A 57,671-nucleotide genomic window follows, 5' to 3' on the forward strand; every position below is an offset into this window, starting at 1 on the left:
GCTCACTTACTTTCATCCATTTAATTGCTTAGAGCATTTATTTCTTAAAGAGTTTACACAAAATTCTTGACAGTACCCCAATTTTTTATCAAAGAGAGTACGTGATTACAAAATAGCTGTAATAATGTACCAATATTTGTTATTCTATAATCTTCCAATTACTCCCGTTCTTTTCAAGTACCAAATCAAATTGAGATACCTGCGTTGCTTTGGTCTGCTGGTCGATATACTCCACTGTCAGCGATACCGTGACTTGATTATCCTTACGATTGTGAATAGGATTTACCAGTTCTTGAAAGATGTACTCTTTTCCGATTGGTTTTAATATCCCGTCATTCACATAGTAGGAAAGTTCACTGGCTGTCGCTGTAGGATAGAGCTTGAAGAACGTCGTTAAAAACTCATTGATTTCATTGGTTGTAATGGAATCAACCGTCCCCTCACTTTCAATGGCTTTTGGTTTATAACTTGATTTCTTAGGTATGTTGGTAATGGTCGGATTCTTAACCAGTACCATATTTCCAGAACCATCTACATAGACACTCACTATATAAGCAGAGTGGACGGTCTTTGTATTTTCTCCCTCTGTAATGAGCTGGTCTACACTGTAGGTTACATTAAACTCATTGTCGCCAGTTGGCTCTACCGTCCATATCTGAAATCCTCTTACAGAAGACGATACAGGAATATCTTTGCGTACTGTATCAACATTGAGAGCTTGAAGTTCATCTGTCAGATAGCCTTTTAGACTTTCCATTCGATTATCAATGGACTTATCGGATTGCTCCCATGAATAGTAGACTTTCGCAAAGTTCTCTACAAAATTTTCTACATGATGAGTATCAACGTATTCCTTTTCTATGATAGTTGTTTCGTGAATAGTATGAGTATCTATAGCTGTAAAGTGCTTGAATATCGCAAAGCTGAAACTAAGCCCTAAAAGTACCCACAAGGCAATCACAACCTTTTTATGAGGATTGACCTTATAGTAGACACGAGGTTTCTTTTCCTTTGGTATCTGTTTTTCTTTATTCTGATTTTTTCTAAATTTCATCATTAAATCTTCCTTTCTCATTGTTTGATTCGTCCTGCTCCCACTAAATGCTGTTGCCAGTAGGGGCTTGTTAAGTCGGCATAACCGATTGGGTCGCCTGCATGAAACATACGGTTATTGCCAAGGTATATCCCAACATGAGTAATATAAGAGCCAGCGTTATAGGTAGAATGAAAGAAAACCAAATCGCCAGCTTGTGCTTCCGATAGTGGGATATGCTGGGTCACATCATATTGCTGTTGTGCGGTTCGTGGTAAGTTAATTCCAGCTTTTCCATACGTCCATTGTGTCAGTCCGCTACAATCAAAAGAAGTAGTCGGGGAAGCTCCACCGTAAACGTATCGCCAGCCCTCATATTTCAGTGCTTCGTCCATGATGGCTTGTACCGTATCATCATCAAACTCTGTTGTGACAAGATACTGCGTTACCAGTTGCACATAAAACATATTGCCATAGTTGTATCGCCAGCCCCCATTGATAGGTATGGCTATGGGATTGGGGTAAGACACTTTTTCGCCACCTGAATACTCTTTTGAGAAACTTTGAGCCAGTTCAAAGGTATATTTATTTCCACGATTAGCCACATACCCTAAGAAACCACCACCATAATTGTAGGACTGGATAACCGATTCTAAATCTACACTGAGCCTTTCGCTACTGGCTAATAATTCACTGAAATACTTCACACCTTGCTTAATGGATTCTTCTGTACTCAATGAATTAGGTGGAAGACCGAGGGATTCCGAGGACTGCATAACATCTTCCGCAGTACCGCCCGATTCCACCTGTATAATCGCAAGATGTATGTTGACATATTCTTCAACGCCATATTCTTTGGCATATTTTTCTACCATAGGCTTATGAGCCAGCACTTCTGCGGAAACATTCACACCTCCATAATGAATATTGGAAATTCCGCTGTCCTGTTCATCTGAAAATAAAATGGCAACAAACAGAAGCAGTGAGAAGACCATCAAGAATAATCCAGAACCACCAATCACTAAAGTTTTCAACTTCATGGTTTCTTACCGACTTTCTTAATGGTGGCAGTTTTGATTGGTGGTCTACTTCTTGTATTTTGTAGTGGTACTCTTTGAACAGTAGACGGACGTTCTTTTGTGATTGGACGTTGTGAAGTTCTATCTGCTGTAGTGGTTGAAGTTGCTGGCTTTTGAACGGTTTTTTCTTGAACGGTATTGCCTTGGCGTTCCACTTTTGGACTTGAAAAATCGGACTTAACTGCTGGACGCTCTTGTTTGGCTTGTTGAGATTCCTTATATGAAGTCTGAATATTAGACTGTTTTGAGGTCTGTTCATCATGATATTGTTCTTGTCTTGTAGTCGGTCTTTCATGAACAGAAGAAGCAGGCTGTTTTTTCTGTTTGACCTGTTCCATTTCAGAGCGACGCTTCGCAATGGTTTTTCGCCTTTGTTCCTGCTGTTCCTTGCGTCCACTGGCTCTGTCCGCTTTGGTTTGAGAAATACTACTGGTTAAATCACGGACATTCTCTTTTACTTTGGATTTTCCTTGATATACTGCATATCTTGCATTGGTCGGCAAATCTTTAACCTGTTCTTTCAAACCACTAGCAGTGTCTACCATTCTGTCTTTGGTATCAGCTACTGTACCGATGGTTTGACCGATACGTTTTCCAAGTGTTGATTTTTCCTTTCCGTCTGGTCGGGAGTGATCTGCTTGTGTCCTTGCAGAACTCCCCGAACCCGACTGTCCTTTTTTACCTGTAACAATGGCAGACCCAGCCCCTAGAGTAGTCATGGAACGTCCAAGTTTCCGCTGTAGACGGTGCATGTGAGCGTGCATAAGCATACGAGGTTTTCTCATCACACGACTTCCCACACTTTGAGAATCGTTACTCTGTAGAGAAAACATACTCATTAAATCGCCCAGCTTGAAGTAGATTCCTGCAAAGGTCACAATCTGTAGAAAAGCAATCAAAAAGAACGGATAACCAGCCGATAAGGTATAGAGCATGGTTGAAATACTAAATGCTGTCGTAATAATCAATGTGATTCCAGCTCGTGTCAAAATGGTATTAAAGAGCTTTGTTATGGCTCGTTTTGACATACCATCAAATGATGGAATCATGCTTAAAATAAAGCTTACAGGCAGAAACATAGCATAGATGATAAAAAGTACCTGCGAGAAAATCATGATTCCTGTTAATAGGAATACAAATATGGAAATCCCAATATTGAAGACAAATAGGAAGAAGACTGTACCTAAACGGTTAATGGTCTTTGTAATGGTTAGATTGGTATTGCTTCTGTCTTCAATTTCTTCCGCAACAATTTTTTCTCTGTCTTCGCCATTGTTGGAATCTGGGCTGGTGGAGAGCAGGCTTTCCACACAGTCAATACCGATACTTTCAATGTCTGAACTGTTGTATTGAAGCAGTAGCCACGGTTGCTGAACCTGTATGGAAAACAGGCTATCTCTGATTAAGTCCACGCTGTCCTTGCCTTGACTATCGGAATGGGGCATGACAATCTTCGTGCCAAGTGATAAACTGGCATTACTGATGTCTGATGAAAAGTCATTGATTTTTTTAATGTAGTCGGGAGCGTAGGCAATAAAGGAAGCCGATAGGATAAACACCAGCACAAAATTCATAATGGCATGAATTGCCTTTGTGGTTTCTCTCTTTATCAGTCCCGTATAGGCAACATAAACCCCAAGAACCAAAATCAAGAGTAAGAGGAATCCAACATAGAAACCCTCTGTTGAAAATCCGTTTGCACTCACACCAGCTAAGGTCTGCATATTCTTACCAATGGAATCTGCTGTAGCGGAAATGAAGTCTAAGGAATAGGCTTCCTGTACTAAGTAACCTGTCGCATTGGAAACATACAAACTGATTGTCCAAATAAAATTGGTAATGGCATATAGTCCATACATGACCTGTTTTCCAATCCCGTCCGACCAGTTCCACGGAAGCCAGCCCCAGCTATTATCCACATAAAAATCCAGTTGATAGTTTTCAAGTGGGTATCGGCTGTATTCATTTGCCACATTGACTGTATCATCTACCAAGCCCGCAGCTTGAACCACCGTTCCCAGCATGGCTAAAAGAAAAATGGCAATCACAAGTGTGAAAGCCACTGTCATTGCCACTTTACCTAGACGTTTCAGCGTCCAGTTTGATTTTATTCTGTTTACTATTGATGGTTTCACATTTACACCTCTTTTCGCACAGGTGGTCTGGTATCAAAGGCATGGAGCAGTTCTTCAAATACAGGGTGGAACTGTATCACACCGACACGACCATATAAATCACTGATAAGGCATTGCCCGTTTTCCAAATCACGCAATCGCTTCTGATTGTTTTCGTCCTCTGGGTCTACACCAAAAAAGGCTAAGGTCTTTTTAATCTCGTTAAGGTCAGTGGAACGAAATGCAAATTTTAAGCCGAGGTTATTTTTCAGTTTTTCATCTAAGAGGTCGTCTGTATTTTGGGTCACGAAATATACCCCAGCGTTCATAGCACGACCAGCCCGAACCAGCTTCATAGATAGTGTTTTTCCTTGTGCTACCTGTAAAAAGCTCCATGCTTCGTCTAAATCTACAATCTTGAAAATGCTTCGGTCTGTATGGATAAAGTCTAAAGCAAAGGTACTAATGACAATCAGCATAGCAACGGATAAAAGCTCCATAGTGGTATATTCCTCAAAGGAAGTTTCCTTGTCGGGAAGTACCAAGTCCGCAACCTGTATAATGTTCAGTTGTTTTTCTAAGCTGATAGACTGCTCCACATAACCATTACTGAATAATAAATGTGCAAAGTCATAGTCTGTAAAACTTTCGATATGGTCGGCTATACTGGTACTTAGTGGCGTATTCTCAACCCGTAATTCCTCAATCACTTTCATCAACCCTCGTACTTCACTATTGGTTACTGCACGAATGGCTTTTCTAAGGATTGGGAAGCGTTCCCCATCACGAGAGGAAATCCCCGTAAGGAATGTCAGAATATCAATAGCCAGTGATTCAGAATCTTTGGGATTTTTCATAATCACATAAGGGTCAAGTAAGCCTTTGTTTTTCTCATCAGAAGTCAGAGTGACGATATTGATTTCATGGGAAATCTCTGGCAAGGTTTCTTTCCATCTGCCACGTTCTGCTTTTGGGTCTACAATCACTGCTTGTGCCCCATAAAGCACCGCATAATAGACGATAAGGTTATTCGCAAAGGATTTACCACCACCCAGCGAACCAACAAAAGCCGACGCTAACGCATTGGTTACTGAACCCTTAACCCCTTGACTGGCAAGAGCAGGTTTCAGATAGACATTGCGTCCAGTATCTAAGCTGTAGCCAACATAAATCCCCTCATTTTCCCCCAGCATTTGAGTAGCACCAAAACCTAAACCAGCGAGGAAATCAGAGGTCACGTATTGAATATAATCATTCATATAACGCTTGCTGGCAGGTAAAAATTCTTCATGTAAGCCGAGCATATCCCCAAATGGTCGTACCAGTTTTACGCTTAAATCGTCATAAAAATCTTTCACTTCATTACAACGACGTTTGAGTTCGTCAAGATCATTTGCTGATACCCTTACCACATAAGACAGCTTGTACATAGATTCCTTGCTTTGGTCTAAATTGGTTTCCAGCTCATTCACACTTTCCAGAGCTTCCGCCACATTGGAGCTGGTTTCATTATCACTTTGCCAAGCGTGGTTATCCAAGTCTTTCAGTTCTTTCTTTTTATTGCGGACAGTAGATAGGGCTTTACGATTCGCTACAATTTCCACATTCATTGACGTATCAATCGGGAATGTAAATTGCTGTTGCTGGTAGTAGAAGATTTCAGAGGACGGGAAGTCCAGTTCTCCGACAATGCTGTTAATGGTAAAGTAAGCTACATAGACGGTTTCATCTTCCTGCTGGATTTTCAAATATCGCTGTTTTTCTTCCACCAAACAGCGAGTAGGCTTAATCAAGTCATAGTATTTAATCAGCGTTTCATTATCCAGCTTTTTCTTTGATAGATGGTACTCATACTCTTCATAGGCAGTGCCTGTCTGTCCGTAAAGGTGTTCAATCAGATAGCCGAAGTCGTCCTTATCTAACCTGCGGATTTTGAAACGACGAGAGATTTTATTTTCTAAGAGCTTTTCCATCTTCTGAAAACGCAGGATTTCATCATTACTCATACTAACAAAATCGCCCATCAGCTTATGGTTCACATCATAGACAAAATCAGACAAAGCATTTTTTGCTTCAACGGTAAGACTTTTCATAGAAAACTCCTGATCGTTGAGAAGCAACTTAAAGCCGATAAAGAAACGGTAGTTCACTTGATTTTCGCCAATCATGGATATTAAAGCGTCTGTCTGTTGGTCGATTTTGTCATAGGCAACCGCTTTGAGCTTGCCAGTGACTTCATTTTTGGAACGCTCTTGTGCAGAACGTATGCTGGATTCTGTACTGATTTGTAAAGCATGAATTTTGCCATCACGATTTTGTGCGATAAGCTGTCTGAAAGAATCATGCACTTGTATTTTCTGTTCTGGACTTAGAAATGAGTAATTGTAAGGAACAAGCTCATAGTAAGCATAACATTCCCCGTCTTTATTCCAGACGAGATTGTTTTCAATGTATTTAATTGGATATGCCATAAAATTCACTCCTAACTGCTGTAATGGCTTCTTGTGGCTGGTTTCTGCCAAGCGTTACTTTTTTTCCTGCATAGGTCAGCTTTGGTCGCAGTGCATAAGCAATGACAGACTTCAAAAATCCATAAGGCTTTTTACCATCAAAAGTTTTTGTAGACATAAACCATGTGAAAGCCACAGGAATCCCAAAGTATTTGAGAAATGCTCCCTCTATCATGGAAAGAGGGGGCAAGTTGCCAAGTATCATCACTGCAAAGAGTGACACGACAAACCATGTCATTTGCGTAAAGGTTATGGGAAACGGAAGTCTAAAATCATTGATAGAATACAGTACCTTTTCCACAGACCAGATACTGGTATAGCTTCGTATTTTCTTCATGTAATCAATCCTTTCATAAAAAATAGGGGTAGCTGATTGAGCCACCCCGTAAAATAGAAAATCTGCCAGTAGTAATGTACCGACAGATTTAATAGACGATTTCAAAAATCCCATGATTGGTTGAGATAAACGTTCCTGAAAGGTCTAAATCCCGACCATAGGCTTGATAATCAATATAGTTTTGAAGACTAGCTGGTACTTCGCCTAAAGCACCCGTTTCTTCAATGTAGTAGCGTGCCACGTCATACATATCATCACAATCGGAATGAATGATAATATCCTCTTGATGTTCGCTTAGTTCTTCAATGCTTGAAAAATGAGTGAGCAGAGCAGATAGCTCCGATTGTAATTCTTCGGGTAATTCCGATACCATTTCCCATAGTCGATTGAGTTCGCCAATGGAAGTGTATTCGTCAACCGTAAAGGGTAACTCGTAGTCATGAATGGCGTATTCCTCATATTCATCATTCAAGCCGATTTTCTCTTTGACTTCCTCAAAGTCAATGAGAAAGGTAAACCACGCACCGACCAATTCGCCCTCATTGTATTTGCCTAAATTCGCAATATAGACTTGCATATCGTCCATATATTCACGTCCTTTCTTTGTAGAGATTCAAAAATCCCTACCGCACTTCGTTTGGTGTACCATTCCTTTGCGGAACATAAGAAAACCACTTATATTCCACAAAAGAACGGTTTTATTTAAGCACCAATAATGCGATTGAATAGCTCTAGTAAAATGTCTTTTACTCCAGCAGCGTTGAAGACTAAGCCAACCGCAATAATCGCAATAATTAAAAAGCCAATCAGTTTGCTAAACTCACGCTTGAAGCCAAGATACAAGCCAATCACAACGATTGCTAAAAGCACCAGTGATTGAGCGTTTGATAGAAACCAGTTATAAAGGTTTTGTCCAAAATTCATAAAAATGTTCTCCTCTCTATATTCAATGAATTTGTATTTGAGTTATTTTTTTGGGGTATACACTTTCTGGTATGGATAGAGATTCCATGCCAGATTTTTTTATACAAAAAAGAGGACATTTGCTGTCCCCTCGTTATACAATCAATTCACCACAAAAATCATGAAAGAAGGTTAAACAAATGTCCCATAATGATTCTATCCTAAATATTCTTGGAATTAAAGATAAAAATATTAAAATTATTTCTGTTGAAGAAGCTGAACACAACAACGATTCTGTTAAAGAGTATATAACGCTAATAACAGCTACTCTTTCTTATCCGATTAATCGTTGTCGTAACTGTGGCTTTCCCACAGTTAATAAGGATGGCTTTCGCAAAACTCATGTACGACTGGCAAGTTTAAATGGGAGAAGATATGAACTAGAGCTTCGTAAACAACGCTATAAATGTAAATCATGCCATACTACTTTTGGTGCTATTACTAATTTAACCAAAGAAAATCAAACCTTATCCAGTGATCTCAAAAATCAAATCATGCTTTTAGCTCGTAAAGGCTTATCTGGTCAGCTTATTGCTGAAATGTGTCACTGCTCTCCTAGCAGTGTTCGTCGAACAATCTTAGAGCGCATGGAACCACACTATCGTGTGGCTAAGTTGCCTAAGCATCTATGTTTTGACGAGTTTCGTTCAATTAAGTCTGTGATGTCCTTTATCTGTTGTGACGCTGAAACCCACCAAATTGTCACAAAGTTACAGGATCGTCTATCACCTACCATTGTTGATTATTTTGAAAGTCGTTATTCAAAAGCCGAACGCGAATGCGTTCAATCAGTTGTAATTGATTTAAATGCTCAATATCAAAGTTTTATCTATCGCCTTTTCCCTAATGCCAATATCATTATTGATCGCTTCCACCTTGTACAATTAGCTGGTCGCGCTTTGGACAATTGTCGTATCTCTATCCTAAAGCAACTTGATAAACAGAGCCAAGAATATAAAATTATGAAGTCACATTGGAAGCTATTCCATAAAAAAGCTGAAGATCTTCACCCTGAAGAAGTAGTTTTTCTTCGCGGCGTTAAACAATATATGACTCGCCAAAATGCTGTTGATCTCATTACTAGTAAATTTTCCAAGTTCGCTGAAGTATACCAAACTTACCAAGATATCACGAAAGCCCTAAACGAGCGCAATAGTGAATTACTAGAGTCAACCATCTTAGACTACCAAAAAACCAATACAGAAATGGATACTGCTATTCAAACCCTTCGTCAAAACAGAAAATATGTCTTAAATAGCGCTAAATTTGAATACTCTAATGGTCCTTTAGAAGGCATCAATCGCAAAATCAAAACCCTAAAACGAACTTGTTATGGTTTTGCCAATCAAAAATTTTTCTTTTTAAGAATCGATTGTATTTTTTCGTAAAAAAATACCCCCTACATTTTCGTAGGAAGTATTTTTAGTCAACCATACCAGTTGACAGATATCCCACTTAGGACATTTTCCTACAAGGGGTCCCGAGCGCTTAGTGGGAATTTGTACCCCTTATCGATACAAATTCCCCGTAGGCGCTAGGGACCTCTTTAGCTTCTTGGAAGCTGTCAGTAGTATATCTAATAATTTATCTCCATTCCCTTTAGTAACGTGTAACTTTCCAAATTTAAAAAAGCGACTCATAGAATTATTTCCTCCCGTTAAATAATAGATAACTATTAAAAATAGACAATACTTGCTCATAAGTAATGGTACTTAAATTGTTTACTTTGGCGTGTTTCATTGCTTGATGAAACTGATTTTTAGTAAACAGTTGACGATATTCTCGATTGACCCATTTTGAAACAAAGTACGTATATAGCTTCCAATATTTATCTGGAACATCTGTGGTATGGCGGGTAAGTTTTATTAAGACACTGTTTACTTTTGGTTTAGGATGAAAGCATTCCGCTGGCAGCTTAAGCAATTGCTGAATCGAGACTTGAGTGTGCAAGAGCAACCCTAGTGTTCGGTGAATATCCAAGGTACGCTTGTAGAATCCTTCTTCAACAATCAGATAGATGTCAGACGCACGGCTTTCAAAAACCACTTTTTTAATAATTTGTGTGCTTAAATGGTAAGGAATATTCCCAACAATTTTATACCTCTGTTTGTTAGGGAATTGAAACTGTAGAATATCTTGGTGAATTAAAGTGACACGAGTATTCAGTTTTAATTTTTCTGACGATAAGTTGAATAGATGACTGTCTAATTCAATAGACGTTACCTGTTTACTTATTTTAGCCAGTTTCGTCGTTAAATGCCCTTTACCTGTTCCAATTTCGTAAACGGTATCGGTTTCTTTTAAATTCAATTGTTTTATTATTTGGTTGAGTACTTTTTCACTCGTTAAAAAGTTTTGAGAATATTTTATATTTTTGTTCATGTAATCACTCCTGAAGTGATTACATCTGTAAATAAATACAGAAGTTAAACGATTTGTTTGTAATTTTAGTTATCTGTTTAAAAAGTCATAAGATTAGTCACTGGTAGGAATTAATCTAACGTATTTATTTATCTGCGTAATCACTGTTTTTAGTCTGTTTCAAAACAGTAGATGTTTTATCTACATTACGCATTTGGAATACCAACATGACGAATCCCTCCTTCTTAATTACAAATTTTTAGCATCTAATTTAACTTCAATTCCTATTATACACAAAATTTTAAGATACTGCACTATCAACACACTCTTAAGTTTGCTTCTAAGTCTTATTTCCATAACTTCTTTTACGTTTCCGCCATTCTTTGCTGTTTCGATTTTTATGATATGGTGCAAGTCAGCACGAACACGAACCGTCTTATCTCCCATTATATCTTTTTTTGCACTGATTGGTGTATCATTTCGTTTTTCTTTTTGTGCGCCTAAATTTCCCACAATCACTCACTTCTTTCTATTTCTTCTTATTCTTATTTTATCATCAACAATCACAAATCACTTGTGATTTGTGATAAGTGATTTGTGATTAATATATAAAAGCCCTCTTTAAAGGGCTTTTATATTTATTTTGAGAAAGATATAAAATCAATATATCCCTTTTCCCCAATTTTTACAACGGCATTGTAGGGCATATAGTTTTTTATATGAAAGCATTTGTTTTAATATTTGTTCCAAAGAGCCATCATGGCTTTGACAGAGCTCTTCTTCTATGCAAATGCTTTTAATCCGATCCACACGAAAATTCCTATATTCATTTCTTAGCCTGCAAAACCGATTAAGTACCAGTTCTGTTCATAAAACCCCAGTGATATAGGCTCTATCATTCTGCTTTCCGGTTCTTGCCCTCCTGATGCAGGATATTGAATTGATATTACCCTTTTATTGCAGATTGCAGTCTGAATTGCTGCAATAACGTTATCCGCCAATGTATTTTTCTGTCCAGATGTGCTGTACACGTTAATACTGTTCTCCAACTCCTGTGCATAGTTTTTTTCACCATGCTTCAAAATAGATTTGATTTTATACATAGCTGAATCAAAATCCTTTATAAATGATTCATCTCCATGGCAATTTAAAAATTTCCCTGCTGTAATCAATGCACCCACTTCCGCCGCTGTAAACATTACCGGCGGAAGTAGGAAGCCCTCTACAAGAAAATATCCTTTTCCGGCCTCAGATCCAATTGGTATTCCGGCTTCTTCAAGTGTCCGGATATCTCTGTAAACTGTCCTTAAGCTTATATTAAATCGCTGTGCAATTTCTTTGGCAGGAATTATTTTTTTTTGATTGCAGCTGAATAAGAATAGAGGTTACTCTGTTAATCCTGTTCAAATTTTATTCCTCCTCTGTGACTTCCATAAAAAGTATATCCTATGCGTTCTTAAGCTAGCTGCTGTTAGTGCTTCTCATTGCACCCTGGTTATAAAAGCCATACTCACAAACCTCTTCACCAAAACTCTTTACATCTCTAATATAGAACTCTATCTAGCGAACTTTTAGAAAAGATATAAAACATCAGAGTATGGACAGTTGCGGATGTACTTCAGAAAAGATTAGATGTCTAAAAAGCTTGTAGTTAAAGCTTTTTAGACATCTAAATCTAGGTACTAAAACAATTCATCCAGTAAAATATAATATTTTATTTTCTCCCAATCAGGCTTGATCCCCAGTAAGTCAAAAAATAGCTCGACATACTGTTCTTCCCCGATATCCTCCCTGATCGACCGGACGCAGAAGGCAATGTCATACCACTTGTCCGCCCTGCCGCTTCTCCCAAGATCAATAAAGCCACTTACTTTGCCATCTTTCACAAAGATGTTGCTGTCTCCCAGGTCGCCGTGGGAAAAGACAAGTTCCTCTTCGGGCTTTTCCGTCTTTAAAAAATCATACAGCTCGCGCGGATCTTTAAATGGAGTGTCTTCTTCCCAGTTTTCGCAATCCACATCGGCCAGATCGTTATTCAGTAAGTAATCCAATTCGGCTAAGCGGCTGTCTAAGCTATTCGTATAGGGACAATCCGATATGTCGATGGAGTGAAAGAGCCTGATGCACTCCGCATACAGCTCGATAATCTTTTCAGGGCTTTGTTCATCTTCATACTCTTCCGAGCAAAGGACGCCATCGGCCTCACTCATGAGCAGATTGCTCCAGCCATCATGCCGTTCAAAGTGCAGGACCTTTGGAACAGGCAGCTTTCCTTCCAGCCATAGCATCATGTCCTTTTCCCGTTCCACATCATAGGTGGTCCCTTTATACCGGCTGTCCGTCATTTTTAAATATAGGTTTTCATTTTCTCCCACCAGCTTATATACCTTAGCAGGAGACATTCCTTCCGTATCTTTTACGCAGCGGTATTTTTCGATCAGTTTTTTCAATTCCGGTGATATTCTCATTTTAGCCATTTATTATTTCCTTCCTCTTTTCTACAGTATTTAAAGATACCCCAAGAAGCTAATTATAACAAGACGAACTCCAATTCACTGTTCCTTGCATTCTAAAACCTTAAATACCAGAAAACAGCTTTTTCAAAGTTGTTTTCAAAGTTGGCGTATAACATAGTATCGACGGAGCCGATTTTGAAACCACAATTATGATAGAATTTACAAGCTATAAGGTTATTGTCCTGGGTTTCAAGCATTAGTCCATGCAAGTTTTTATGCTTTGCCCATTCTATAGATATATTGATAAGCGCGCTGCCTATGCCTTGCCCCCTGAAATCCTTACATACGGCGATATCTTCTATATAAGCGTACCGGTTCCAATTTTTTCGCAGTTTAACTTTTCCGACGCATTTATCGTCTTGGTAGTAAAGATATATTATCTTATCAGTATTGTCAATATATTCAAGGCAATCTGCCTCCTCATCCTCTTCATCCTCTTCGTCTTGGTAGCTTTTTAAATATGGCGCTTCATAGAGTAATTCTGTAAAGGTCCAATTCTCGTTTTCATACCTCGGTATAATCTTACCTATCACCTCAAATGGTTCGCTGGGTTTATCGATATCTTTCAGGTGCCCTGCTTTCATTTCTGTAATCACTGTTCCCGCCTCTCTTCTATATCAGCGGCATATGTGCTATCCAGGCAGCCGGTTTTACCAGTGTATTTTTTATACATGTCCCTGGTATATTTTGTTATATTCCTATCATACTCCGGATAGGCATAATGAAGCCTTTCCGCCACCTCACCGGATACCGCCCTGAACAATTGATGGCATAGAAATAATGCTTCCCATATGTTTTCATAGGAATCCATCCGGTAGGTGGACAAAAGTTTCTCCCACAAATCCTCGGATATATACCTTTCAATAAACTTATAGTTCTTGCCTACACTTAATTTAAAGCCTGTTTCGATGCCGACCTTCCATGATATCATTCTCAGCAGCTCATGGCGAACAATCTGATTAAAATGATCAATAGCAAATAAAATTTCCTCCCGTTAAATAATAGATAACTATTAAAAATAGACAATACTTGCTCATAAGTAACGGTACTTAAATCGTTTACTTTGGCGTATTTCATTGCTTGATGAAACTGATTTTTAGTAAACAGTTGACGATATTCTCGATTGACCCATTTTGAAACAAAGTACGTATATAGTTTCCAATATTTATCTGGAACATCTGTGGTATGGCGGGTAAGTTTTATTAAGGCACTGTTTACTTTTGGTTTAGGATGAAAGCATTCAGCTGGCAGCTTAAGCAATTGCTTAATCGAGACTTGAGTGTGCAAGAGCAACCCTAGTGTTCGGTGAATATCCAAGGTACGCTTGTAGAATCCTTCTTCAACAATCAGATAGATGTCAGACGCACGGCTTTCAAAAACCACTTTTTTAATAATTTGTGTGCTTAAATGGTAAGGAATACTCCCAACAATTTTATACCTCTGTTTGTTAGGGAATTGAAACTGTAGAATATCTTGGTGAATTAAAGTGACACGAGTATTCAGTTTTAATTTTTCTGACGATAAGTTGAATAGATGACTGTCTAATTCAATAGACGTTACCTGTTTACTTATTTTAGCCAGTTTCGTCGTTAAATGCCCTTTACCTGTTCCAATTTCGTAAACGGTATCGGTTTCTTTTAAATTCAATTGTTTTATTATTTGGTTGAGTACTTTTTCACTCGTTAAAAAGTTTTGAGAATATTTTATATTTTTGTTCATGTAATCACTCCTGAAGTGATTACATCTGTAAATAAATACAGAAGTTAAACGATTTGTTTGTAATTTTAGTTATCTGTTTAAAAAGTCATAAGATTAGTCACTGGTAGGAATTAATCTAACGTATTTATTTATCTGCGTAATCACTGTTTTTAGTCTGTTTCAAAACAGTAGATGTTTTATCTACATTACGCATTTGGAATACCAACATGACGAATCCCTCCTTCTTAATTACAAATTTTTAGCATCTAATTTAACTTCAATTCCTATTATACACAAAATTTTAAGATACTGCACTATCAACACACTCTTAAGTTTGCTTCTAAGTCTTATTTCCATAACTTCTTTTACGTTTCCGCCATTCTTTGCTGTTTCGATTTTTATGATATGGTGCAAGTCAGCACGAACACGAACCGTCTTATCTCCCATTATATCTTTTTTTGGATATCTGTCAACTGGTATGGTTGACAGATATCCTTTTTTTGTTGTTATCACGTCCTGTTCTTTTACTGACTGTTGCTTCAAAATCTGCTTGTGTCGGTCTGTCAGTTTCGCATGGTCGAGAATGTCTTTTACAACCTGCGTCTGGTTGATTTCATCAAGTTTAATCGCAACCTTTAAGGTCGGGGCAACTTGATGAGATAGCCAGTTCAGCGTCCTTTGGAAGGAGTAAGGCTCTGGTTTTGTGGTTAGTTTTAATCGTTCACGATTGTTCCCAATAAACCAAGCCCATTCTTCATTCAGTTTCCAATCAGAACGAGGTTTGGAATCGTCTTTATCTACAAAACGGATATACCGATTGATAATTTTAAAGGCGGTATGCTCTGGATTGTCATAGACGAGTAAATCACGGACTGCATAATAGGCACGCTCATTTTTCAATCGAATCTCAAAACGGTTTTTTACTTCTGCGTCTTCAATGGGAATATCATTTTTCTTGTACTGCTCGTAGTCCTTTTCATAGATACAGAAATAAACTTCACTTTGTAATGAACCGATATAGAGGGTGTTTCCCATACATTCCTTTTCCTCTTTGCGTACCAGTTCGCCACTGCGATAGCTTTTAAAACTGCGGAAGACGGAGATACATTCTTCCTGTTGGCACTTTTCAGTGAGTACAGGGATATTTAAAATCCCTGTCTTATCGTTAATGGCAAGGTCAAGGCGTTTCATCACACCGCCAGCCACCAAAACGTCCATAAAGAACTCATACCAGCTTCTTTGTTGTGCCAGAAGATAGCTTTCAAATTGTCTGCACCCACGACCTTTCAATTCCACCAGAACTCCTTTGTCCAGTTCATGGGAGCAAAGGACGAATATGTCGCCTAAAGCATAATGCTCTGAATAAGAATAGAAACCATAGTCCTCATGAAGAAAATAGGACAGTTTCAGTTGTAAGATGTTTTCGACCACCTGCTGTACGTCTGTTGTCGGAAAGCGAATCCTTACATAATCAAACAGCATTTCAAGGGGAGCGTCGGGATTGAAGCGTTCCAGAGCTTCCCAAAGGGACTGCTGTAAATCCTCTGATGGCTTGACTTTTCCTGTTTCAATATCGCTTAGATACTGCCTTGTAATACCAGTCGCAACAGCTAAACGGTTTTGAGATAGTCCATAAGCCAAGCGTTTTTCTTTTAAATGCTGTAGCCAAGTTTGTTCATTCAGTAAAAATCCCTCCAATCAAAAAGGCGTATGTCAACTTTTAAAGCCCATTTGACATACGCTGAAATTTTGTAAATCCCTTGTAACCAAAGGATTTTCTAATGTTTTTTTGACTGTTTCCTGTCGATTTGTACCCCCCTGTTAGATACGGGGGGTTAAGTGCTGGCGTGGCTATTGCCACACCAGCCAGCAAGATCAGTCCACACCTGCGACTTCCGCTTCGCACGTCGCCTGCGTGGACTGTCTGCTGTTGGATAACTTTTTAATTTCCTCCAAGAAATCATATCCTTTTGGTACAAGGGGAGTATAAAACTCTGATATGACACTTGTTCCTACATCAACATAGCCACGACCTTTGATTCGCTTTAAGAAGAAATCCTTTTGTACGTCACTGCCAAACATCATGCCATAGCCCATTTCAGACATACGACCTAAAGCCACTCTGAAATTAAACTGATCACGGATTCCGTCGCCTAAATATTTTGCGTCTGGACGTTGACAAGCCAGTATTAGAAAGAAGCCAGCTTGACGACCTAACATGACAATCTGTTTCAGCTTATTCATAACTGCGGTGTTTTCTTTTGTTCCCAGCATTTCCATGAAAGCGACGTATTCATCAAAGATTAAGAAGTGTGCCGGGAGACCTAAGTAAGCATAATTTTTGCCAGTCTTATAGTTCTTCATCTGCTTCATTTCCTCACTACGTTTCATCATTTCTTCATAGAATGTTTCAATGCAAGAAAGCAAGTCTTCTTTTCTATAGTAGACATTTGCCATCACAGAACCTAAGTCCGCAAGGTCAGCATTTTTCGGGTCAAGAATATACAGTTTTGAATCTGTATGAAGCAAGGCTTCAATCAGTGTCAGTATAAAGTAAGTTTTACCGCCACCTGTACCACCAGCAATCAACATATGAGGGAGCTTATCATATTCCCACCATACGTTTTTCATTAAGCGAAGTTTACCATCTTTAGCTTCTACTTCATCAATAGAAATACGACTGGCTATGGTGTCATAGAGCAAAGTATATTCCACATAGGAATCCTTTAACTCTTTATCCGTCAGCTCACAGTACAAGCCACTCTCTAATTTCTTTTCCAAGTGTAAGAGTTGGTCTTGATATTTTCCCAGCGTGATTTCCACCCGTATCTGTATCAAGCCATTTTTAAGTCGATAATACATTTTAGGGAAGTAGGTTATCTTTTCCTTTGTACGACCAGCACTATCTTTAAAGAAACCCTCTGTTTTGACCTGTTCAGATTCATACCACTTGTTTTCAAGTATCATCTTTGCCAGTTTTTGACGGTGGTAAAGTTGTTTAACCGTATCATAGCGAACCCGTTTGAATACAAACGCTACCAGCAAGCAGATAAGAATTGCGACACTGAAACTGATAATTAAATAGGGAATGTCAATCTTATCTGCTTGTGATAGGTTAAAATCCTGCCAGTTGATCTGCTGGATTGTCTTCACATGAAACAGTCCGACAACCAGCAGGAAAACAGGCAGGAGTGACGCTATCGTAAAATGAAAGACTAAATCTTTACCAGATGGGCGAATCCTTTTACCACGCTGTTTCATGCGAAAAAGTCTCCTTTCTACCTAGCGACTATTTGTCTTGTGTCGGTTCTTTCTTTGCTTGTGGTTGAGCTTTGAATGAACTAGAATCCTTTGTCAGCACAATATCGTCTGCCTTGATATACCAGTCAACATCTGCTCCTTGATAGGTGGCAGTAGCAACGGTGTCCGCAATGGGATTGATAAGTTCCACCCGTGCGTTATAATCAAACTCTTTCAAAGGCACGCTGGCAGGAATACTTACTTGAATCATGCGTCCTTGTCCTTTGGATTTTAAGTCATAGGTACGTTCCTTGATTTCATCTGAAACCGACCCGTCTTCATTTTGGATTCTCACTTCACGACGTAGAGCAGAGAATTTCAATTCTCCAAAAGTCGTGTCTTTATCTAATACAATGCCATTTGCTAATCTCATCATTTTTCCTCTCTTTCTTTATTCTTTTATCATGTCGTCAGCATGTAAAAGGTAATTTGTAAAACCACGAGTGCCGATTTTGTAGCCCTCTGCGGTAATACGTGGATTGACTAACTTCACACGTTCCTCAAAGCCGAAATGTTTTTCGCCAGCTTCAGCAGGAAGCACCACCACAATATCATCTGCTCTTTGAACATCAGAATAGAGATTATAGCTTCTTGATAAGACAGTTAGCCGTCCGTTGATTCTTCGCTGAACGACTTTATCCTCGCCAGCAAATTCTAAATTGCCGAATGTTTTTTCCATGTTGGGAATCACAAATTTAAGTTCCATATTTTTACCTATCCTTTCTTTTTTATTGGCTGAATGAATGTTTGATGGTCTTAAAGAGTGGGGAACGACCTTTTGATTCTTGATTTTTTGTTTTCATAAGTTCACTTCCTTTCAAAATCGGGTAAAAAAATAGACACCTCATTTTTTGAAGTGTCTACCTATTAAATATTCAAATTTTATTGGAAGTATCTTTATATCTTCACTTTTCAAGGATAAATCGTCGTATCAAAGCTCATTCATAAGTAGTAAATTAGTAGTAAATTGAGTGGTTTTGACCTTGATAAAGTGTGATAAGTCCAGTTTTTATGCGGATAACTAGATTTTTATGCTATTTTTGTATATAAACATAAGCCTTTTAGAATCGCTTTCTCTGTCCTCCTTCATTTATTATCGAGTCATACAATATTCCTTGAATGTAGGTCTCATGCCGCCTGTCCTATAGTAACAGAAACTTATTGGGGATACTCCCTAGGAGCATCCCCAATACTATAATTACCATTATTTCGCTTTGTAAAAGACTCCTAGAGAATTTCTTTCTACAGGTTGAACCTGGTCATATAAATTTGTTTCTTTAAAATACGTTGCGTATTTATTTGGCACATAAATCAAAGCACGTGATAGTTTCTCTGTATCTTTTGCCAAGTCAGTAGGTTTCACCATAGGCATGATATTTTTCCCATTTTCCCAAACACTTTCGTGTTCTTTGTAATGTATAAAGGAAGTAGTTCGTCCCAAATAATAGGATAAAGACGTACGATAATTACCATATTGATACACCTCTAATGGCGTAGTGCCTTCCAATGTCATCACTTCATTGGCTAATACTTTTCCAGATTGGTCTTCCATAACTGGCACTAAGTTAGGAACTAATGCTAAATAAAAAATGATCGCACTCGTTGCCATACTGCACACTAAGACAGACCCTGTTCGTTTACTAGCGGCATAAATAAACGTCAACACAGTCACTGCCAAACTAATCCAAAGATACGCACTATGTGACAAAGACATACTCAATCCCACTATGACTAATCCTAGTAAAAATGGAAATCCACCCAGTGCATATAGGGTAAACACCCTCCATGTCATCTTACGATCTTTGTATCCTTCTATACAAGCATGAATGCCCATGCCTGCCCATAATGCCAAAGGAATCAGCATAATAAATGTGTAGGTAACATATTTAGTGGCCATACACGTGTAGAACAGAACGGTTCCTACAAACCAAAAAATAGACCAATACCAAATATAGGCGTGTTTCTGTTTATTGATACCACGAACTACAAAGCTAGTCCATGGCATCATGCATACTGGCAACAAGGCAAAATATAAATACCACCAATTATGTTCAGGATGTTCTGGTACAGTAGCCCTCGTTATATTATGTAGCCCTAAAAATCCTTGGATAAATGTATCTCCATGAACATGGTACATATATCCATACCAAGGTACTACGACTAGGATAAAAGCAAGAATACCTTTCCAAGAAAAGACATATTTAAACCAATCCATACGACGATTCAAGGCCACATATAGAATTAAAATAATCCCTGGTAGCACGATCCCTACAGGGCCTTTGGTAAGTACCGCTAACCCAGCAAACATATAGGCATAGACCATATGGCGATGACTTTCACCAGTGATACCACGATATAAATAGTAAAAAATACCCATAGAAAAAAGAAATAAATATCCATCCGTCACGACAGCATGACCGATGTACCAAAATTCTAACGCCGTTCCTAGGGCAATGGCACTCCACATGGCAATCCGTTCTACTTGATATATACTGAAAGCCATCCGATACATCGCTAGTACTGTACAAGTAGAAACGACAATGGATGGCAATCGAGCAGCCAAATCAGAGATACCAAACAAAGAGTAGGACAGTATAAGCCCCCAATATGCCATAATTGGTTTATCATACCAATACATGTCATAAATCATAGGCGACAAAAACTCTCCATGTTTCATCATGGTCACAGCTGATAAGGCATAGTTCGATTCTACTGTGTCAGTAATAGGCAGTGCCCACGACATCCACAAATAAAACAGAAATGTTCCTATCCCTAACCATGTAAACCGTTTCCATGAAAATGTTTGTTTCATAGTAATACAACCTCTGTATTTATATTTAAAAAAATAGTTTTCCCAACAAGCGCATCACTAGCCAAGCTAGGATAATCACAAAGGCACCAGCAATGATAAATTTAGCTAATGTAAATAGCACTAGAATCACCACTGCTGCCCCTACTGCTAAACCTGCTTTCCACTTCCAGTTAAGGGCATTCCACAAGAATACCTTCATATTGGGTATGGTCTGAAAACTTTGTTGTTCCTGTTGAGAAGATTGATGATGAGGAGCATCGTATGCTCGCCCCTCTTCATCAATAGTTGTTCCGTCAAAATCACGTAATTCTTCTTCTGAAAGAACGCGCGTTCCTTCTTCATACTTTTGTTCTTGACTCATAGTCACTCCTATAGAGCTTGTAAATGTTTTTCCAACAATTCATTGACTACGCCAGGATTTGCTTTCCCCTTGGAGGCACGCATGACTTGACCTACCAAGAATCCAATAGCTTTACCTTTGCCAGATTTGAAATCTTCCACAGATTTAGGATTATCTGCAATGACTTGTTTTACGATTTCTTCAATAGCTCCTGTATCGGTAATTTGAACTAAGCCTTCTTCTTCTACGATTGTATCTGGATTTTTACCAGTTTCAAACATTTTTACAATAACTTGTTTTGCAATTTTACCAGAAATTGTACCTTTTTCAATTAGGCTAATCATAGCAGCTAATTGTTCAGGTTGTACTTTGCTATCTGCATAGGAAATACCAGCATCATTCACAAGTTTTGCTAAATCACCAATAATCCAGTTAGATGCTGTTTTTGCATCGGCGCCAGCTTCTACGACAGCATCGAAATAGTCCGCTGTAGCACGTTGACTTGTCAATGTGCGTGCATCTTCACTGGACAATCCATAGGATTCCATAAAGCGTTGTTGTTTCGCTTCTGGCAATTCTGGTAAAGATTGACGAATCTCTTCTACATAGTTAGGATCTACCACGATAGGTACCAAGTCTGGTTCTGGGAAGAAACGGTAGTCATTTTCCTTCTCTTTCTTACGCATGGAAAGAGTAATCCCTTTGCTATCGTCCCAAGTACGAGTTTCTTGTACGATAGTTTCTCCATCTTCTAAGGCTTCCGCTTGACGAAGTGCTTCGTATTCGATACCTTTTTGAATCCCTGTTAAGGAGTTCATATTTTTAATTTCCGTTTTTGTACCTAATTTTGTTTCTCCTACAGGGCGAATAGAAATGTTCGCATCACAACGCAAACTACCTTCTTCCATACGTCCATCAGAAACGCCTAAGTATTGTACAATAGCACGGATTTTATCCACATATTGGCGTGCTTCTTCACCAGAACGAAGATCTGGTTCAGAAACGATTTCCAACAATGGTACACCGGTACGGTTGTAATCTACATTAGAACTGTCAGAACTAGAAATCGTAGCACCGCTATGTACTAATTTACCAGCATCTTCTTCCATGTGAATACGATTGATGCGAATGCGACGAGTTTCTCCATTCACTTCTACATCAAGATGACCATTCACGCAGATTGGCAAATCGAATTGTGAAGTCTGCCAGTTTTTAGGTAAATCTGGATAATAATAGTTTTTGCGGTCAAATTTATTGAATAGTACAATTTCGCAATTCAAAGCTAAACCGACTTTAATAGCATATTCCAATACTTTTTGGTTGAACACAGGCATGGTTCCTGGCAAGCCTAAGCAAGTAGGACATACATGTGTGTTATGATCGCCCCCGAAGGCCGTTGTACAGGAGCAGAAAATTTTTGAATTTGTTTTCAGTTCAGTATGAACTTCAAGGCCTACCACAGTTTCATATTTCATAGTTTCAATTCTCCCATAGTTGGCAATTTTGTAAATTCAGGACATTCTTGTTCAAAACTATAGGCAGCTTGTAATAACGTACTTTCACCCATAGCAGGTGCTAATAATTGCATACCGATTGGCATACCATTAGAACCAAAACCAGCTGGAATGCTAATGCCTGGAATACCTGCCAAGTTAACCGGCACCGTACATACGTCTTCCAAGTACATCGTCAATGGATCGTTGATTTTTTCACCAAATTTGAAAGCTGTATTTGGAGCTGTTGGTGTCAACAATACATCGCATTCTTGGAAAGCTGCGTCAAATTCATTTTTAATTAAACGACGAGCTTTTAAGGCTTTCAAATAGTACGCATCGTAGTAACCAGAACTCAATACATAAGTACCTAACAAGATACGACGTTGCACTTCTTCACCAAAGCCTTGAGTCCGAGTTTTGGTAGACATTTCCACTAAGTTATCTGCTGGCACGCGAAGACCGTAGCTAACTCCATCATAACGAGCTAAGTTAGAACTAGCTTCTGCTAAGGCGATGATATAGTATGCAGACAAGGCATATTTTGTAGTTGGTAAGGAAATATCTACGATAGTGGCACCCATAGAGCGATAGGTTTCAATAGCTTTTTCCAAAGCTGCACGCACTTCTGGATGTAAGCCATCACCAAAATATTCTTTAGGCACACCGATGCGCAAGCCTTTTACATCTTTCACAAGAGCTTTTGTATAATCGACACGATCTCCTGGGATGGATGTAGAATCATGGAAATCATGGCCTGTAATAGCATTCAACACGATAGCTGCATCACGTACGTCTCTTGTAACAGGGCCAATTTGGTCCAAAGAAGATGCATAAGCAATCAAGCCATAGCGAGACACATTGCCATACGTCGGTTTCAAGCCTACTACACCACAATAGGATGCTGGTTGACGAATGGATCCACCTGTATCGGATCCTAACGCCCAAATAGCACTACCGCTGGCAACAGCTGCTGCACTACCACCAGAAGAACCTCCTGGTACGTAGTCTGGATTCCATGGATTTGTCGTTTTGCCTAAGGCAGAGTTCTCTGTGGAGCTGCCCATAGCAAATTCGTCCATATTCAATTTACCTAAAATGACTGCATCTTGAGATTGTAATTTTTCGATAACTGTCGCATTGTACGGTGGCACAAAGTTTTCCAACATATGGGAACCACATGTTGTGGCTACACCTTTGGTACAAATGTTATCTTTAATCGCACCTGGAACCCCAGCTAATGGAGAAATCGTTTCTCCTTTTGCAATTTTTGCGTCCACAGCCTCAGCTTGTGCTAACGCCGTTTCGTGAGAGTCAGACAAGTACGCATGTACTGTTGGCTCTACATTGTCTTTATGTGCCAATACAGCTTTTGTAAGCTCTAGGGCAGAAATTTCTTTATTTACTAATTTTTGATGTAATTCAAAAAGAGTCATGTATCTTCTCCTAGTTCTGTACAACACGAGGTACTCTGAAATACCCATTCTCTTCTTCAGGTGCATTTTGTAACGCCGCTTCCCGTGGCAATGATGGTTTCATTTCATCAGGACGATATACATTTTGTAATGGCACCGCGTGAGCCATTGGCTCTACATCTGTTAAATCTAATTCTTCTAATTCCTCAACATAGGTAAGGATATTACTGAGGGCTTTTTCTGCCGCCTCTAAATCTTTAATTTCTAATCGGGATAATAAGGCAATATTCTTAATTTCCTCTTGAGTAATTTTCATAGACACACATCCTTTCAATTTATATATTATACCATACTTTCATGATGAAAGTACCTATTCATAATGTAAGGCATCAATAGGATTTAACTTCGCTGCTTTTCTAGCTGGATACAAACCAAATACAAGACCTATGGACATGGAGAATCCAAAAGATAATAAAATAGGACCTGTGGTCACTACAGTTTTCAACTTAGCTACTGTAGCAATCAGCTGTGACGCACCAATCCCCACTAGAATGCCTATGGCACCACCTACGAGAGAGATAACGACGGCTTCAATTAAAAACTGTGTAATAATCGTTCGATACGTCGCTCCTAAGGCTTTACGAACACCAATTTCTCGAGTACGTTCTGTGACAGACACAAGCATGATATTCATAATCCCAATGCCACCAACTAATAAAGAAATCGCTGCCACAGCACCCAGGAATAAGGTCATGGTAGCTGTATTTTCTTCTACCGCTTTCATAATGGACGCCATATTATTCACATTAAAATCATCGAGGTCGGGATTTTTAATACCATGACGGACACGCAAAATATTTTCTATATCTGCTTGCACCCGTTCTAAGTCTTCGCCTTCTTTTGCTTGAATGTAGATCATACGTAAATAATCAACACCCATCACACGTTCCATCATAGTTGTATAGGGTACTACAATGACATCATCTTGATCATTCCCCATAGCACCAGAACCCTTTTCATCAAGGACACCTACTATTTTAAAAGAATTTTTATCAATCCGAATATCCTTACCAATGGGGTCTTCATTACCAAATAAATTTTTTGCCACAGTGGCGCCTATAACTGCCACTCGTTCACGGCGTTCAATTTGGCTATCTGTAATAAAACGACCTGATTTCATAGTCCAATTGTTCACATACTGAAAGTCAGCATTAGCACCATTCACAGTTGTGGTCCAATTCTTGCTCATGTACACAGTTAAATACGAATTAGATGCTACTGGTGAAGCTGCTTGCACGCTATCCATCTTCGAAATAGCTTCATAGTCGCCCATTTTTATCGTTTTATTAGCACCAGATACAGGGCGTACCCCTGGTGTTCTAGGAGCTCCTGGATAGACCATTAGCAGATTACTGCCCAAACTAGAAATAGATTCTGTAATTTGTTGACGCACTCCATATCCGATAGAAACGAGAGCAATCACTGCCGCTACACCAATGATGATACCTAGCATCGTCAGTAATGACCGCATCTTATTCGCAATCAGAGAGGACCAAGCCATTAAGAAACCTTCCTTATACATGGCTTTCACCTCCTACCTGCAACCCTTTCATATGAGGATTGATTCTATCTTCTACAATAAGACCATCTTTTAAGACCACATTACGCCCTGCATATTCAGCAATATCTGGCTCATGGGTGACTAAAATGATGGTACGCCCTTCTTGGTATAATTCCGTGAAGATATGCATCACATCTAAACTCGCTTTTGAGTCAAGGTTACCTGTAGGTTCATCGGCCATAATAATCGCTGGGTCATTTGCTAACGCTCTCGCAATGGCTACACGTTGTCGTTGCCCTCCAGATAGTTCTGCTGGCATATGCTCCAACCGAGTACCGAGTCCCAAATCTGTCAATAATTGACTAGCCCTAGCTTTACGTTCTGCTTTAGACACTCCTGCATAGACCATTGGTAATGCTACATTATCTAGGGCTGTTAATTTTGGCAATAAATTAAAACTTTGGAACACAAACCCAATTCGTTTGTTCCGCACATAAGCCAATTCATCATCCCCCAGGTGGGCTACTTCTTCTCCATCTAATCGATAGGAACCACTGGTAGGTCTGTCAAGACATCCTAAGATGTTCATAAACGTAGACTTCCCCGAACCAGAAGGTCCCATAATAGAGGTAAACTCCCCTTCATAAATGGACAAGTCAATACCATGCAGTACAGGTACTGTCAACTTTCCATTTACGTAGGTTTTCGTAATTCCTTCTAAGGTGATAACTGCTTTTTTAGAAGTTTCCATTAGAATGGCCCCCTCTGTTGCTGTTTTTTCGTCGTACTTACATCACCACTAATAACGATTTCATCTCCCTCTTCTACACCGGATATAATTTCAATTGTTGAATCACCCGTCATACCAGTTTTCACACTGGTTCTAACAGGTTTTCCATCTTTGATGACATATACAAATTCTCCCACTTTATCAGAACGAACAGCAGCTAAAGGAACTACCAACACATTTTGTCGTTCTTCTCCATGAATTGTTGCTCGCGCTGTCATAGATGGGAAGAAATGACTTACATCACTTGCTGGAATTGCTACACGAACTGTATAATACACTACGGATGAACTGGTCGTTCCCATACTACCTTTTGTACCTAATGAAATACTTTTAACAGTACCTGTGAAAGTCTGACCTGGATGCGCATCGACTGTGAAATCTACTTTGGCACCTTCTTTTACATTCCCAATATCTGTTTCATCAACTGTTAAATAGATTTCTAAATCAGATAAATCTGCAATGGTGGCAATAATCATTTGTGTAGAAATACCAGTAGCAATGGTTTGCCCTGCTTTCAAAGGTTCTCCAATTATGGTCCCATCCATAGGTGCTGTAATCGTACTATCTGTTAAGTTCGCTGCCACTTGGTCATAGGTAGCTCTTGCTTTTTCATAGGCTGCTAGTGCATTGTCATAGGTTTGCTGTGAAATGGCACCTTGTGACACTAGCGTACGGTATCGATCCAAATCTGTGGCGGTTTGATTCAATGTAGCTCGTGCATTATCTACGGAGGCCTGTAATTGACGAGAATCAATAGTAGCGATAACTTGCCCTGCTGTTACATGCTGATTGGCTTTCACCAAAACAGATTCTAATTTGCCAGGAATATTGGTAGATACATCTACATAGCGAACAGGATTAATGGTTCCCGTTGCACTAATAGTAGATGAAATACTACCTTTTCCTACTTTCCCCGTTGTATAGGTAGGCGCCTCTTTCGTTTGGCTACTACTATACCATTGCCATCCACCAATAGCTACCACTAAGATAGCCACAATGGCAATCCATAATTTTTTATTTTTCCACATGAAATATCTCCTTTCATCTATCGATTGTATATCAAACAAGTAATCTCCTACTCTAATAGGGGTAAGGACCAATATGTAGTATAGACCTTTATCTTCATAAACTTGTTTACGGCTGCTGATAACTTCCTTATATGAGTAACCCTTTACTATAGTATAAAAGCAAACATGCTATATACAGGAGGATAAAAAGAAAAGAAAACTATGGTTAGTTTTCTTTATCTTATACAATACGATGGTGAAACTACTATGAAATTATTGTCCTAACACACGTAATAATTGGTATAAAGAAGTATCTAAAGGATACTCACATGTTGCGGCATCTTCATAGGCTATGGCATCAATATGATTGCAATGAACCCCTATCAGATGATGTGTATGCCCTTCTAATAAAGCACGTACTCCCGCCTCTCCTAAGCGAGCAGCCATTAGTGCATCATAGGCAGACGGTGAGCCACCGCGTTGTAAATACCCTAAGACAGTCACAGAAGGTGCATAGGATGTATTCTCTTTAATATGTTGGGCCACTTCAAAGGCGCTGTACGCGCCTTCCGCAACGATGATAATACTATTCTTTTTACCATTCCGAGTCGTATTTTCTAATGATTCTTTTACCTCTTCTAATGTCATTGGTACCTCTGGTGTCAGCACCACCTCAGCACCACATGCAACGCCTGCGTACACAGCAATATGCCCCGCATGGCGACCCATCACTTCTACAATAGCTACCCGATCATGAGCCGTAGAGGTATCACGAATTTTGCTCACCCCATCAATGATGGTATTAAGAGCTGTATCAAAACCAATTGTATAATCGGTACCATTCATATCTTTATCAATAGTGCCAGGAATTGTCACCGTAGGTAGTCCTAAGTCAGACAACACTTTGGCACCACACATAGATCCATCACCACCAACAACGACTAAAGCATCAATGCCATGACGACGCAAATTGTCATAGCCCCTTTGTTGATGTTCAGGTTCTTTAAATTCAAGACAACGGGAAGATTTTAAAATCGTTCCACCTTTGTTCACAATATTCCCTACACTGCGTCGAGTCATAGGAATAAAGTCTTCTTCTAAAACGCCCAAAAAGCCTCGCTGTATTCCTACTACATCGAGGCCTTCATATATTGCACTTCTTGTTACGGAACGAATGACTGCATTCATTCCTGGTGCATCTCCACCACTTGTTAAAATACCTATTCGTTTCATATTATTCACCTTGGTGTACTTTTCGCCGTTTAAAATATATACCTTTAGACTTTACTGATGCATCAATACTAGTAACGAGTTCATCAGTATGACTGTGCGTCGTATCTAATACATGGTCACATTTACGATATAATGGTTTCCACCTACGCATCATCCATGCTACATAACCAGCTACATCATCATAATTCATCGTCGGTCGTTTACCAACCCAACGATTAACGCGATTCACAATTCTGTAATGTGAGGCACGTATGCCCACAATAAAGGAATACTTTTGCATATACCGCAATGTACGCATATCGATAGGGAAATTTCCACCTACGGAAATCACCGCTTCATGATACATAACAACCTTTTTAATCACTTCAAACTCAGCACGGCGAAAGGCCTTTTCGCCTATTGTCTTAAAAATATCAGCAATAGGCATATTATATCGTTTCTCTAATATTCGATCCGTGTCAACAAATTGCCAGCCTTTGGCATCCGCTAAATTTCGACCTAAGTGACTTTTCCCGCTCCCCATAGAACCAATGAGGATAATGTTTCTCTTGATAGTCGTTTTCATGTTATATAATATCTCATTCTTCAATCTAGTAGTAATTTTTAACTTTATTTTACTATACTCGACTATACTTTGACAAACCATTAAGGCTATTTTTTAGTATTTTCATGAATCTTACATTGTAATGTCGTAACACCTTGCATGTGAATAATTTTTTCTATAGTAATTCCTAAGGTAGGGTGCACCTTTTGCATGCCCGCTAACCACTGCACCATATCTAGGGTAGATCCTTGTACTACCACATCTAGAGCCTCTTCTTCTTTATGAGTACTCACTATCACCAAAGGTGTATCTCCAATGGTGGACAACACCAAATGATACAAACCTTCTAAGTCTAACATATTGTCATTCAATTGTTTCACAAATTGATAACTTTCACTGTTTAAAAATGTTGTTTCTGCCTCCTGTGAAAGTATCTCTTCATCAATCTCTGAGGAAATTAGTTTCGTTTCTCCTTGAAAGTACACCATCATACTAATGCTAATAGCCCCCACACAACAGTACACACTAATGACTAGGAGTAGACTTCTTTTGGGAATGGGCAGAGCTTTCCACAGTGCCTGTAATACGACTGCGGTATAGTGTAGTTCCGGATTCTTTTTCCACCACTTCATCATAGTGACGGTGACCTCCTAATCGACTCAACACCAAACTAAACTGATGTAATTCATTTTCATTCCTTCCTCTAGCTTCCACATACCATTGGTTCATAGTAGACCACTCCACCAATTGGATGTGATATGTATTCGAAGCATCTAATAAGTATATACATTCCTTTAACGTCCCCTGCAGCGGTGCTTCTTCTTTTTTATTTTCATAAACCATAGCTTCATACACACTATGAGCTTCCTTAGCATCAATATGATGTGAAAATACCTCTGTTTGTTTTTCAACCATATCTTGATACTCACTATATGCTTTTGTGCCCATCGCCACAGAACCTACTAATATAACAATCAATAGAGCCAATACAGTCCACCATATATGTTTATACCGAATATACCAACACATCCACTGTATATCCGGCTCTATGAAATTAAAATTCTCCTTATTTTCCATCAGTAAGTAACCTAATCGCTAATCCCATTGCCATTTCATGTGTTATATTTTGTGGATTGTAATCGGCTCCCCTATCAACCACATGAATGGAAACTTGTTCGATGGTACCATACTTCTCTAAAATGGATTCATACTCTGTTTCTTTTTCTTCCTTAAAACCAACTACAACAGCACCTTTAGGATAGGGTACATTAAATTTCTGACTCTCTTCATATACAGTCTCACACGCAGCTAACACAGTTTCTACATCAGTATCCACTAGAGTATGACTAGTGCAGAACTTATCATTCCATAACGATACTCGCACCTTATCCTCTTCTGGAGTGATACAAAGCATAGATGATTCTCGACCACGGCTGAATGCAAGCGGTGCTGGCCAGTAATCGATAACACAAAGATTACCCCCTCCTTGTTGAATCCCTCGAGCCGCCTGTTTGATTTGTTTTCGTTCTAATGCCACAATGAGAACAAACATTAATTCATCCGTTGTGCCAGGTCGAGAGGCAAAATCTATCGCCACTGGACATTCTTCACTATCAAATAATCTCTTTCCTTCCCGTTTTGTAAATAAGTATTGCTCTAATTTATCCATTTTCGGAGTTTCCATATGCACCGATTGCAAGGGGCTTTCAAAAACGCACCCCACTGGAATATCTGATTCTCCATAGTTTTCAAAAAATTCTTTTGTATCCTCCTCTATTTCACTACGTCGTCGTTGTGCTATCACATCTTCCACAACTACAGTTTTTCCCATTTTATAGGCTTTGATTCCCACAATTTCATCATTTCCTATGGCAATGGCCATTACTCGTTTGCTTTTCATCTTACATCTCCTTATTCTTGTACCCAGTCTATGCGTGTTGTGTCAAACATATCATCCTTATAAAGGGCAGAAAAATATACATCCTTCCTCACATTTGTTCCCGATTCCATATCGCTACAAATTAGCCGTAAACAATATCGTCGAGGTTCTCGCTCTTTATATAGGATTGCTTCTATCCGTTCTGTATCTGTTTCTTCTAGTACATACTTTGGCGAACCACTACCAGAAATTTCTTTCTCATGGGCAAGGAAAAATTCTTTCCTGGTTCCTAGAACAATTCCTCGTTCTATCCCATATTGACATCGCACAAACCGATATTCATCAATCATGCTTTGATAGGTGACTTGCATCGTTTGTTGCCACGCAGCCCAAGCCCCCATAATTGTCATAGCCATCAATAAAATCATGTACGAAACAAAACCATTTTTCTTCCTCCCGTTCCACTTCAACATATACGATCTCCTTCTATGCCATTTCTAACTACTTAGCCTTGCTTAGTGTGTATGTTGTAATCCCTCTATATATGTTGCATACGGTAAGATACCCGTCTGAACTTGGTAATGATTCTGTCCGCCTTCCATAAGTTGAATATAAGATCGCCACCAATAGGGATGCACTTCAGAATACCAATGTAAATTAATAAGACCATTTGATTGTTCTTGAAAAAACAGTTTGTTTTGTGGAAATACATGTATCTGTCCTATCTTGGGACTAACTTCACTTTCTGTGATAGCTTGTAATTGTCCATCTGAAAGGATAATCACAAAGGCATCTTGATAGACCCGTATTCTCCAATTAGAAGGAGATACTAACCAGGAACCATCTTCACTGACTTGTGGCTGTTTCTCACTATAGCGAAGACGATTCATTATCTGTATACGACTAAACCTAGCATCTAATAATAACTCATGGCGATGATGCAACATATGCAGCCACTTCATACTATGAGAAGCAATTAAAAAGAATCCCGTTACTATGACGACTAGCAATAAACAACCTATTAGTGCTTCGATTAATAGAAAGCCTCCTATCTGTATATGTCTCTTACTATTCTTCTTTCTACAAAACAAATAGAACATATTTTCTACCTTCATCTATACTATACTACTTATTTAGTAATTTGTAAATACTATTGTTCGATATTTTTATATTTTTAGAACATATGATACTATCTATTGTATTTCATAAGATACGTTCTAAATCGATGCTTTTCTTCTCCATTTCGATAAGCAATAACGGTGAGTACCGGAATCTCCCCTAGTTTCGTATCCACAATTCTCTGAAAGCGAATATCTCCTACAGAAGGAAGTATTTCACTTTCAACATGTCCAGTAGTTGCATAGGTTACTTTCCCCTCTTCCATATACAAAATCATAGCTTGCAAAGTTCTATCTTCATCCATCATCTTCTTATATTGTTGGATGCTACTCATCATAAGTACAAATAAAGTGGAACATAATAGACTCATGACAAACAGCGAAGCTAATACATCCATGTAGAGAAATCCCTCTTGTTGTACTTTCAATATTTTGATTCCTCCCACCGTACACGCCCCGATTGACGAGCAAAAATAAAAGTCCGTTTATAACGAATCACCGTATCTACTAAAGTAACGGTAAACACTTTCCCTACCGCCTTATGACCAGTAAATCGTAATATTGGAGATGTGCCAGTAAATTCAATGTACATAGACGGAGGCAGCTCATGATAAGTAATAGAATTTGACTCGTTAATATAGCCATACTGCCTTCTTCCTAATAGGATATGATTGCCACCACTACGTTGCAAATTGCCATACAAGGTAGCCATCTGCATACGCTTAATATGCGCAAATAAAATACGTCCTTCCCGATCAAATTGGTAGTACTCTCGTTGTTCTCCATTATGTAACAACAACACCATGCCAATGATAAGAGAACAAATCGTCATATACAATACAACTTCCACTAATAAAGAACCTTCTTCTGGGTGCTTAGGTACTTTCATCATAGCCACCTCTCAAAAGGGTAGATGAATAATAAAATCGTTGCCATACTGAAGGAAGGACCAAAGGGAATATAGGTATGATTCGGAGATGTAATACGCCACACACAACTGTACAAGATGCCAATCATAGAGGAAAGTCCGCATAATGCCAAGCATTCCACCGATGTGAGCCAACAACTAATGGCCATCAACCATTTGATGTCACCTAATCCCACACCACCACGGCTAAACCAGCGTAATGACCACCACAATCCGCCCATACAAAGAGCATTGATGACTATCATCAGCACATCACCATTACCTATCCACTGGTAAACAAATCCACATATACAAATTAGAATAGCTCCCTCATCGGGAAGAATATAATATAGCTTATCGATGGTTGATCCCCAAAAGAGCGTTACCTCCAGCATATAAAGAAGTCCCAGTTCATAGATATTCATAATGTATCCGACTTGATAGGCATAGCAAAGCCCTACTGTCCCTATGATATGAGCAAAGATGGACATAAGGCACCACATACTATGTGTTTTCATATAGGTCCAAGAAACAATGAGATAGAGGCTTGCAACTCCTGTGACACCAGCAATACCTCCTAGCACATACTCCATATTTCCCTCTTCCTTCTACTAATTAATTGTCAGCATCAGGTGCTGTGACAGCAATATGTTTACCTTTACCACCTTCATTTTGTACACTGGTGATTGTGTACTCGCCCCCTTTAGGAGTTTTCACATGTTCTGTCAAATACCCTTCTTTGTACAATGTATCTACAGTCGGTACTGTATCGGTAGATTGTTCCATCATATACAGCTGCGCTGCGTTGGAAATCGTTGTCACATCTGATTTAATTTTCGCTTCCTTCGCCTTGTTTGAGGCATTTAAAAATTGTGGCATTGCCAAGGATGCTAAAATGGCAATGACAGCCACAACCACCATTAATTCTACTAATGTAAATCCATCTTGTTGCTTCCGTTGTCGTAAAGACAAACGTTGTCGAAGTGCTTCCATAATTCCTCCTATTGAATAACTGAAATTGAATTAAACATCGGCAGCATTACTGCTACCACAAGTAAAGCGATTATACTGCCCATAATACTGAGCATAATAGGTTCTAACAATTGTTCTCCTCGTTTCACGATCCGTTCCAAAATTCCTTTATAATACGCATACCCTTGATCTAACATACTTTCTAGGTCACCCGTTTCTTCTCCGATGCGAAGTAAATCCCATACAAAAGAAGTTCCTAATTGCACCTCTTCTAATGAATCAGTAAATCCATGCCCTTGAGAGATACGAGTTTTCACCTCTCTTTGCAAGGTACTAGCCCAACGATTACCCCATAGCGATTCTGTCATATCCAACAGTTGTAACAAAGGTATCCCACTTTTTAAAAGTAGCTTCCAAATCTGACACATACGTACCATCGTATAGGCCATAAGCCATTCCCTTTGTGCCATACATAGCCAAACCTTACGATGCACACTGAATTTCACAGATTCTCGTTCGTACGATTTCCATAAAAGCATACCAAATGTTAGTAAGGTAATCAGGAGATACACTCCTTTTTGTTGTAACCATGTACCTCCTGCAAAAAGGGCTGCTGTAATCGGTGGCAATTCGATTTGCATGCTCTCAAAGACAGATTTAAATTGCGGTAAAATAAAACCCACTGCAACACCTACAAATACTATCATAAGTACCACCAAAAATGATGGGTATGTAATGGCTGATACTAATTGTTGGCGCAATCGGTGCTCCTCTTCGTACATGCTTTGAATCATCCCTAAGGACTCCACTAAAGTCCCTGATGCTTCACCCGCTTCCAGTATAGTTGTAACAATGACAGGGCAATGGTACTTGGCTAAACTTTTTGACAATGCCATACCACGTCCTACATCTTCACGAATATCTTCATAGGGGATAGTAGATCCTTTCGTATTGGTCATCATATCTAAGGCTTTTCGTAAGGATATGCCGGCCCCCAACAACATATGTAAACGATAGGCAAAATGAATCATATGAGCTGTTTTCCATTGTTTTTTTCTTTCCTTCCCCACAACACATTCCAAATGAATCGGTGTGATAGATTGATAGGCTAGCTTTGCCTGCACTTCCTCTTCAGAGTCGCCCCATACTTTGCCTGACACTATTTTTTTATCCGTCGTAAATCCTTCATAGGTATACCAACTCATAGATGTTCTCCACTAATTTACCTGTAATACAGACTCTAACACTGGCGATGAACCATAGATAGACCTTAACTCGGCAACTGCCATTTCCAGTGTTTTCATGGGCCTTTGCGTTTCTTGTATGGATACGATTTGTGGCTCCTTTCGTTGCCGTATCAAATTAGCCACTGCAGGGGTATTAATTAAAATGTCTCGTACCGGTATAAATCTATCGTCGATAACAACCAGTCGTTGGCAGATGACGGCTCGTAATATCTGTGAAAGTTGTGTCCGCACTTCCTCTTGTTGGTGTGCTGGAAACATGGAAATCATCCGGTTTATTGACATGGTAGCACGTTGCGTGTGCAAAGTGGCAAATACGAGGTGCCCCGTTTCCGCCGCATGTAATGCTGCTTCCAAGGTTTCCCTATCCCGTACCTCACCAATTAAAATCACATCTGGATCTTCTCGTAATGCATCTCGAATACCGTCCGCCATATGATGAAAGTGTGTATGCAATTCCCGTTGGTGTATCAAGGACTGTTGATGATCCAATACATATTCTATGGGGTCTTCTAGTGTAATAATATGACGGCGCATACTTTCATTAATGTGCATTAAACAAGAAGTAAGAGTGTAGGATTTTCCAGAACCAGTAGCACCAGCGATAATGACCAGCCCCTCTTTGAAAGAAGATATACGGCGCAATAAATTACCTTCTTCCGATGTATCGAGGCCCGTTTTAGGAGGATACAAAATACGTAAGGTACCACCCCAACCAGAACGCCAACGGAATAGATGCACGCGGATACGTAAGCCTTCAAAAGTCATGGCTCCATCATAGGACATCATAGTATCCGATATAGTCTGTACTTGGTCGGTTAGAAACATTAGCATGTCTTCATCAGATAATTGGTATTCCGTAGGTACTACATCCATCCCTAATCGCCAATAGACTGTCCCACTTTGTACATGAATATCGGTAGCCCCTCGCTCAATAGCTTCGTGCAATAACTGTGGCCAAATCATAGTACTACCCCCACACGACGAACTTCCTCTTCCGTAGTCAGCCCTTGCTCGATGGCTCGACGTGCAGAGTCTTCTAAAGAACAAAGTAAATGAGAATCTAGCTCTTCCCAATGACAATCATAACCTGGAATAGCTAGCAACTCATACAATCCACAACGACCATGATATTCTCCATCTACTAGCATTCGTACCAATCGTTGCGATATCACACCGGTCAAAGTAGCACGCACAAGATAGTCTTCTACACCCATATCTACCAATCGTTCCACTACGCCTAGGGCATGGTTTGTATGAATTGTGGATAGCACCCGATGCCCTGTGAGCGCTGCCTGCACCGCTAACTGTGCTGTTTCTTGATCCCGAATTTCACCAACCACTATGGTATCTGGGTCATGCCGTAAAATGGCACGTAATCCTGTACTGAAAGTCATACCAATCTGTGGCTGTACACCAATTTGAACAGCTTTTTCTACGATACGTTCCACTGGATGCTCCAAAGTAATGATTTGTTCCTCTTCTCCATTAAGTTCTTGCAATAATGCATACAAGGTAGAACTTTTACCAGACCCTGTGGGCCCACACACAAGCAGTAACCCATGTGGACGTGCCAATAATCTACGCACCTCTGCACTAATATGATCCGGCATGCCTAATTCTTCTAAAGATTTTATCTGTTCATCATGCCAAAAGAGACGGCATACAAGACTTTCACCATACACAGAGGGCAAGGAAGACATGCGTATCGTTCCTGAGTGATTTCCATGGGTCCACACATACCGCCCATCTTGAGGCAATCTTTTTTCACTAATATCCAAAGACCCTAACACTTTCAAACGATTCATCACTTGCTCACCTTCTGGCATGGGAATCCGCGCTATCTCTTGCAAACGACCATCCAAACGAAATCGAACCTGCACCTCTTTTTCTAAGGTATCAAAATGCATATCACTGGCTCCACTTTCATAGGCACGCTGAAAGAAATGATCCAGCTCAATCTCCACATGGTACATAGTGTCACCTCCTTTACTTGCGTACTTAGGATTTCTCTGTGCACCCTCTAAAATCCTAGAAAACACTCCTACCAGTCAACCTTGACTGTGAGTGCTATTTTAGGGGATATTAATCAAATACTCTTGTCATTGACAATTGGTTTAGACTAAGTTAATATGTACATATATAGAAAAAGTAACCATACTTTTGCGAGAGACGTATCGAGAGATATGGCTCTTATTTTTTTACTTTTTGAAAATATTGAGAGTCGAATAACAATGATAAACCAAAAGGGCTGTAACAAAATGTAAGTTTACATTTCGTTACAGCCCTTATGCATTGGCATGTTTAGCTAATTCCCTTATCTATCGATATGTGTTTAGCGTTTTTTCTGTTTTGTATTTATTTCTCCTTGTTGGAGCAATACTTTTTTCACTTCATCATGAATGAATTTAGAGTATTCTTTCACACCGGTATCATTCGGATGGATGCCATCATCTCCGAGCCAATCCCGATGTTTCGATGCTAGGCTAGCCCAGTCGATGATATGTACATTAGGATGTTCTTTGGCAAGCTTAGTTAAGTACGCATTGTTGGCTTCAATCCACTGGATGCCTGGCGCATAATTATTAATCCAGAAAATCTGACGATTTGAACCTAAATACTGCACCAACGCTTTTGTTTCATCTTCATAGTAGCCTGTAATAGGACCATTGGTACCAAGACCAATGAGTACCGCATTTCCTAGTTGCTGGTTCGCATCCATTTGTTTCGCAATTCCTAAACCTGCCCCTACATAGCGAGATACTTTGGCATCAATTTGGATACCTGCAAAGTCTTGTCGCAATGCATGAGCGGAGCCAAGCATAACGGAATCACCAATGGCTGCCATATGCACCATATCTTGTGGATCGCTGACAGTAGAAAGGTCGATGACCTTTGCATTTTCTGCAGCTTGAGATTCTGCATTCTTCGCCAATCGCACTTGTAACTCTGTCACATCTTGTTGCTTCTCTGCAGGTGCTGTACTGAAGGCATACACGCCTAGGACAATACAAATAGCCCCAACGATAGAAACAACTTTCACAAAATAGGAACGAATAACATCCACAATGGCGCGGACACTATGTTGACGGACACACCAATTCGTCACCGCTTCAGACCAAAGTGTAAGGCCTATGATAGCCGATACTAAGACGATATAGTAAGCTATGGGTGATGCGAAGTAGTCCATGATACCCATATGTTCAAAGAGATAAATCATTGGATATTGCCATAAAAATAATCCATAACTATGTTTACCAAACCAGGCAAGGAGTGGCATATCTACTATCTTTCCAAGTGGTGTATTAGGACGTTCTACTAACCACACCATGAGACCAAATAAGCAGGTAAATGCTACCATGCCGTAGGTGTAAAGAGAAGGACTTTGTCCATCTAAATAGATATATCCTACTACGGTGGCAATGATGCCTGCCAATAGGAATATACTGCTGATAACATTTCCTTTCATAGTGCCCAACGGATACAGTTTTTGTTCACTCCGATGCAATCCCAAAAAGGCGCCCAATAACAAAGCGAATAGCCGCGTGTCTGTACCGTAATAAAAACGAGATACGTCCATACCCGCTGTATATAGTAGTGGCATAATGACAGAGGATCCTAACGCCAATGCTAGCATCCATACAAGGCCGATGGTATAACTCCACTGTTTTTTCAGTGCTGTATAGGTCCAATATAAGAGGGGCCAAATGACAATATACTGGATTTCTACACCCATAAACCACATATGGGTGAATGGCGATGTGTTCACTAAACGGGTGAAATAATCTGCATTTTGCGCGATTTGCCACCAGTTATTATAGCCTAGCAAAATGGACATCACTTCTGGGCGTATGCCCGCTAGCTTGTCAGGTAACAGCAAATGCCACAGTCCTAATATGACCGTCACCATCAACACTAAGGGAATGAGAATCCGCTCTGCCCTACGCTGAAAGAATTTTGAAACACTGTAATTCCCCAACTTCCATTGTTGATTGGTGGTGAAAGCTAATAAATAACCCGATAATACAAAGAAAAGGGAAACCCCCATGAACCCGCCACTGGCTGCATGGGGAAATAGATGAAAAATCGTGACGCCTAGAATGGCTAATCCTTTTAGCCCGTCAAGGCCTTTCACAAACTGACCTGGTTTGACTCCTATAATACGTTTTTTCTGTCTGGAACCGAGCCCTTGATGCGGTTCTTCTAACTCTGGTGGCATACTGTGTCTTCCCTTCTACATGAATACTATACAATGCATTTTTCGATACGTAATATACATTATAGCATAGAGAATGGGCACTGCGTAGAGTGAAATTGATGAAATTATCCCTTTAATGTTAACTTGTAAATACGAGATGCATCCACATTCTGATTCTTTCTCATTTCATCATGAGTGGCCACTACACATTCGATGGTAGTAGGATCTATTTTACGGATGAAAACGTAGCCGTCGTCAGTGTCAACGTGCTCCTCTTCAATAAACAAGTTCTCATAGCTAACTTCATCAATAGGCATATTCCCTTCATGAGCACGCGCTTCTTTTGTGTAATAAATATCTAACTCATCACATGTGCATGCCATGAAAGGAGCCCATGACTGATATGGTATTTTTTCACCAATCAAGCACTCAAATGTCTCCTTACGGCTTTTAATACCTAATAAGTAAGGAAATGGAACTTCACCCTCTTCATCCACCTCATAAGGAATAACAAAAACATCACGAGCACTATCAATACTACGAATCAGTCCAAAAGCAACACCAGTTTTACCTGTGCGCATGGTTTCAAAATTTTGCATATCTGTTTCCTCTTTAACTATCATATAAGATGTGAATCATCTTCTATACCTATTTTTCTGTATATAACATAGTATCTAAAATATGCTTCCGTTCCTCTGTGATGTCTACCCCAGAATCTGTAATCGACTTCACTAATGCTTCTACATTGAAAGATGCTCCTAACGGCGGATATAATCGGAAAATATTAGACACATCTCGTTCCCCTGATAAATAAGCATCCAAGTCTTCTAGTTCATCTAACAGACGGATTACCAATTGTTCCTGCAATAAACGAGCTTTACAAGAGTTACCGGCTAGCAAAATATGCAAAGGCCATGTCCATTCTGATTCATTCCCTTTATAAGCACGATGGAATGTAGACATGAAGTTATCAATACCGTCATTTATTTGTTGTTTGATAACATTTTGTAACATGCTTACATCTACTTTTACAGGGACTGTTTTCTTTTCCTTATTCGTAGTGTATAAATCAATGTTAACATCGCCAGTACTAAATTCCGTAGCATAGTCGCCTTTTTCTTCCCAAATAGGTCGTAAGCGACTCGCCAATAGTTTTAAGTTTAAATAGGAAACTTGATCACCAGTATCTACATCTTTTACGAGCATTTGGCTACCATCAAAGCGTTTACATTTCTCATTCGGAAGAACGATGGTAATCTTATTGTCACGCATTACTTGTTGATTTGCTTTAAACACTTCATAGGCCAAGATATTGATGATATTTTCACCACCTAGTAATGGATCTCCACCATTATCAAACTGTTTGATTTCGTAATAGAATTTTTTATTTTCTGAAATATATTCTTTGCCAAAATCAAAATCCGTGGTGCCGCCTCCAAAATCGAAGACACCATAGGTCGGAGATGGATCTGTGTCTCGCTCAATCGGTTCTACTTGGTATGCTTTTAAAGCACTCAGTGCATAGGCTGCTGGCTCGCTTGCCCCTGGTTTTACTTTAAAACGCTTCATAGCTTCTTTGTCATTAAGAACTCGTTCCGGTAATGATTTCCGAATCCCCCGTTCAAAGCTTTTTGTAATTCTATCACGAATATCGGAAGCATAATTCACTGGGAATGATAGATAGTATTTGACACAAATACCGTGTTGCATATTGTTGATATATAAACCTAAATAATAGGCATAGATTTCAATAGGGTCAAAATCACCATCTTCCAATGTAGTATATGGTTTTAACTCAATCTTTTTCCCTGTACTGTCTTGTAATAATTGACGGCGACCTGTGGCATTAGCCCATTGCTTCAACTCATTGAATACAGAATAATACACATCGGCATGAATATCTTTTTGATAGATTTTTTCTGCTGCATGATGGGATACAGTCATGTCCTCCCAACGTGTAGGTGGACGCCCCTCTTTGCTATGATAGTCCTCCATGAAACGATCATAATCAATGATATGCAAGGCTGTTGGGTTTTCATAGTCTTCCATACGAGGTTCTGCCCATTGATCCGAGGCACCAATCCGTAGCAAGGAAGATTTCCTATTGTGATAGACCACTACTGTGCTTTTCGTACCGAAGTCGATGGCACAAGTAACCTTTGTATTTACATCAGCTAATGGGTCACGTGCCACTAATACTTCTCCTTTTGGCAACGGAAGTATCACTTCATCTTCTCCCATATCACCTTGTAAGATTTCAAATAAGTCCCAATGACCTTTATTCACATCTCGTAATACATCCATTTCATAGGGTTGAATATTAGCACGAGTAGTTTCTACTTCTAGTAGGGATGTAAGAGATTGATTAAAAAAAGCATTCTCTATTTGTGAATCTGCATCAAGATAATTAACCACGTCATCATATGTTTTAAGTTTCTCAAATGTATGAGCTTGCTCTTCTTCTTTGAGTAGCGCTTGATGTAGTTTAGCAATTACTGCTTGTTCATCTGAGGTGTAAACAGCATTTCCTGATGTATCTGTTTCTCTCTCTTTTAGAATAGCAAACTTACTAATAGAAATTTTTTCAGATTCTGAAAAATTTCCTTGTTTATACAACTGTTCCAACAATGTGTACAATCTTCTGTCCCACTTCCTCATTAGTGGATGATTTGGTTGTTTAAATTCACAAAGGGCGTAGGCTAAAACCTCATTGGGGTTGGATACATCTACATGTTTAGTGATAACAATAGCAAAACCACCTGAATGGCTATAAGTATAATCGGATTTAGGGTATATTTCAAACCCTTGTCGTTCTCCACTATCATATGAGTAGTTTTGGAATATGCTAAATCCACTTTTATACCCTGGACTAATAATTTCATGCTTGTATAATTCCACATTCTTATTAGATAAGCATTGTCCATAATTTTCATAATATGATTGTATAACGTTTTTAGAAATCAATTTACATCTATTCACATCAGCATAATTAATTTTTCTTGCTTTATAAAGATTTATCAATTTATTTGAAATAGGTGCAAATCTCCAACTACCTCTAGAGAAGGTTGTAATCCTATTTCTATTTTGGGAAGAATCCATCACATCATGATATATAATGTCCTCTGTCCCTTCATACAACGGTACTAAATCATTAGACTTCCGCAACCACCCAAATCCATCTTCTTTAAATACGATGTATTCTTCGTTAAATATAACGGCTAATTTATCGAGGAAGGATTTTATTTTTTCAACTACTAGCCCTTTAGTAATCTCTTGCAATTGTGTGACTTTCATTGGATAACTAGTGAGTGCTGTAGATTGGTTCTCCACTAAGGATTCACGTAATCGTTTCCACTCTTCCTTATCCTTGGACATGGGTACACTTGTTTTAGGTTCCATTGTCTTTGTCATTTCATTTATGATATCATTTTTACATTTTTCTTTATTCTTCATAGATTTTGTATCCCTTACACTAATGATAGCATTGACCACTTTGCTTATACTACTCAGGTTCCTTAACGCCATGGTTATACCCTTCTGTCCGTTTACTCATAAATTTTGAAATGTCCTGATTATTGGCAAAGTTTTTTCCCAATGGGTTCAGTAGAGACTGTGACTCTTCTAGCTCATCATTAACCTCTGCTTCTGTGATAGTTGTTACCTGCTTTTTCTTTTCTGATTTTGGTGTTGTATCTGGGAAACAAACTTGTGGGACTCCCTTAGTTTTCGCTTTTTTCGGTTTATTAATGACAGGTGGTAACGGAGCATCTTCCTGCGATGCTACAGTTGTTGGAATGTCTTTTAATGCTATTTCACTTTCAGAAACGTTCGTGTCTTCAGTTTCCTCTATAATAATTGATTCTATCACCACTGGTTCTAACACGATATACTTCGTTCCTTGACTAGCCACGATATCCATAGTGCCCGTAGCATGTGTAATCGCTGTTTCTGCAATCTCTGGATCGTCGATTAATAACTCATCTTCTCTAGCGTTGAGTATAGTTTGAATATCCTCTTCTTCCCAAATGCACTCACCATCATCTACCACTTTAGAGCCATTATGAGATTGAATCATTTTAACAATCGCCTCTGCCACTTCTGCATCGAAAGAAAAACTTCGATCAACTAGTACAATAGAAGAAATATATTCATCAGAACTGATGCCAATTTTATTCCAACAATGGCCCTTAAAATGTTCTAGTTCGCTATCTACTAAGACTGTTCTATTGTTCTCTTTACTTATATCAAAGGTGAACATCACATCACCATCCCATTTTTTGATTTCCAAATGGCCTCTACGATAGTAGAACAATTGCAGTTGATGATGATGAATACACCAAAGTAATTTTTTTATTTTCATCTATATCCCTTTCGCATAAGAGGCTATCCTACAATACAATCATAGGATAGCTCTTGTATATTATGCTTTTAACCAAGCATCTAAATTTTCATCTTCTAATTGAGTAAACTCTAACGCAAGTTGCTCCATCGATAGAAAGTTTTGTACTTCTTCCTTATCTGATAGGTCAGGTATATCTGTCATATATCGTGAATCCATATGGTTGACAACTCGACATAAGTCTTTATCATTTGCTTTAGCTAATCTCTGACCTTCTTTTTCATGACGAGATACAAGTTCATCATAATTACCTAACAAATTTTGGCTTTTGATAGCCCCTTGTTTATTAGAAATCTGTTCTTTCTTAGAATGAACTTTTGTGAGTACCTGCTCTTGCGTACCTACCTCTTGTGTGTGTGGATAGCTCAAACTAGCCTGAATTTGTTGAAAGTTAAGGTAAGCATTAGAAATTTTCCTCGCTGCATCACTTTTTAATCTGCCTAAGGTGACTATATTGTCTGATACATCTGATATACTTGCTCGTTTCTCTATATTGAACCCATTTCTAAGTTTTTCATAAAAGATTAAAAATTCTTCAGTAGTAGCACTTTTTTTTAGTTTTCCACTCATAATTAATCCTTAGTTGTGCTTTTCAACTTCGTCTAAAGTTTCTAATTCATCTTGTAAATTATGCTCTTTATATTCTGCTTTAAGTGCATTTATATCAAATAATTTTTCTTCACCCATTGTTTCAAATGCTTGAATTTCAGATTTATATGCTTGAAGTATCGTGTCATTACTTGGATCTGCCTTCATATTATTAAACTCTCTATACGCAGAAACAATATCCAAGGTTTCACCCTTCTCAGCTTTTATCTCACGAATCTTATTGACTACTGCTTCGATATATTTTTCTTCCTCTTCAGGCGTCATCTTGCCTTCTTTAAAATCCATATAGGGAACTGTTGTGTATCCTAACTCTTTAGAGATATCTAAAACAGCTCTAAATTCATCTTTATCAAATTTTTTTAACCCTGCATGAACCAAGAACTCTCTAGCAATCGTAAGTCCTTCTTTTCGTTCCAATCGCTCCCATAAAGCAGTCATACCAGAGGCACGACGACGGAGGGACTCTACAGAAAGACGCTTCGCTTCTGTCATATGAATACCTTCACCTTCAGCTAGCTCTTTTAATTTTAGATAATGTTCTTTTGCGGAACTGAAGCTTTCCTCTTTAGGCCACTCGGGATGCTTTTCAGACTCTTCAACAAGGAATCCATATTCTTCAATTTCTTCCTCTTCCATTTCTGGTTCACCTTTGTCGATCAGTAAATTCATAATTACATTAGCCAACATATTAACAATAATATCACTAACAATCGGTGCTAATGGGCCTAAAACAGGTGTTAGAAAGGTTGTTAAGCCGGCTGTAAGGCTACCTAAAAAAGCTGATGCTTTACTGGCAATAGCTCCTCCGATTTTAGCCAAACCAGCCATTGCACCTTTTACAATACCACCACAAACTTTTGCCGCACCACTTATACAACTACCTACAAAGCTACAAGCTGAGCTAATTGCTGATCCAATCCAACCAAACACTCCTATTTTCCTCCTTTTATTTCAAATATTTAATAAATTCTTTTTGTTTTGCATGAAATCCTTTTTGCTCAGAGGACATATATTGTTCCCTCTTTAACTCATCATTTTCTAAAATTAATTGTATAATTTCACTCAATATTGAGTATAATGTTTCTCTATTCTCAGAGTTCACTCTACATCCTAATTGTCCCCAAAAATAAGATTTATATAAATTTTCTTTTTTCGATAATACTTTATCTGTCATAATAGACAGATTAAATTCCGTAAAAATTGATGTTAAATAAGTAAATAACGTATCAGCATCTGAAATGTTTGCTCTACCGGATAATAAGTTTCGTAACCGTTGATCATGCAACATGACATCTTTCTGATGTAACTCAAAATATTCTTTTACAATATTTGGTGTTACTTGATTATGGAAGGTGCTAAACCCTGGCAATACTCCAGTGCTATTATGTTCAGCATAATAGGCATATGCCTTTTCTGCTAGCTGTTTCTCCAGTTCTTTAGGATTCAATCCAGATATACTATCATTGGTTTCAGCGCGCGGATGAACTTGCACTTGTACCGGTTTCTTCCAACCTTCCGTAATAACGATGGCTCGACCTACCTCTAAATAGGATAAGAACTCTTTTTGCTCATCATTCAATGCCATCATATTGCCAATTGCGTCTTTATCATCGGTAGCAAAGATTTTATGAACAATTTTAGTATTCGTATTTTTTAATACTTCTGGAGTCATTTTATTTGGAATTTGATCCACAATAATTAGGGACTCCCCATATTTACGAACTTCTGCTAGCATGTCTGCGAAAATGTCGACACCACGTTTTTTGTTAGGGCTATCCCCCGGCTCGTATTTGCTCAATAAACGATGGGCCTCTTCCACTAATGTAATATGCTGGAAATTTTGATTCTCTCTATACTGATATTTAATAGCCTCTAATAAGTTTGTAATTATAAAGCCCATGATTAAAGATTTTTCTGTACCATCCTTAATTTCCTCTAGCTCAATGACTACACGCTTATTGACTAAACTTTTAAAATCAATACTACGAGGGGTATTTAGCATCATTCCTTTAGCGCCTACCGTCAGCGCCTGTAATCTAGCTTTTAAGGACCCTAAGTATTCGGCTTCTAAGCGTTCTCCAAAGCCTTGTGCTTTTGTTACAGTTTCTACAACATTGATGAAATCGCTTAACATAGGGAAGGCATAACTATCAGGGGCAAATGGATTATCTTCTTTGCCTGTACTAGGATTTATCCATACATTGGTCCGAATATTCCACCCTTTTTTCTTATACACTTCATAGGTAGCCGCTTCAATAATTTGAGGTATAGCCGCTTCCGATTCAAAGGCCGCATTAATGGCAGCTTTCAACATATCTGCACGACTAGTAATACTTTCTCCTTCGATAATCTCAAAAGGGTTTAGGAAAAATGGCGCAATATCTTGACGACCCAAGGTGAAATAAATGACATCTTCTCCACCCGGTTGATTCATAAGCGCTCGATACTCTGTTTTAGCAGGTTCAATGACTAAAAATGGCAAATCTGTGCCTAGCAAAATACTTTGACATGTAGTCGTTTTACCACTACCCGTAACACCACAGATGAAGGTATGCTTGCTAAGATTTTTCTTTTCAATGTAAATCTTATTCTCTTTACGCACATCCCCATGGTGCACAAGAGATCCTAATTCAATGCTCTTTTCTATATCAATCTCATTCGTTGCCTTAGGGTTTAGACCGTATTCCACTTCATTTCTGGCGGATACACCTAGTACCTCACGTTGTGGCATACCCATTAGCAATCCAAGTTCATCACCAGTCAGCCAAGATCCAACACTTTCCTTGTCCAGTGTTTCATACACAACTTTCGAGTAAACAGATTTCCAAATCTCCTTTTTACTTTCAACTACGGGAATTTGAAAGTTTTCAAAAATCCTACGAGCAGATAAGGCTTCTTCATTGTCCTTATTTTGCCAATGCGTGAGTTCTACAAATGTAAGTGGCTCTAAATTACCTTTTTCACCACCATATAGCCCCATCACAGTATTCGCCAAACGGTACAATGTAGCACGATTGGTCCGTGTTCCTAAGTACGTACTAACCACGTAGCTCCCCTTGCTTTTCCCTTTGTCTACCCGTTGCTGAAAGACCTCATCTATATATTTCAAGACATTGAGGACAGCTTTCTTCTCTAACTGTAAACTATACGTAGTTTGCGACGAATCACTACTACTTTTCCCAGTCCGATTAGAAATATTATGGCTTTTTTGAACAGACATATTACGACTTTGGGAAGTTCTCGTATCACTTCCTTTGGAAACACTTTGACTTGAAGTAGTACTAGTGGAGCTAGTCTTAGAATCTGACCACTGATTTGTATGAGCCACACTCTTAGATGTATTATCTTGATAGCTCATATTGTTATCTGTTGATTCCGATCGTCTATTTACATCCGGATTTCTCTCGGATCCTGTTTGGTTTGATATATCTCGGGATTGAACCGTATTCATACCATGACTTTGTGTTTGAGCACTTTGATCGGTGGTAGTATCATTTTTTGATGCATTGGATTGTGTAGAAAAATCTTCTCGACTATCTTTTACATCATTTTTCGTATTACTTACTGAACTACTAGAATCCACGGACTTAACTGTCCCTACATTGCGGTTTACCCCTTCTGTAGTATCTTCACTAGTTTGATATTGGTCCATCAAAGTTTCTTGTTTACTCAGTTTACCAATTGGTTCTACTAGATTTACAAGACGATTCACTCGATGTTCTAACTTTACGACGTCCTTACCTGTACACGGTGTAGCAATGACCACCAAGGCAAAATCAGTTCCCACCATGGTGTCTACGAGACGTTCTACTCCTTGAAAGTCCTTGGATTCTCCCAATGCTTGTTCCACAAATCCAGGAACCCCATTGATAAATCCAGAAGATTTAGACGCTCTAATGCGGTCAATAATGCTTTGTTTCTCAGCGTAATCTGCTACTTCCGTAATCTGACTACCCACAAAATTACCTTCTAAACTAGGCTTCATAATATGAGGTCCATAGCTTTCAATAGACAAATCAGCTTTCCCCTGTTTCTTCTCTCCCCAGGCTTCTAGGTAAAGGTTTTTACTAACCCCCATATAAAAGTTTACTTTATCTGTATCACCTAAAATTAAATAAAGAATGTTGACATCATCCATACCTCTAAATGTAGATAATACATTTTCGATGGCTTCCCGTTTCAAGCCTTCTTTTTCAGAATAGACCAGTTCATCAATACGATATAGATGCCATTCATTCAAATCAATACTTTCATCCCCTAAATAGGTAAGCACTGACGTATCTACTTTGCCAGAAAAGATACCATCCATGCGTTTCATACTATACCGTTCCATGGATTGCATCACTTGTTCCGCACGAAGCATGCTTTGCGTCAACTCTTTTGACAATTTTCCTGTTTCTTTCATTGTTAATCCTTATGAATTTCTCTTTATATAACAGTATTTATGCTTCTAATACTTTGGAATACACTTTTAACTCTGATGTGTCACCTGTGAAAGTATCTGGGTCCGCCACCACGTACTCAATGGTATCGATGGCTACCTTTTTAATCAGAATCAATTTATCTTCATCTACATCATCTTGATCAATACGACAATGTACACGTTTTACTTCATTGATAGGCACCCCATTATACAAAGCCCGTGAGTCATCCGTATAATAAAGCTCAAATTTAGCTTCATCAGCCCAGCAGAAACTTTGCCATTGATGATACGGAGTCGCTAAGTTAATTTCTACTTCAAAGTTTCGTTTTTCCCCTTCTTTACCTAAATAGTAAGGGAATGTATTTTCAGTCGCATCAGAACTAATAGACACTTCGTTATTATTGACAATTTTTATATCTTTCCCACCACGACGGCTACGAAGCAAACCAAATACGACACCTGTTTTACCTGTACGTATGCGATCGATTTGAGTGGAATGACGTGCTTCTGCTTGTGTTAAACTAGCACCAATCAACTCAGCTACAATAGCTCTATCTAGGTCACTACCTAATTTACCATTAATAGCTTCAATGTCCATCGTACTTCCTAATGGTGGATATAAACGGTAAATATTAGAGGCATTTTTACCCAATTCTTCTGTAGCCTCTTTCGTAATATCCAATAAAGCATTGACAAACTCTTCTTGTAAAATTCGAGACTGACAAGAATTGCCAGCTAGGAAAATATGAATTGGATATTGTACATCCTCACGCAATGTGAAAACCGACATCATTTGGCTAATAAAACTTGTAACGCCTACCTTAATATGGTCTCGGATCACATCTTGAAGATGATTGATATTTACATTCAATCTAATCGGTTTCCGTTGCATCTCCCCATTTTCTTTTGTATAGAGGTCAATGGTAACTGGACCATCCACAAAGGCATCTTTATAATCCTTATGTTCTTCCCAGATAGGACGTAATAGACGCATTAAGGTACGCATATTCAAATGTGCTTCTTGAGAAGCTTGGTCCATATCCATCACAAGTAATTCACTACCTGCAAATGGTGTGGCTTTCTTCGGCAATACGATTTGAATCCCTTCTTGGCGTAGCACATCAACATTATCCTCATATACTGTATAGGCTAATAGTTGTAGTAAGTTTTCTCCCCCTAAATACGGGTCCCCACCTTTACCAAATTGGTGAATTTCAAACTTTCGTCGTCCATCTTCTGGTTTCTTTTCAATACCAAAATCAAAGTCCGTAGTACCGCCACCAAAGTCAAATACAGCATATGGTACTTCTTCCCCTTCTGCTTTTGGTTCTAACTCATATTGTTCCAAGGCACTAATTGCATAAGCAGCTGGTTCACTAGCCCCACCATAGACTTCAAAATTTTCCATCAATTCTGTATCGCTTAAAATACTTTGTGGTAAGGATTTTTTCAACCCTTTCGTGAAACTTTCCAGCAATTTCTCTTGTACTTCTTTTCCGTAATTTACTGGGAAAGAAAGGATATAGCTTAAATAGATACCATTGGTCATATTGTTGATATATAAACCTAAATAGTAAGCATAGAGCTCTATAGGGTCGATATGTTTCGCACGATTTTGAATTGTCAAATACGGAATGAGTTCAATTTCATGACCAGCTTCATCTTTCAACACTTGATGGCGTTTCTTATCGTTCGCCCATTGTTTTAATTCACTGAAAGTCGCATAGTAGGTAGTATTATCTTCGATATGGTCATACAGATGTTCTGCTGCCTGATGGGACACCATCACATCTTCCCATTTCGTATAAGGTCTACCCGCTTGCTGTGCATAGCTTTTTAAGAAACTTTTAAGGTTACTGAAGTACACAGTGGTAGGATTTTCATAATCTTCTTTGCGTGGTGCTTGTGTATAATCCCCTGTGCCAACACGTAATAATCGTTCCTCTTGATCACGACATGCTACCACCGTACTTTTCGTACCAAAGTCAATGGCGCATACCCCTGTATCTCGTACATCTAAATGAGGCGCACGAGCGTAGGCAAACTCTGTTGAAGCAGATTCTTCCTCTATATCAAAATTATCACGATCTAAGGCTTCCTCAAACAATTCCCAATGACCCAAGTTCGGATCTAATAGGGTATTATCATGATACGGTGTGATGTTTGCACGCTCTGTATCACAATGAAGGAGCCAGTCTTTGTACCAGTCAAGACCTGCAATACGACAATCTTCCATTGTTGTTTGATGGGAGTTTAAAAAAGATACCAATTCCTCACGGATGCTTTTGAAACGTGGGTGGGATAAAAGATTCATAATAGCAGATTCAGATGTTTTTTTGTGTAACCAATACTTAAAAATATCTCTGAAGCTAATAGTGACATCATGGAGTTGGACGTGGTAAACATGTTCGTAGAATTTTTTATCATTGATGTTAATATTTCTTAAAGAGTTTTCATTTTCTCTTAATCTCACGTTTCCTATGCTAGGCATAGCAACGCCCCAAAAGTTCCTAGACATAGTGCGCTTCATAAATTTGGATATAAAGTTAGCGCCTAAATTTTCTACTAATTCACCTGTTGATATATTTCTTATTTCTCCCGTATTTTGGTTAACTTCAAATTTATCTAAAATTGAAAAGTCATCTCTTTTCTTCTCTTCTTCTTTCCCTTTTTTGTAGAGTTCTACCATCTTCTCAAATTTTTTCTGTATTCTGTATTCTCTTTTTACAACGTAATACTCATCTTTAGATAGATTATACTTTTCCCCAGAAGATAATGTTAACTTACGACCATTCACAACACCTTCAACAGTTCTTGTTCTAACACCTCCAATATCAGCTCCAGTCATCGTATTTAAAAAGGCTCCTGTGGCTGCGGTGAAACCATCAAACTCTTTTGCTTCGGCGATAGTAAAGTTCAATGTTTTATCAAATATTTTTATTAAAGCTTTAAACTTTTCGTTATTATCAGGCGCTATATTAGAGAAATCTACGTTCTCTAAATCCACTCGAAAGGGTCTATTTTTTTCTAATGTCACTTCACTCATGATTTACTTCCTTATACTCGCACACAAGATTTTCTTAACCGATCTCCATTATAGGCATTTTTAAACCCTTTAATATAAATGGTTTGAATACTTCCACGAGAAGCACTACCTTGTACTGCCTCATAGTCATGCACCACGTAGCTATCGCCTTCAGATACTGAATCAATAACAAAAATATCCTTTTCTCGCCCTTTATTAAATAGTTCACAAGCGTATTCAAAATATGACCATAGCACATTAAAGCTACCTGTATCATTAGACAACACTGCATTCTTAGCTGTGTCCCAAATTCTCTCTAATACACTTTGTTTCATGGTGCTACTAATGATAAAGCTTTCTAGATCATCAAATTTAACTTCAAAGCCAATATATGTAGTATAGGATTCTGGCAATGATTGAACCGCTGCAAATAATTCTTGCCCTCTTTCAAAAGAAAGTCTTAATTTTTCTGCTAATTCCTGATTCCGTACTTTATATGCTTGGCATTCTTTTTCTAATGCACCATGATTAGAGTTTAATTTGTCATACGCTATAGATAACTCTTGGTATTTTTGTTGTAATTGAGCTAATTCATTTTGTGTACTATTCAATTCACTAGATACCTTACGATTCGTATCCTTTACATGCAATACTTCTTCATTCAGCCGATTTTGTTCATGTTTTAAAGTATCAGTATTCTTTTTATGTGTTTTTTCTTGATGCGAAAAAAATGATAATATTGTATCTAGTAAACCCATAGCTTCTCCTCCTTGCATGCCATAGTTCTTCATTTTTTGTGTCATAACATCATTAATTTCTTGATGCTCTTTTTTCAAAGATTCATATTCAGTGGCAATTTCCTTAGTATTTGTTACCATCTGATTATATTTTTCTTGTAACTCTTGATATGACTCTTTTAATGATTCATACTCTCTTGTAGTTCTTCTATCCTGTCCTGCCATTTGAAACCCAGCTGGGCTGTCCATTTTTGACGATTCACTATATTTACTAATATCATCAGATTTTCTTGAACGATTTAGCTCTGCATTACTGGGCATATCTATTTTTATACCAGGAATTGTTCTTTCAGACACTACATTTGCTTGTTCCGATGCAATCTCCCTCATCACTTTCCGCATCACTCGTTCCAGCATATCTTCATCAATAACAATTTTTCCAAGTGTCAATTCTTTCTCCATATACATTCCTTTCTCATGTACCACGTTCAAAATACACTATTTTAAAAAATATATACAAAATGTCCCCCCCCCCGAGTACATCGTACGCGAGAGAGGGACAATCCATCTATTATGTTACTTCTTATTCTATTATATAAATTGTAATTTGTCATAACGGAATTGAATAAAATGCGTAATAATTTATTTACAAGTATACTACACCTATTATCACACTAGGTTTCACCACAGTATCCTTCCTTCATATAACATTCTATCTAAAAATAAGCCCCTACAACTCCTCCACTCTAACATCCGTCACAGCATCCCCCTGGCTCCGTATCCACCGCCAAATACCCGTGCCATACACTTCCGCCCGGATATGGTAGGTATGTGTTTCTTCTTCGTACCAGGTAATGGTGGCGGTTGGCAAGCGATCGAGTATGGCATCGATATCGTGACCTACGTAAGTAAAGGTAACTCGTTGTAACCTACCTCCGTACATAAACTGAATGCGTTTACGAAACTCCGCTTCTTGGTACCGTGATGTATAGGATGGCACTTGGTAGTGCTCCTCTTCGACGGTCAAGCTATGGATACGATCTAAGCGATAAATCGTTGGAAAGTCCTGTAATTCCTTCGGAATTTTGCTTCGTTCTTCCCGATCCATATAGGCTGTTAAGTAGAAGTAGTACTCCGAAAAACAGATGCCCAACGGCGATAACTTTCGTGTGACCAATTCTTTGTTTGTACTCTTTTCATAGGAAATCGTAATATACCGTTGTTCTTGTATGGCTCTTGATAAGTCTTGCAATAGAGGCAACACATTTTTCTTATGTCGTAATTCTACATAGTGGTGCAATTCATTGCGAATTAAATTTTCAACTAATTTTACTTCCTCATGAGGCAAAAATGTTTTCAATAATTTATTCAATATGCGCCCCATATCATCTCGTAATAGGGAACGGCTATCTAACATCACTTTGGCAATGGCCACTAGTTCATTGACGGATAAGCAAGCTGATTCTCCATGACTGAGGACATAACCTTTCCGTTTTTGATCGTACACGATCAACTGTTCGTTTCCGTAGAGAGTGCTTTCATCATGTAAATAGGCTCGTAAATCATCTATATCTCGTTGTACAGACCGTTCATTAATGCCGAACTCTTTTGCCAGCTCTGGTTTGCACAGCACTTCCCCTTGTAATAGGCGACGTTGCATCGTCAAAATTCGCTGCGTCTTGTCTATCTTGTCCCCCATCTTATCGCTCCACAGTAGCAATAATTTTTACAATACGACCACATCCTGCTTCACGAGCTTTCACCTTGTTCGCTGCTTCGCTACGGGAATGAACACTTTCATAGGCAGTATGTACCGTCGTGCTATTAGGATAGTGAAATTTGACCATGTATCGTTTCATCTCTTTTGTCCTTTCTCTTATGAAAGTATTTACTCTCGAAATACCAATTAACTTAATTATAAAAAACTCTCTCAACTAAGGCAATAGTTTTTTTGTGTATACACAAATGCCACCGTCTCACCATGAAATGTCATAGGCAAGATGGTGGCTTTCTCTGTCAGGGATTACCTGCTATACGTTATGCAATTTGTTCTACAATAGACTGACATTTTGTATCGATTAATACTTTCACAGCCGTCACATACTCTTTCATCAGTAACTGTACCTGCTCTTTTACATATAAGTTTAAATCACTAAGTTCCACGGCACCGGCAAGGTCCCTCGACAGTTCTTGCGCCGCATCCCCCATATCACCATAGATATAACATGTATCAAAACCAAGTAGAGATAAAAATCCTTTATCACGTATCATATCGTGTACTTCAATATAGTCGATATATCGCTCAGGTTTATGATAGTATCCCTTTTCAAAGTCTTGCACGATGGTGTTCACCCAATAGGCATTCGTATCCAAGCTATTCAAGGTATCTAGCACTTCTTGCAGGGAAGGTACTACAAAACACTGTGTAAACTGACTATCCAATGAAATAGTATCGCCACAAGTAGCCACGATGGTATTCTGCAACTCTTGTAATACCTGACGGATCTGTTCGTTACATTGCTGGTAGATACCATCCGATTCTAAGGAAAGATAATTACGTACAGGAAACTTTGTTTCTCGTAGGATTTCTTGATATGCTTCTGTATCATCATCCTGTCCGAACGGGTCCGCTACATATTCCACTTCATTGGTCCAGTCATATCGTTTTAGCGTCCGATCTACATAGGTAGCAATCATCTCTTTCACAGCTTCTTTTCGTTGGCTATACACTTTTTTAGTGAAATATGCTAAACCTGCTTTGCGAGCCCCACTTGCAGTGCTGTGCTCATCCTCTCTAGATTCCAGTGCTGCAATCACATCTACGCCGAAAAAGTACTGTAAATCCTTATTACCTGCATCGAATTGGCCACATTCAAAACGGCTTACATCCTCTAGTAGTGCATTCACTTTTTCTTTTGCCTGTTCTACAGCAGACAACACTGTTTCTTTTTGTTCCATACATCCTCCTTAAATGAGTAACAATATTCTAACTAGAAATCACATGTTCTCTCTCTTCTATGTCCCCAAGTATTAGAACTATGTGCTCTATGCTATTAGTATGCCATATGAAAGTGACATATTTTGTCATTGGCAATACTTTTTTATATAATATTTCTATTTTTTTCTAATTCTTCTTCCACTGTTACATTGCCGAGCCACTGTCCAGCTTGCAAAGACGATACCAAGGTAGCTACTGCTTCTTTCACCATATCACTAGTGATAACCAAAGTTTTATCTGCTGCATGGTTAATATTGTTGCGAAGATGGCGAATGTAATGAAATTCCACCAAGAATTGTAACACTTCTAATTGTGGTAAATCTGTTTTTGCACTGCCATAAGCAAGCATAGCTTGGCAATCACGGATTAGCTTAATGCGTTGTTTTTGGAACGTCTCCTCCGCTACAGACTCCAAAGATTCCTCATCCTCTTCATCAAAGCAAACACCTTTGTACAAATCAAATCGCTCTACCAATTCTGCTGTCGGTGCTTGTAAGAATTGACGGATGAACGCGCCGTAATCGGATGCACTTTGTTGTAAGAATTGATAATATTGTTTATGGTAACTGATGCTAGTGCATTGGATTTCATAGTATTCACGTAAATATCCTTCAATCTCTGGGTATTGCGCTTGGAAATACATGACATCCACAACAGATCGTATATTTTGCTGTACATGTAAATAGGCTGGGTACAAATCATGGATGAATTTTACAATTTTTTCCTTGTTATAGGAGAACTTCTCAAAGGCTTTTGTCACTTGGTTTTTGTTGATTGCCCCACGCAATTCATCACGAATCACAGATAACTCTGCTCCTACTGTATCACCACCAGCCACACTAACTGCTTTATTCCCCGCATAATCACGGTACGTAATGACAAAACACTCTTTCCAAGTCCGTTGCATCGAGTCAATTTCTTTTTTAAATAACACTTCCATGTCAGTACGATCGGTGTAGTAAACACCTTTATTGAATAAGATCGTTGGCACCCATTCTGTACTTAAGGTTACCGATTGTTGGTATAAACCGCATTGTAAGCACCATTGAATCATAGCTAATTGTAATTCTTGACTATGAACAGTAGCATCTAATAAGTCCCCTAAGCTTTCTTTTAAGGTTGGTAAGTACTGTAAGAACGCTGTATCCACTTCGCTATTGGCTGTGATGGATTCACAATCTTTAATACCTTGACGAATGGCATGAACGGCAAAATCCATATCATCCCCTTTACATAAATGAGCTGCCTCTGAGAAGTCCCCTAAGGAACCTACTAAGTATTCAATCTCTTTATGCACTGGATGTTCCTTCACTAATTGAGCTAACATATCTGCTCGTCCAAATCGTGCAAAGGCTTCCACTGCACAGTGAACTGCTCCAGATAGTACTGAAATCGTGTTGCTTTGATCTGATTCTGATTCCACTAAGTCCTTAGTTTGTGCAGATAATTGCGCATTCTCTGCACTATCAACCTGTGCTTGAACCACCTCTTGACTTTCTACAGATACTTGCATTTGAGCCATCACATCATCTTGTGCTAGTTCTACTGGCATAGATACCGTAGGCTCTTTCACAAGCCCCTCTATAATATCTATTTCTGTTTGTACACTAGTACAAGGTACTACTTGGGATTTTACTACCTCAGTAATTGTGCTAACTGTAGGTTGTCCATGTACATTAACTTTTGTTCCAAGCTGACTAGGATGTGCCATAGGCACGACTACCTTTGATGTGTCTTGAGATACATCAAACCAATGTGTTCCTGTGTGTACATTCTGTTGTTTTTGCTTCGCTGTAATTGATTCCATTAATACTTTCCAAAAATTCATAATCATTTCCTTTCCGTGGTCTTATACCACTTTCAAAACACTAAGTATGAGTACAGTATACCCATCGGTAATGACATATTTTGTCATTGGCAATAGAGATTATAAAATTCTTTTGCCTCTCTTAGTATATAGAAAAGTGAATTTTTGAAATGACAAAAGTCCCGATAGTTGTGGGACATACTATATTTAGTTTTATAATGTATTAGTTTTTTAATATATTTTGGATCT

Annotated in this window: 55 protein-coding genes and 6 pseudogenes; 1 reads left to right on the top strand and 60 read right to left on the bottom strand. The window is 38.8% G+C overall.

Translation table 11 applies throughout. From position 1 onward, the window contains the following. Positions 1–139: 139 nt before the first annotated feature. The 7 genes from EO125_RS05420 to EO125_RS05450 all read right to left on the bottom strand — a co-directional run bounded on the left by EO125_RS05420 (position 140) and on the right by EO125_RS05450 (position 7,997). Entirely contained in the window at positions 140–1,075 is a 936-nt protein-coding gene (locus tag EO125_RS05420) for a conjugal transfer protein (RefSeq protein ID WP_001224320.1), read from the bottom strand. Next, entirely contained in the window at positions 1,072–2,073 is a 1,002-nt protein-coding gene (locus EO125_RS05425; protein ID WP_126940766.1) for a lysozyme family protein, read from the bottom strand. The genes EO125_RS05420 and EO125_RS05425 overlap by 4 nt, the downstream gene beginning before the upstream one ends. Further along, the gene (locus EO125_RS05430; RefSeq protein ID WP_100910889.1) at positions 2,070–4,247 is read right to left on the bottom strand and encodes a CD3337/EF1877 family mobilome membrane protein; all 2,178 of its coding nucleotides are present in this window, start codon (positions 4,245–4,247) and stop codon (positions 2,070–2,072) included. Before EO125_RS05430 ends, EO125_RS05425 begins: the two co-directional genes overlap by 4 nt. Before the next feature lie 2 nt (positions 4,248–4,249). Next, a complete protein-coding gene (locus EO125_RS05435; protein WP_000331160.1) occupies positions 4,250–6,697 on the bottom strand; it encodes an ATP-binding protein in 2,448 nt (815 codons plus the stop codon). After that, complete coding sequence (locus EO125_RS05440) at positions 6,681–7,073, bottom strand: conjugal transfer protein (protein ID WP_000723888.1); 393 nt, start codon at positions 7,071–7,073, stop codon at positions 6,681–6,683. The genes EO125_RS05435 and EO125_RS05440 overlap by 17 nt, the downstream gene beginning before the upstream one ends. A gap of 88 nt (positions 7,074–7,161) precedes the next feature. Continuing rightward, complete coding sequence (locus tag EO125_RS05445) at positions 7,162–7,659, bottom strand: antirestriction protein ArdA (RefSeq protein ID WP_127148019.1); 498 nt, start codon at positions 7,657–7,659, stop codon at positions 7,162–7,164. 116 nt (positions 7,660–7,775) lie between these two features. After that, entirely contained in the window at positions 7,776–7,997 is a 222-nt protein-coding gene (locus EO125_RS05450; RefSeq protein ID WP_001009056.1) for a hypothetical protein, read from the bottom strand. A gap of 179 nt (positions 7,998–8,176) precedes the next feature. On the opposite strand from EO125_RS05450, the gene EO125_RS05455 reads away from it, so the two are divergent. Continuing rightward, complete coding sequence (locus tag EO125_RS05455) at positions 8,177–9,424, top strand: ISL3 family transposase (RefSeq protein ID WP_000019067.1); 1,248 nt, start codon at positions 8,177–8,179, stop codon at positions 9,422–9,424. Between the two features lie 120 nt (positions 9,425–9,544). Here the strand turns inward: EO125_RS05455 and EO125_RS10115 are convergent, their stop codons facing one another. From EO125_RS10115 to EO125_RS05715, 53 genes and pseudogenes are all read right to left on the bottom strand, one after another. Beyond that, a complete protein-coding gene (locus EO125_RS10115) occupies positions 9,545–9,676 on the bottom strand; it encodes a hypothetical protein (RefSeq protein WP_000085862.1) in 132 nt (43 codons plus the stop codon). 4 nt (positions 9,677–9,680) lie between these two features. Next, the gene (gene erm(B), locus EO125_RS05465) at positions 9,681–10,418 is read right to left on the bottom strand and encodes a 23S rRNA (adenine(2058)-N(6))-methyltransferase Erm(B) (RefSeq protein WP_001038795.1); all 738 of its coding nucleotides are present in this window, start codon (positions 10,416–10,418) and stop codon (positions 9,681–9,683) included. Between the two features lie 124 nt (positions 10,419–10,542). Further along, complete coding sequence (locus EO125_RS05470) at positions 10,543–10,626, bottom strand: 23S rRNA methyltransferase attenuation leader peptide (protein WP_001814874.1); 84 nt, start codon at positions 10,624–10,626, stop codon at positions 10,543–10,545. Positions 10,627–10,674: 48 nt separating this feature from the next. Further along, positions 10,675–10,916 (bottom strand): annotated as a pseudogene (locus EO125_RS05475) (peptide-binding protein). A 119-nt stretch (positions 10,917–11,035) separates the two neighbouring features. Further along, a pseudogene (locus tag EO125_RS10165) lies at positions 11,036–11,113 on the bottom strand (topoisomerase); the annotation flags it as partial. Further along, positions 11,103–11,596 (bottom strand): annotated as a pseudogene (locus tag EO125_RS10170) (helix-turn-helix transcriptional regulator); the annotation flags it as partial. The pseudogenes EO125_RS10170 and EO125_RS10165, both read right to left, overlap by 11 nt. 93 nt (positions 11,597–11,689) lie before the next feature. After that, positions 11,690–11,749, bottom strand: a pseudogene (locus EO125_RS10175) (helix-turn-helix domain-containing protein); the annotation flags it as partial. A gap of 330 nt (positions 11,750–12,079) precedes the next feature. Further along, complete coding sequence (gene aph(3')-IIIa / locus EO125_RS05495; protein ID WP_001096887.1) at positions 12,080–12,874, bottom strand: aminoglycoside O-phosphotransferase APH(3')-IIIa; 795 nt, start codon at positions 12,872–12,874, stop codon at positions 12,080–12,082. A gap of 92 nt (positions 12,875–12,966) precedes the next feature. Continuing rightward, positions 12,967–13,509, bottom strand: a complete 543-nt coding sequence (gene sat4 / locus EO125_RS05500) for a streptothricin N-acetyltransferase Sat4 (RefSeq protein WP_000627290.1) — start codon at positions 13,507–13,509, stop codon at positions 12,967–12,969. Next, positions 13,506–13,907, bottom strand: a pseudogene (locus EO125_RS05505) (aminoglycoside 6-adenylyltransferase); the annotation flags it as partial. The gene sat4 and the pseudogene EO125_RS05505, both read right to left, overlap by 4 nt. Continuing rightward, positions 13,847–14,632: a 23S rRNA (adenine(2058)-N(6))-methyltransferase Erm(B) gene (erm(B), locus tag EO125_RS05510; RefSeq protein ID WP_039703997.1), complete on the bottom strand. Its 786-nt coding sequence runs from the start codon at positions 14,630–14,632 to the stop codon at positions 13,847–13,849. The gene erm(B) (EO125_RS05510) and the pseudogene EO125_RS05505, both read right to left, overlap by 61 nt. Positions 14,633–14,756: 124 nt before the next feature. Then, positions 14,757–14,840: a 23S rRNA methyltransferase attenuation leader peptide gene (locus EO125_RS05515; RefSeq protein WP_001814874.1), complete on the bottom strand. Its 84-nt coding sequence runs from the start codon at positions 14,838–14,840 to the stop codon at positions 14,757–14,759. 20 nt (positions 14,841–14,860) lie between these two features. Beyond that, positions 14,861–15,124 (bottom strand): peptide-binding protein, encoded by a 264-nt coding sequence (locus EO125_RS10180; RefSeq protein ID WP_223716794.1) that lies wholly within the window; start codon positions 15,122–15,124, stop codon positions 14,861–14,863. Then, positions 15,107–16,309: pseudogene (mobT, locus tag EO125_RS05520) on the bottom strand (MobT family relaxase); the annotation flags it as partial. The gene EO125_RS10180 and the pseudogene mobT, both read right to left, overlap by 18 nt. A 22-nt stretch (positions 16,310–16,331) precedes the next feature. Next, positions 16,332–16,484 (bottom strand): hypothetical protein, encoded by a 153-nt coding sequence (locus EO125_RS05525; RefSeq protein WP_000879507.1) that lies wholly within the window; start codon positions 16,482–16,484, stop codon positions 16,332–16,334. Between the two features lie 2 nt (positions 16,485–16,486). Further along, entirely contained in the window at positions 16,487–17,872 is a 1,386-nt protein-coding gene (locus EO125_RS05530) for an FtsK/SpoIIIE domain-containing protein (RefSeq protein WP_000813488.1), read from the bottom strand. Between the two features lie 28 nt (positions 17,873–17,900). Then, entirely contained in the window at positions 17,901–18,287 is a 387-nt protein-coding gene (locus EO125_RS05535; RefSeq protein WP_000985015.1) for a YdcP family protein, read from the bottom strand. Between the two features lie 15 nt (positions 18,288–18,302). Next, positions 18,303–18,617, bottom strand: coding sequence for a YdcP family protein (locus EO125_RS05540; RefSeq protein WP_000420682.1), 315 nt, complete (start codon positions 18,615–18,617; stop codon positions 18,303–18,305). Between the two features lie 498 nt (positions 18,618–19,115). Further along, a complete protein-coding gene (locus EO125_RS05550) occupies positions 19,116–20,723 on the bottom strand; it encodes a glycosyltransferase family 39 protein (RefSeq protein ID WP_127148020.1) in 1,608 nt (535 codons plus the stop codon). 25 nt (positions 20,724–20,748) lie between these two features. Next, positions 20,749–21,084 (bottom strand): hypothetical protein, encoded by a 336-nt coding sequence (locus EO125_RS05555; RefSeq protein ID WP_127148021.1) that lies wholly within the window; start codon positions 21,082–21,084, stop codon positions 20,749–20,751. An 8-nt stretch (positions 21,085–21,092) separates the two neighbouring features. Continuing rightward, entirely contained in the window at positions 21,093–22,538 is a 1,446-nt protein-coding gene (gene gatB, locus EO125_RS05560) for an Asp-tRNA(Asn)/Glu-tRNA(Gln) amidotransferase subunit GatB (RefSeq protein ID WP_127148022.1), read from the bottom strand. Further along, positions 22,535–23,992 (bottom strand): Asp-tRNA(Asn)/Glu-tRNA(Gln) amidotransferase subunit GatA, encoded by a 1,458-nt coding sequence (gene gatA / locus EO125_RS05565; protein WP_127148023.1) that lies wholly within the window; start codon positions 23,990–23,992, stop codon positions 22,535–22,537. The genes gatB and gatA overlap by 4 nt, the downstream gene beginning before the upstream one ends. Before the next feature lie 10 nt (positions 23,993–24,002). Then, positions 24,003–24,287, bottom strand: coding sequence for an Asp-tRNA(Asn)/Glu-tRNA(Gln) amidotransferase subunit GatC (gene gatC, locus EO125_RS05570; protein ID WP_127148024.1), 285 nt, complete (start codon positions 24,285–24,287; stop codon positions 24,003–24,005). Between the two features lie 54 nt (positions 24,288–24,341). Further along, positions 24,342–25,553 (bottom strand): ABC transporter permease, encoded by a 1,212-nt coding sequence (locus EO125_RS05575; protein WP_127148025.1) that lies wholly within the window; start codon positions 25,551–25,553, stop codon positions 24,342–24,344. Further along, the gene (locus EO125_RS05580; RefSeq protein ID WP_127148026.1) at positions 25,546–26,283 is read right to left on the bottom strand and encodes an ABC transporter ATP-binding protein; all 738 of its coding nucleotides are present in this window, start codon (positions 26,281–26,283) and stop codon (positions 25,546–25,548) included. The genes EO125_RS05575 and EO125_RS05580 overlap by 8 nt, the downstream gene beginning before the upstream one ends. After that, a complete protein-coding gene (locus EO125_RS05585) occupies positions 26,283–27,350 on the bottom strand; it encodes an efflux RND transporter periplasmic adaptor subunit (RefSeq protein WP_127148027.1) in 1,068 nt (355 codons plus the stop codon). The genes EO125_RS05580 and EO125_RS05585 overlap by 1 nt, the downstream gene beginning before the upstream one ends. Before the next feature lie 252 nt (positions 27,351–27,602). Then, positions 27,603–28,562, bottom strand: coding sequence for a 6-phosphofructokinase (pfkA, locus tag EO125_RS05590; protein WP_127148028.1), 960 nt, complete (start codon positions 28,560–28,562; stop codon positions 27,603–27,605). Between the two features lies 1 nt (position 28,563). Then, positions 28,564–29,127 carry a shikimate kinase gene (locus EO125_RS05595; RefSeq protein ID WP_127148029.1) on the bottom strand — a complete coding sequence of 188 codons (564 nt, stop codon included), beginning with the start codon at positions 29,125–29,127 and terminating at the stop codon, positions 28,564–28,566. Positions 29,128–29,213: 86 nt separating this feature from the next. Continuing rightward, positions 29,214–29,597 carry a hypothetical protein gene (locus EO125_RS05600; RefSeq protein ID WP_127148030.1) on the bottom strand — a complete coding sequence of 128 codons (384 nt, stop codon included), beginning with the start codon at positions 29,595–29,597 and terminating at the stop codon, positions 29,214–29,216. 34 nt (positions 29,598–29,631) lie between these two features. Further along, positions 29,632–30,183: a hypothetical protein gene (locus tag EO125_RS05605; RefSeq protein ID WP_127148031.1), complete on the bottom strand. Its 552-nt coding sequence runs from the start codon at positions 30,181–30,183 to the stop codon at positions 29,632–29,634. After that, positions 30,173–31,006, bottom strand: coding sequence for a hypothetical protein (locus EO125_RS05610; RefSeq protein WP_127148032.1), 834 nt, complete (start codon positions 31,004–31,006; stop codon positions 30,173–30,175). The genes EO125_RS05605 and EO125_RS05610 overlap by 11 nt, the downstream gene beginning before the upstream one ends. 11 nt (positions 31,007–31,017) lie before the next feature. After that, entirely contained in the window at positions 31,018–31,458 is a 441-nt protein-coding gene (locus EO125_RS05615; RefSeq protein WP_127148033.1) for a hypothetical protein, read from the bottom strand. A 42-nt stretch (positions 31,459–31,500) separates the two neighbouring features. After that, complete coding sequence (locus tag EO125_RS05620) at positions 31,501–31,932, bottom strand: hypothetical protein (protein WP_127148034.1); 432 nt, start codon at positions 31,930–31,932, stop codon at positions 31,501–31,503. Between the two features lie 242 nt (positions 31,933–32,174). Beyond that, the gene (locus EO125_RS05625; protein ID WP_127148035.1) at positions 32,175–32,531 is read right to left on the bottom strand and encodes a hypothetical protein; all 357 of its coding nucleotides are present in this window, start codon (positions 32,529–32,531) and stop codon (positions 32,175–32,177) included. Beyond that, on the bottom strand, positions 32,528–32,995 hold the full coding sequence (locus EO125_RS05630; RefSeq protein ID WP_127148036.1) for a hypothetical protein: 468 nt from the start codon (positions 32,993–32,995) through the stop codon (positions 32,528–32,530). The genes EO125_RS05625 and EO125_RS05630 overlap by 4 nt, the downstream gene beginning before the upstream one ends. Beyond that, positions 32,992–33,603 (bottom strand): prepilin peptidase, encoded by a 612-nt coding sequence (locus EO125_RS05635; RefSeq protein ID WP_127148037.1) that lies wholly within the window; start codon positions 33,601–33,603, stop codon positions 32,992–32,994. The genes EO125_RS05630 and EO125_RS05635 overlap by 4 nt, the downstream gene beginning before the upstream one ends. A gap of 22 nt (positions 33,604–33,625) precedes the next feature. Further along, entirely contained in the window at positions 33,626–34,003 is a 378-nt protein-coding gene (locus EO125_RS05640) for a competence type IV pilus major pilin ComGC (RefSeq protein ID WP_127148038.1), read from the bottom strand. 8 nt (positions 34,004–34,011) lie between these two features. Then, positions 34,012–35,187 carry a type II secretion system F family protein gene (locus tag EO125_RS05645; RefSeq protein ID WP_127148039.1) on the bottom strand — a complete coding sequence of 392 codons (1,176 nt, stop codon included), beginning with the start codon at positions 35,185–35,187 and terminating at the stop codon, positions 34,012–34,014. A 12-nt stretch (positions 35,188–35,199) separates the two neighbouring features. Then, positions 35,200–36,192 carry a type IV pilus twitching motility protein PilT gene (locus tag EO125_RS05650; protein ID WP_127148040.1) on the bottom strand — a complete coding sequence of 331 codons (993 nt, stop codon included), beginning with the start codon at positions 36,190–36,192 and terminating at the stop codon, positions 35,200–35,202. Further along, positions 36,189–37,202 (bottom strand): GspE/PulE family protein, encoded by a 1,014-nt coding sequence (locus EO125_RS05655; protein ID WP_127148041.1) that lies wholly within the window; start codon positions 37,200–37,202, stop codon positions 36,189–36,191. The genes EO125_RS05650 and EO125_RS05655 overlap by 4 nt, the downstream gene beginning before the upstream one ends. Positions 37,203–37,561: 359 nt before the next feature. Beyond that, positions 37,562–39,445 (bottom strand): acyltransferase family protein, encoded by a 1,884-nt coding sequence (locus EO125_RS05660; protein ID WP_127148042.1) that lies wholly within the window; start codon positions 39,443–39,445, stop codon positions 37,562–37,564. A 104-nt stretch (positions 39,446–39,549) separates the two neighbouring features. After that, on the bottom strand, positions 39,550–40,023 hold the full coding sequence (locus tag EO125_RS05665) for a hypothetical protein (RefSeq protein ID WP_127148043.1): 474 nt from the start codon (positions 40,021–40,023) through the stop codon (positions 39,550–39,552). A gap of 49 nt (positions 40,024–40,072) precedes the next feature. Further along, the gene (locus tag EO125_RS05670; protein ID WP_127148044.1) at positions 40,073–42,877 is read right to left on the bottom strand and encodes a hypothetical protein; all 2,805 of its coding nucleotides are present in this window, start codon (positions 42,875–42,877) and stop codon (positions 40,073–40,075) included. Between the two features lie 49 nt (positions 42,878–42,926). Continuing rightward, positions 42,927–43,784 carry a hypothetical protein gene (locus tag EO125_RS05675; protein ID WP_127148045.1) on the bottom strand — a complete coding sequence of 286 codons (858 nt, stop codon included), beginning with the start codon at positions 43,782–43,784 and terminating at the stop codon, positions 42,927–42,929. 60 nt (positions 43,785–43,844) lie between these two features. Then, the gene (locus EO125_RS05680) at positions 43,845–44,393 is read right to left on the bottom strand and encodes a hypothetical protein (protein ID WP_127148046.1); all 549 of its coding nucleotides are present in this window, start codon (positions 44,391–44,393) and stop codon (positions 43,845–43,847) included. A gap of 9 nt (positions 44,394–44,402) precedes the next feature. Beyond that, positions 44,403–45,362, bottom strand: a complete 960-nt coding sequence (locus EO125_RS05685; RefSeq protein ID WP_127148047.1) for a hypothetical protein — start codon at positions 45,360–45,362, stop codon at positions 44,403–44,405. A gap of 16 nt (positions 45,363–45,378) precedes the next feature. Next, positions 45,379–48,837: an ATP-binding protein gene (locus tag EO125_RS05690; RefSeq protein WP_127148048.1), complete on the bottom strand. Its 3,459-nt coding sequence runs from the start codon at positions 48,835–48,837 to the stop codon at positions 45,379–45,381. A 37-nt stretch (positions 48,838–48,874) separates the two neighbouring features. Further along, positions 48,875–51,901 carry a hypothetical protein gene (locus tag EO125_RS05695; protein ID WP_127148049.1) on the bottom strand — a complete coding sequence of 1,009 codons (3,027 nt, stop codon included), beginning with the start codon at positions 51,899–51,901 and terminating at the stop codon, positions 48,875–48,877. Positions 51,902–51,912: 11 nt separating this feature from the next. Next, positions 51,913–53,079, bottom strand: coding sequence for a hypothetical protein (locus EO125_RS05700; RefSeq protein WP_127148050.1), 1,167 nt, complete (start codon positions 53,077–53,079; stop codon positions 51,913–51,915). Positions 53,080–53,347: 268 nt separating this feature from the next. Then, on the bottom strand, positions 53,348–54,316 hold the full coding sequence (locus EO125_RS05705) for a YafY family protein (protein WP_127148051.1): 969 nt from the start codon (positions 54,314–54,316) through the stop codon (positions 53,348–53,350). Between the two features lies 1 nt (position 54,317). Then, positions 54,318–54,476, bottom strand: a complete 159-nt coding sequence (locus tag EO125_RS09845; protein ID WP_164726450.1) for a hypothetical protein — start codon at positions 54,474–54,476, stop codon at positions 54,318–54,320. A gap of 178 nt (positions 54,477–54,654) precedes the next feature. Then, positions 54,655–55,575 carry a hypothetical protein gene (locus EO125_RS05710; protein ID WP_127148052.1) on the bottom strand — a complete coding sequence of 307 codons (921 nt, stop codon included), beginning with the start codon at positions 55,573–55,575 and terminating at the stop codon, positions 54,655–54,657. Between the two features lie 143 nt (positions 55,576–55,718). Next, positions 55,719–57,443, bottom strand: coding sequence for a TM1812 family CRISPR-associated protein (locus EO125_RS05715; protein WP_164726451.1), 1,725 nt, complete (start codon positions 57,441–57,443; stop codon positions 55,719–55,721). Between the last annotated feature and the right edge of the window lie 228 nt (positions 57,444–57,671).

Origin of the sequence: Veillonella sp. VA139 (assembly GCF_003992005.1) — a bacterium.
Lineage (GTDB): Bacteria > Bacillota > Negativicutes > Veillonellales > Veillonellaceae > F0422.

Bases quoted from the DNA above. Each gene is read 5' to 3' on its own strand.
- EO125_RS05715 (WP_164726451.1), bottom strand. From the start codon at position 57,443: ATGAATTTTTGGAAAGTATTAATGGAATCAATTACAGCGAAGCAAAAA.
- gatA (WP_127148023.1), bottom strand. From the start codon at position 23,992: ATGACTCTTTTTGAATTACATCAAAAATTAGTAAATAAAGAAATTTCT.
- EO125_RS05535 (WP_000985015.1), bottom strand. From the start codon at position 18,287: ATGATGAGATTAGCAAATGGCATTGTATTAGATAAAGACACGACTTTT.
- EO125_RS05515 (WP_001814874.1), bottom strand. From the start codon at position 14,840: ATGTTGGTATTCCAAATGCGTAATGTAGATAAAACATCTACTGTTTTG.
- EO125_RS05580 (WP_127148026.1), bottom strand. From the start codon at position 26,283: ATGGAAACTTCTAAAAAAGCAGTTATCACCTTAGAAGGAATTACGAAA.
- EO125_RS05440 (WP_000723888.1), bottom strand. From the start codon at position 7,073: ATGAAGAAAATACGAAGCTATACCAGTATCTGGTCTGTGGAAAAGGTA.
- EO125_RS05665 (WP_127148043.1), bottom strand. From the start codon at position 40,023: ATGCAAAATTTTGAAACCATGCGCACAGGTAAAACTGGTGTTGCTTTT.
- EO125_RS05615 (WP_127148033.1), bottom strand. From the start codon at position 31,458: ATGTTGAAGTGGAACGGGAGGAAGAAAAATGGTTTTGTTTCGTACATG.
- EO125_RS05640 (WP_127148038.1), bottom strand. From the start codon at position 34,003: ATGGAAGCACTTCGACAACGTTTGTCTTTACGACAACGGAAGCAACAA.
- EO125_RS05530 (WP_000813488.1), bottom strand. From the start codon at position 17,872: ATGAAACAGCGTGGTAAAAGGATTCGCCCATCTGGTAAAGATTTAGTC.
- EO125_RS09845 (WP_164726450.1), bottom strand. From the start codon at position 54,476: ATGAAACGATACATGGTCAAATTTCACTATCCTAATAGCACGACGGTA.
- EO125_RS05575 (WP_127148025.1), bottom strand. From the start codon at position 25,553: ATGTATAAGGAAGGTTTCTTAATGGCTTGGTCCTCTCTGATTGCGAAT.
- EO125_RS05635 (WP_127148037.1), bottom strand. From the start codon at position 33,603: ATGGAGTATGTGCTAGGAGGTATTGCTGGTGTCACAGGAGTTGCAAGC.
- EO125_RS05450 (WP_001009056.1), bottom strand. From the start codon at position 7,997: ATGAATTTTGGACAAAACCTTTATAACTGGTTTCTATCAAACGCTCAA.
- EO125_RS05650 (WP_127148040.1), bottom strand. From the start codon at position 36,192: ATGATTTGGCCACAGTTATTGCACGAAGCTATTGAGCGAGGGGCTACC.
- EO125_RS05680 (WP_127148046.1), bottom strand. From the start codon at position 44,393: ATGAGTGGAAAACTAAAAAAAAGTGCTACTACTGAAGAATTTTTAATC.
- EO125_RS05620 (WP_127148034.1), bottom strand. From the start codon at position 31,932: ATGTTGCATCATCGCCATGAGTTATTATTAGATGCTAGGTTTAGTCGT.
- gatB (WP_127148022.1), bottom strand. From the start codon at position 22,538: ATGAAATATGAAACTGTGGTAGGCCTTGAAGTTCATACTGAACTGAAA.
- EO125_RS05420 (WP_001224320.1), bottom strand. From the start codon at position 1,075: ATGAGAAAGGAAGATTTAATGATGAAATTTAGAAAAAATCAGAATAAA.
- gatC (WP_127148024.1), bottom strand. From the start codon at position 24,287: ATGAAAATTACTCAAGAGGAAATTAAGAATATTGCCTTATTATCCCGA.
- EO125_RS05705 (WP_127148051.1), bottom strand. From the start codon at position 54,316: ATGGGGGACAAGATAGACAAGACGCAGCGAATTTTGACGATGCAACGT.
- EO125_RS05710 (WP_127148052.1), bottom strand. From the start codon at position 55,575: ATGGAACAAAAAGAAACAGTGTTGTCTGCTGTAGAACAGGCAAAAGAA.
- EO125_RS05645 (WP_127148039.1), bottom strand. From the start codon at position 35,187: ATGAGTTGGTATACCTATGAAGGATTTACGACGGATAAAAAAATAGTG.
- EO125_RS05660 (WP_127148042.1), bottom strand. From the start codon at position 39,445: ATGCCACCAGAGTTAGAAGAACCGCATCAAGGGCTCGGTTCCAGACAG.
- EO125_RS05470 (WP_001814874.1), bottom strand. From the start codon at position 10,626: ATGTTGGTATTCCAAATGCGTAATGTAGATAAAACATCTACTGTTTTG.
- EO125_RS05445 (WP_127148019.1), bottom strand. From the start codon at position 7,659: ATGGACGATATGCAAGTCTATATTGCGAATTTAGGCAAATACAATGAG.
- EO125_RS05425 (WP_126940766.1), bottom strand. From the start codon at position 2,073: ATGAAGTTGAAAACTTTAGTGATTGGTGGTTCTGGATTATTCTTGATG.
- EO125_RS05555 (WP_127148021.1), bottom strand. From the start codon at position 21,084: ATGAGTCAAGAACAAAAGTATGAAGAAGGAACGCGCGTTCTTTCAGAA.
- EO125_RS05695 (WP_127148049.1), bottom strand. From the start codon at position 51,901: ATGAGTGAAGTGACATTAGAAAAAAATAGACCCTTTCGAGTGGATTTA.
- EO125_RS05670 (WP_127148044.1), bottom strand. From the start codon at position 42,877: ATGAAGAATAAAGAAAAATGTAAAAATGATATCATAAATGAAATGACA.
- pfkA (WP_127148028.1), bottom strand. From the start codon at position 28,562: ATGAAACGAATAGGTATTTTAACAAGTGGTGGAGATGCACCAGGAATG.
- EO125_RS05655 (WP_127148041.1), bottom strand. From the start codon at position 37,202: ATGTACCATGTGGAGATTGAGCTGGATCATTTCTTTCAGCGTGCCTAT.
- EO125_RS05550 (WP_127148020.1), bottom strand. From the start codon at position 20,723: ATGAAACAAACATTTTCATGGAAACGGTTTACATGGTTAGGGATAGGA.
- EO125_RS05595 (WP_127148029.1), bottom strand. From the start codon at position 29,127: ATGAAAACGACTATCAAGAGAAACATTATCCTCATTGGTTCTATGGGG.
- EO125_RS05605 (WP_127148031.1), bottom strand. From the start codon at position 30,183: ATGGAAAATAAGGAGAATTTTAATTTCATAGAGCCGGATATACAGTGG.
- EO125_RS05435 (WP_000331160.1), bottom strand. From the start codon at position 6,697: ATGGCATATCCAATTAAATACATTGAAAACAATCTCGTCTGGAATAAA.
- EO125_RS10115 (WP_000085862.1), bottom strand. From the start codon at position 9,676: ATGAGTCGCTTTTTTAAATTTGGAAAGTTACACGTTACTAAAGGGAAT.
- EO125_RS05455 (WP_000019067.1), top strand. From the start codon at position 8,177: ATGTCCCATAATGATTCTATCCTAAATATTCTTGGAATTAAAGATAAA.
- EO125_RS05610 (WP_127148032.1), bottom strand. From the start codon at position 31,006: ATGAAAAGCAAACGAGTAATGGCCATTGCCATAGGAAATGATGAAATT.
- EO125_RS05585 (WP_127148027.1), bottom strand. From the start codon at position 27,350: ATGTGGAAAAATAAAAAATTATGGATTGCCATTGTGGCTATCTTAGTG.
- EO125_RS05540 (WP_000420682.1), bottom strand. From the start codon at position 18,617: ATGGAACTTAAATTTGTGATTCCCAACATGGAAAAAACATTCGGCAAT.
- EO125_RS05600 (WP_127148030.1), bottom strand. From the start codon at position 29,597: ATGATGGTGTACTTTCAAGGAGAAACGAAACTAATTTCCTCAGAGATT.
- EO125_RS05690 (WP_127148048.1), bottom strand. From the start codon at position 48,837: ATGAAAGAAACAGGAAAATTGTCAAAAGAGTTGACGCAAAGCATGCTT.
- EO125_RS05675 (WP_127148045.1), bottom strand. From the start codon at position 43,784: ATGAAAATAAAAAAATTACTTTGGTGTATTCATCATCATCAACTGCAA.
- EO125_RS05700 (WP_127148050.1), bottom strand. From the start codon at position 53,079: ATGGAGAAAGAATTGACACTTGGAAAAATTGTTATTGATGAAGATATG.
- EO125_RS05630 (WP_127148036.1), bottom strand. From the start codon at position 32,995: ATGATGAAAGTACCTAAGCACCCAGAAGAAGGTTCTTTATTAGTGGAA.